Annotated in this window: 54 protein-coding genes (2 of these 54 only partly in view); 21 read left to right on the top strand and 33 right to left on the bottom strand. The window is 59.3% G+C overall.

The window, feature by feature from the left end; translation table 11 throughout:
* The 9 genes from FN828_RS07185 to FN828_RS07145 form a co-directional block, all read left to right on the top strand.
* Positions 1–544: the 3' portion of a bifunctional allantoicase/(S)-ureidoglycine aminohydrolase gene (locus tag FN828_RS07185; RefSeq protein WP_142492731.1), read on the top strand. 275 nt of this gene lie to the left of the window's left edge; the window shows 544 of its 819 coding nt (coding positions 276–819); its start codon lies beyond the left edge, outside the window; it ends in the stop codon at positions 542–544.
* A gap of 72 nt (positions 545–616) precedes the next feature.
* On the top strand, positions 617–1,105 hold the full coding sequence (locus FN828_RS07180; RefSeq protein ID WP_142492730.1) for an ureidoglycolate lyase: 489 nt from the start codon (positions 617–619) through the stop codon (positions 1,103–1,105).
* 36 nt (positions 1,106–1,141) lie between these two features.
* Positions 1,142–2,491 (top strand): uracil-xanthine permease family protein, encoded by a 1,350-nt coding sequence (locus tag FN828_RS07175; RefSeq protein WP_142492729.1) that lies wholly within the window; start codon positions 1,142–1,144, stop codon positions 2,489–2,491.
* A gap of 201 nt (positions 2,492–2,692) precedes the next feature.
* Positions 2,693–2,905 (top strand): YgaP family membrane protein, encoded by a 213-nt coding sequence (locus FN828_RS07170; RefSeq protein ID WP_185958962.1) that lies wholly within the window; start codon positions 2,693–2,695, stop codon positions 2,903–2,905.
* Between the two features lie 21 nt (positions 2,906–2,926).
* On the top strand, positions 2,927–4,600 hold the full coding sequence (locus tag FN828_RS07165) for a bifunctional protein tyrosine phosphatase family protein/NAD(P)/FAD-dependent oxidoreductase (protein WP_142492727.1): 1,674 nt from the start codon (positions 2,927–2,929) through the stop codon (positions 4,598–4,600).
* Positions 4,601–4,692: 92 nt separating this feature from the next.
* Positions 4,693–6,444 carry a SulP family inorganic anion transporter gene (locus tag FN828_RS07160; protein ID WP_142492726.1) on the top strand — a complete coding sequence of 584 codons (1,752 nt, stop codon included), beginning with the start codon at positions 4,693–4,695 and terminating at the stop codon, positions 6,442–6,444.
* Positions 6,445–6,452: 8 nt separating this feature from the next.
* Positions 6,453–7,172, top strand: a complete 720-nt coding sequence (locus FN828_RS07155; protein ID WP_185958961.1) for a 2-dehydro-3-deoxygalactonokinase — start codon at positions 6,453–6,455, stop codon at positions 7,170–7,172.
* Between the two features lie 72 nt (positions 7,173–7,244).
* A complete protein-coding gene (gene deoC / locus FN828_RS07150) occupies positions 7,245–8,234 on the top strand; it encodes a deoxyribose-phosphate aldolase (protein WP_408033797.1) in 990 nt (329 codons plus the stop codon).
* 47 nt (positions 8,235–8,281) lie between these two features.
* The gene (locus tag FN828_RS07145) at positions 8,282–10,621 is read left to right on the top strand and encodes an aldehyde dehydrogenase family protein (RefSeq protein WP_142492724.1); all 2,340 of its coding nucleotides are present in this window, start codon (positions 8,282–8,284) and stop codon (positions 10,619–10,621) included.
* Positions 10,622–10,628: 7 nt separating this feature from the next.
* Here FN828_RS07145 and FN828_RS07140 read toward each other — a convergent pair whose 3' ends face one another.
* The 9 genes from FN828_RS07140 to FN828_RS07100 all read right to left on the bottom strand — a co-directional run bounded on the left by FN828_RS07140 (position 10,629) and on the right by FN828_RS07100 (position 21,065).
* Positions 10,629–11,171 carry a VOC family protein gene (locus FN828_RS07140; RefSeq protein ID WP_142492723.1) on the bottom strand — a complete coding sequence of 181 codons (543 nt, stop codon included), beginning with the start codon at positions 11,169–11,171 and terminating at the stop codon, positions 10,629–10,631.
* A 104-nt stretch (positions 11,172–11,275) separates the two neighbouring features.
* Complete coding sequence (locus FN828_RS07135) at positions 11,276–12,385, bottom strand: THUMP domain-containing class I SAM-dependent RNA methyltransferase (RefSeq protein ID WP_142492722.1); 1,110 nt, start codon at positions 12,383–12,385, stop codon at positions 11,276–11,278.
* A gap of 48 nt (positions 12,386–12,433) precedes the next feature.
* Positions 12,434–13,741 (bottom strand): M16 family metallopeptidase, encoded by a 1,308-nt coding sequence (locus FN828_RS07130; RefSeq protein WP_142492793.1) that lies wholly within the window; start codon positions 13,739–13,741, stop codon positions 12,434–12,436.
* A gap of 2 nt (positions 13,742–13,743) precedes the next feature.
* On the bottom strand, positions 13,744–15,078 hold the full coding sequence (locus FN828_RS07125) for a M16 family metallopeptidase (RefSeq protein WP_142492721.1): 1,335 nt from the start codon (positions 15,076–15,078) through the stop codon (positions 13,744–13,746).
* An 89-nt stretch (positions 15,079–15,167) separates the two neighbouring features.
* Positions 15,168–15,677 carry a DUF3035 domain-containing protein gene (locus FN828_RS07120; RefSeq protein ID WP_328592205.1) on the bottom strand — a complete coding sequence of 170 codons (510 nt, stop codon included), beginning with the start codon at positions 15,675–15,677 and terminating at the stop codon, positions 15,168–15,170.
* A 58-nt stretch (positions 15,678–15,735) separates the two neighbouring features.
* A complete protein-coding gene (gene lspA, locus FN828_RS07115; RefSeq protein WP_142492719.1) occupies positions 15,736–16,206 on the bottom strand; it encodes a signal peptidase II in 471 nt (156 codons plus the stop codon).
* Between the two features lie 133 nt (positions 16,207–16,339).
* On the bottom strand, positions 16,340–17,926 hold the full coding sequence (gene purH, locus FN828_RS07110; RefSeq protein ID WP_142492718.1) for a bifunctional phosphoribosylaminoimidazolecarboxamide formyltransferase/IMP cyclohydrolase: 1,587 nt from the start codon (positions 17,924–17,926) through the stop codon (positions 16,340–16,342).
* A 22-nt stretch (positions 17,927–17,948) separates the two neighbouring features.
* Positions 17,949–19,679 (bottom strand): heparinase II/III family protein, encoded by a 1,731-nt coding sequence (locus tag FN828_RS07105; RefSeq protein WP_235891432.1) that lies wholly within the window; start codon positions 19,677–19,679, stop codon positions 17,949–17,951.
* Between the two features lie 108 nt (positions 19,680–19,787).
* Positions 19,788–21,065 carry an RsmB/NOP family class I SAM-dependent RNA methyltransferase gene (locus tag FN828_RS07100; protein ID WP_142492717.1) on the bottom strand — a complete coding sequence of 426 codons (1,278 nt, stop codon included), beginning with the start codon at positions 21,063–21,065 and terminating at the stop codon, positions 19,788–19,790.
* A gap of 70 nt (positions 21,066–21,135) precedes the next feature.
* On the opposite strand from FN828_RS07100, the gene FN828_RS07095 reads away from it, so the two are divergent.
* Positions 21,136–21,330: a DUF1674 domain-containing protein gene (locus FN828_RS07095; RefSeq protein WP_142492716.1), complete on the top strand. Its 195-nt coding sequence runs from the start codon at positions 21,136–21,138 to the stop codon at positions 21,328–21,330.
* A 37-nt stretch (positions 21,331–21,367) separates the two neighbouring features.
* Here the strand turns inward: FN828_RS07095 and dapB are convergent, their stop codons facing one another.
* Positions 21,368–22,177: a 4-hydroxy-tetrahydrodipicolinate reductase gene (dapB, locus tag FN828_RS07090; RefSeq protein WP_142492715.1), complete on the bottom strand. Its 810-nt coding sequence runs from the start codon at positions 22,175–22,177 to the stop codon at positions 21,368–21,370.
* A gap of 90 nt (positions 22,178–22,267) precedes the next feature.
* Between dapB and rbfA the strand changes: the two genes are divergently transcribed.
* From rbfA to pnp, 9 genes are all read left to right on the top strand, one after another.
* Positions 22,268–22,681 (top strand): 30S ribosome-binding factor RbfA, encoded by a 414-nt coding sequence (rbfA, locus tag FN828_RS07085; RefSeq protein ID WP_235891431.1) that lies wholly within the window; start codon positions 22,268–22,270, stop codon positions 22,679–22,681.
* On the top strand, positions 22,678–23,433 hold the full coding sequence (locus FN828_RS07080) for a phosphodiester glycosidase family protein (protein ID WP_142492713.1): 756 nt from the start codon (positions 22,678–22,680) through the stop codon (positions 23,431–23,433). The genes rbfA and FN828_RS07080 overlap by 4 nt, the downstream gene beginning before the upstream one ends.
* 71 nt (positions 23,434–23,504) lie before the next feature.
* The gene (gene truB, locus FN828_RS07075; protein ID WP_142492712.1) at positions 23,505–24,416 is read left to right on the top strand and encodes a tRNA pseudouridine(55) synthase TruB; all 912 of its coding nucleotides are present in this window, start codon (positions 23,505–23,507) and stop codon (positions 24,414–24,416) included.
* Between the two features lie 39 nt (positions 24,417–24,455).
* Positions 24,456–24,989: a DUF1643 domain-containing protein gene (locus FN828_RS07070; RefSeq protein ID WP_142492711.1), complete on the top strand. Its 534-nt coding sequence runs from the start codon at positions 24,456–24,458 to the stop codon at positions 24,987–24,989.
* The gene (locus FN828_RS07065; RefSeq protein WP_142492710.1) at positions 24,986–25,306 is read left to right on the top strand and encodes a DUF5665 domain-containing protein; all 321 of its coding nucleotides are present in this window, start codon (positions 24,986–24,988) and stop codon (positions 25,304–25,306) included. Before FN828_RS07070 ends, FN828_RS07065 begins: the two co-directional genes overlap by 4 nt.
* A gap of 61 nt (positions 25,307–25,367) precedes the next feature.
* Positions 25,368–26,297, top strand: a complete 930-nt coding sequence (locus tag FN828_RS07060; protein ID WP_142492709.1) for a calcium-binding protein — start codon at positions 25,368–25,370, stop codon at positions 26,295–26,297.
* A 136-nt stretch (positions 26,298–26,433) separates the two neighbouring features.
* Positions 26,434–26,703: a 30S ribosomal protein S15 gene (gene rpsO / locus FN828_RS07055; RefSeq protein WP_142492708.1), complete on the top strand. Its 270-nt coding sequence runs from the start codon at positions 26,434–26,436 to the stop codon at positions 26,701–26,703.
* 345 nt (positions 26,704–27,048) lie between these two features.
* Positions 27,049–27,954, top strand: a complete 906-nt coding sequence (locus FN828_RS07050) for a hypothetical protein (RefSeq protein ID WP_142492707.1) — start codon at positions 27,049–27,051, stop codon at positions 27,952–27,954.
* A 288-nt stretch (positions 27,955–28,242) separates the two neighbouring features.
* On the top strand, positions 28,243–30,384 hold the full coding sequence (pnp, locus tag FN828_RS07045) for a polyribonucleotide nucleotidyltransferase (RefSeq protein ID WP_142492706.1): 2,142 nt from the start codon (positions 28,243–28,245) through the stop codon (positions 30,382–30,384).
* A gap of 143 nt (positions 30,385–30,527) precedes the next feature.
* On the opposite strand, the gene FN828_RS07040 is transcribed toward pnp, so the two are convergent.
* The 8 genes from FN828_RS07040 to FN828_RS07005 all read right to left on the bottom strand — a co-directional run bounded on the left by FN828_RS07040 (position 30,528) and on the right by FN828_RS07005 (position 42,169).
* A complete protein-coding gene (locus FN828_RS07040; protein WP_142492705.1) occupies positions 30,528–33,158 on the bottom strand; it encodes a nitrate reductase in 2,631 nt (876 codons plus the stop codon).
* A complete protein-coding gene (gene nirD, locus FN828_RS07035) occupies positions 33,158–33,490 on the bottom strand; it encodes a nitrite reductase small subunit NirD (protein WP_142492704.1) in 333 nt (110 codons plus the stop codon). The genes FN828_RS07040 and nirD overlap by 1 nt, the downstream gene beginning before the upstream one ends.
* Positions 33,487–35,922 (bottom strand): nitrite reductase large subunit NirB, encoded by a 2,436-nt coding sequence (gene nirB / locus FN828_RS07030; RefSeq protein ID WP_142492703.1) that lies wholly within the window; start codon positions 35,920–35,922, stop codon positions 33,487–33,489. The genes nirD and nirB overlap by 4 nt, the downstream gene beginning before the upstream one ends.
* Positions 35,923–35,926: 4 nt before the next feature.
* Positions 35,927–37,615, bottom strand: a complete 1,689-nt coding sequence (locus FN828_RS07025) for an ABC transporter ATP-binding protein (RefSeq protein ID WP_142492702.1) — start codon at positions 37,613–37,615, stop codon at positions 35,927–35,929.
* Between the two features lie 5 nt (positions 37,616–37,620).
* Positions 37,621–38,703 (bottom strand): ABC transporter permease, encoded by a 1,083-nt coding sequence (locus tag FN828_RS07020; protein WP_142492701.1) that lies wholly within the window; start codon positions 38,701–38,703, stop codon positions 37,621–37,623.
* 79 nt (positions 38,704–38,782) lie between these two features.
* Positions 38,783–40,150 carry a CmpA/NrtA family ABC transporter substrate-binding protein gene (locus tag FN828_RS07015; RefSeq protein WP_142492700.1) on the bottom strand — a complete coding sequence of 456 codons (1,368 nt, stop codon included), beginning with the start codon at positions 40,148–40,150 and terminating at the stop codon, positions 38,783–38,785.
* A 256-nt stretch (positions 40,151–40,406) separates the two neighbouring features.
* On the bottom strand, positions 40,407–41,588 hold the full coding sequence (locus FN828_RS07010; RefSeq protein WP_142492699.1) for a CmpA/NrtA family ABC transporter substrate-binding protein: 1,182 nt from the start codon (positions 41,586–41,588) through the stop codon (positions 40,407–40,409).
* Positions 41,585–42,169: an ANTAR domain-containing response regulator gene (locus FN828_RS07005; protein WP_142492698.1), complete on the bottom strand. Its 585-nt coding sequence runs from the start codon at positions 42,167–42,169 to the stop codon at positions 41,585–41,587. Before FN828_RS07005 ends, FN828_RS07010 begins: the two co-directional genes overlap by 4 nt.
* Before the next feature lie 413 nt (positions 42,170–42,582).
* Here FN828_RS07005 and FN828_RS07000 point away from each other — a divergent pair, with 413 nt between their 5' ends.
* Positions 42,583–43,521, top strand: coding sequence for a 3-hydroxyacyl-CoA dehydrogenase NAD-binding domain-containing protein (locus FN828_RS07000; protein ID WP_142492697.1), 939 nt, complete (start codon positions 42,583–42,585; stop codon positions 43,519–43,521).
* A 29-nt stretch (positions 43,522–43,550) separates the two neighbouring features.
* On the opposite strand, the gene speB is transcribed toward FN828_RS07000, so the two are convergent.
* From speB to FN828_RS06980, 4 genes are all read right to left on the bottom strand, one after another.
* The gene (gene speB / locus FN828_RS06995) at positions 43,551–44,498 is read right to left on the bottom strand and encodes an agmatinase (protein ID WP_142492696.1); all 948 of its coding nucleotides are present in this window, start codon (positions 44,496–44,498) and stop codon (positions 43,551–43,553) included.
* Complete coding sequence (locus tag FN828_RS06990; RefSeq protein ID WP_235891433.1) at positions 44,495–45,340, bottom strand: C40 family peptidase; 846 nt, start codon at positions 45,338–45,340, stop codon at positions 44,495–44,497. Before FN828_RS06990 ends, speB begins: the two co-directional genes overlap by 4 nt.
* Positions 45,340–46,725 (bottom strand): leucyl aminopeptidase family protein, encoded by a 1,386-nt coding sequence (locus FN828_RS06985; RefSeq protein WP_142492694.1) that lies wholly within the window; start codon positions 46,723–46,725, stop codon positions 45,340–45,342. Before FN828_RS06985 ends, FN828_RS06990 begins: the two co-directional genes overlap by 1 nt.
* Positions 46,726–46,796: 71 nt before the next feature.
* Positions 46,797–47,162 carry a hypothetical protein gene (locus FN828_RS06980; RefSeq protein WP_235891430.1) on the bottom strand — a complete coding sequence of 122 codons (366 nt, stop codon included), beginning with the start codon at positions 47,160–47,162 and terminating at the stop codon, positions 46,797–46,799.
* Between the two features lie 172 nt (positions 47,163–47,334).
* Here FN828_RS06980 and FN828_RS06975 point away from each other — a divergent pair, with 172 nt between their 5' ends.
* Positions 47,335–47,985: a carbonic anhydrase gene (locus FN828_RS06975; RefSeq protein WP_142492692.1), complete on the top strand. Its 651-nt coding sequence runs from the start codon at positions 47,335–47,337 to the stop codon at positions 47,983–47,985.
* An 82-nt stretch (positions 47,986–48,067) separates the two neighbouring features.
* Here FN828_RS06975 and FN828_RS06970 read toward each other — a convergent pair whose 3' ends face one another.
* The 11 genes from FN828_RS06970 to FN828_RS06920 form a co-directional block, all read right to left on the bottom strand.
* Positions 48,068–49,090: an aspartate-semialdehyde dehydrogenase gene (locus tag FN828_RS06970; protein ID WP_142492691.1), complete on the bottom strand. Its 1,023-nt coding sequence runs from the start codon at positions 49,088–49,090 to the stop codon at positions 48,068–48,070.
* 70 nt (positions 49,091–49,160) lie between these two features.
* Entirely contained in the window at positions 49,161–50,339 is a 1,179-nt protein-coding gene (locus FN828_RS06965) for an MFS transporter (protein ID WP_142492690.1), read from the bottom strand.
* A 120-nt stretch (positions 50,340–50,459) separates the two neighbouring features.
* The gene (locus FN828_RS06960) at positions 50,460–51,515 is read right to left on the bottom strand and encodes a branched-chain amino acid ABC transporter permease (RefSeq protein WP_142492689.1); all 1,056 of its coding nucleotides are present in this window, start codon (positions 51,513–51,515) and stop codon (positions 50,460–50,462) included.
* Between the two features lies 1 nt (position 51,516).
* Positions 51,517–52,548: a branched-chain amino acid ABC transporter permease gene (locus FN828_RS06955; RefSeq protein WP_142492688.1), complete on the bottom strand. Its 1,032-nt coding sequence runs from the start codon at positions 52,546–52,548 to the stop codon at positions 51,517–51,519.
* A 118-nt stretch (positions 52,549–52,666) separates the two neighbouring features.
* Positions 52,667–53,392 (bottom strand): ABC transporter ATP-binding protein, encoded by a 726-nt coding sequence (locus FN828_RS06950; RefSeq protein WP_142492687.1) that lies wholly within the window; start codon positions 53,390–53,392, stop codon positions 52,667–52,669.
* Positions 53,385–54,149: an ABC transporter ATP-binding protein gene (locus FN828_RS06945; protein WP_142492686.1), complete on the bottom strand. Its 765-nt coding sequence runs from the start codon at positions 54,147–54,149 to the stop codon at positions 53,385–53,387. Before FN828_RS06945 ends, FN828_RS06950 begins: the two co-directional genes overlap by 8 nt.
* Positions 54,150–54,253: 104 nt before the next feature.
* Positions 54,254–55,435, bottom strand: a complete 1,182-nt coding sequence (locus tag FN828_RS06940) for a substrate-binding domain-containing protein (protein ID WP_142492685.1) — start codon at positions 55,433–55,435, stop codon at positions 54,254–54,256.
* A gap of 222 nt (positions 55,436–55,657) precedes the next feature.
* Positions 55,658–56,398, bottom strand: coding sequence for a sulfite exporter TauE/SafE family protein (locus tag FN828_RS06935; RefSeq protein WP_142492684.1), 741 nt, complete (start codon positions 56,396–56,398; stop codon positions 55,658–55,660).
* A gap of 9 nt (positions 56,399–56,407) precedes the next feature.
* Positions 56,408–57,148: an SDR family oxidoreductase gene (locus tag FN828_RS06930; RefSeq protein WP_142492683.1), complete on the bottom strand. Its 741-nt coding sequence runs from the start codon at positions 57,146–57,148 to the stop codon at positions 56,408–56,410.
* 15 nt (positions 57,149–57,163) lie between these two features.
* A complete protein-coding gene (locus FN828_RS06925; protein ID WP_142492682.1) occupies positions 57,164–57,616 on the bottom strand; it encodes a hypothetical protein in 453 nt (150 codons plus the stop codon).
* On the bottom strand, positions 57,609–57,671 hold the end of the coding sequence (locus FN828_RS06920) for an aldehyde dehydrogenase family protein (protein ID WP_142492681.1). It continues 1,389 nt past the right edge of the window; 63 of the gene's 1,452 nt are visible here — the last part of the coding sequence; the start codon falls outside the window, past its right edge; it ends in the stop codon at positions 57,609–57,611. The genes FN828_RS06925 and FN828_RS06920 overlap by 8 nt, the downstream gene beginning before the upstream one ends.

The raw sequence follows: 57,671 nt of genomic DNA, 5'->3' as shown, positions 1-57,671 counted from the left end.
TTTCATTGCCAAGGGCAATGCCCGTCTGACGCTGGGACGCGAATCCTATGATCTGCGGCCGGGTCACTTTGCCTTTATCCCGGCCAGCGCGGTCTGGACCTTGTGGAACACGGGCAACGAACCTTGTGGGTTCCACTGGATTCGCAAACGGTTTGAGCCGCTGCCCGGCCACCAGCCCCCCGATGCGCGGGTCGTTCATGAAACCGAGGTCGCCAAATCCCCGATGGAAGGCACCGAAGGCATCTGGGAAACCCAACGCTTTGCCGATCCTCTGGATCTGCGCCATGATTTTCACGTCAACATCGTGAACTTCACCCCCGGCGGGCGCATCCCCTTTGCCGAAACACACATCATGGAACACGGGCTTTATGTGCTCCAAGGCACCGCCCGCTACCTGCTGAACAAGGATTGGGTCGAGGTTGGCCCCGGTGATTTCATGTGGCTGCGTGCCTTCTGCCCGCAGGCCTGCATCGCCACCGGCGACGAGCCTTTCCGTTACCTTCTTTACAAGGACGTGAACCGCCATCCGAAACTTAGCCTCTGATTTTCATCTTGCCTCAAATACTCACGGGGGTCCGGGGGCAGTCAGCCCCCGGCGACCCGAACGGACCAGACCATGACCCAGACGATCAAAACCGAACCATTGACCGCAGACGCCTTTGCCCCCTTTGGGGACGTGCTAGAGGCGTCAGGCACGCCGGATAAGATCATCAATCAGGGGTTCTGTGGCCGGTTCAATGACCGGGCGCAGATGGATTTCGGCCCTGATGGCCGCGCAGGCCTGTCCATATTCAAGGCAGACCCCCGCCGGTTGCCCTATGTTCTGGATCTGGTCGAACGCCACCCTGACGGCAGTCAGGCCTTTATCCCGATGAGCATGGATGAATGGCTTGTGATCGTCGCCAGCGATCTGAACGGCATCCCCACCGGCATCCGCGCCTTTCTGGCCGCACCGGGGCAGGCCATCAATTTTCACCGCAACACATGGCACGGGGTTCTGACCCCGCTGCACGCGCCCGGCCTGTTTGCCGTGGTGGACCGGATCGGCCCAACGCCGAACCTTCAGGAACACATACTGAAGGACCCATATCTAATCGAAAAATAACCCCGCAAAGGGGACACCCCAACAGGAGTAAGAGGGATGACACATACCAGCCTTGGGACAGCCGAACAGCTACGCGACCCAGATTATACCCCCCCATTGGCCAAGGCCGTGCCACTGGGTATTCAGCACGTTCTGGCGATGTTCGCCAGCAACGTGACCCCGGCCATTATCGTCGCGGGGGCGGCGGGGTTTGGTTTTGGCTCTAACAGCCCGGATTTTCCGAACCTGATCTACATGATCCAAATGTCGATGCTGTTCGCAGGTATTGCCACGCTGTTCCAATCCATCGGCTTTGGCCCGGTCGGCGCGCGCCTGCCCATCGTTCAGGGTACGTCCTTTGCGTTTTTGCCCGTCATGATCCCCGCCGTTGCGGGACAAGGCACCGCCGGATTGGCTGGGCTGATGACCGGCATCGTCATCGGCGGGATTTTCCACTTCTTTCTGGGGACAGTGATTGGCAAAATCCGCTTTGCGCTGCCCCCGCTTGTCACCGGGCTGATTGTGTTGATGATCGGGCTGTCGCTGGTCAAGGTCGGCATCCAATACGCCGCTGGCGGCGTACCACTGATCGGGAAACCCGAATTCGGGTCACTGGCCATGTGGTTCCCCGCGCTGGTCGTGATCTTCGTCACGCTGGGGTTCAAGTTCTTCACCAAGGGACTGTCATCCGTTGCCGCCGTTCTGATTGGCCTGATCGCGGGCTATATCACCGCCTATGTGATGGGGCAGGTCAATTTCGGCAATGTCGGACGCGCGTCGATGTTCGCCCTGCCCATGCCGTTCAAATGGGGGGTCGAATTTAACAGCGCGGTGATTATCGGCATGTGTTTCATGGCGGTGATTTCGGCGATTGAAACCGTGGGCGATGTCAGCGGCATCACCAAAGGCGGCGCAGGGCGCGAAGCCACGGACAAGGAAATTTCCGGCGCAACCTTTGCCGATGGTCTGGGCACCGCCATTGCCGGTATCTTTGGCGGGTTGCCCAACACCTCGTTCAGCCAGAACGTTGGCCTGATTTCCATCACCGGCGTGATGAGCCGCCATGTCGTCACCATCGGCGCGATTTTCCTGATCGTCTGCGGACTGATCCCCAAATTCGGGGCCATCGTGTCCACCGTGCCGATCAATGTGTTGGGCGGCGGTGTGATCGTCATGTTCGGCATGGTCGCAGCAGCGGGCGTGAACATGCTGTCCGAGGTCAACTGGAACCGCCGCAACATGGTGATCTTTGCCGTGTCGCTGTCGGTGGGTCTGGGCCTGCAACTGGAACCTTCCGCGCTGCAACACCTGCCCAAAACGCTACAAATTCTGCTGACCAGCGGCCTGCTGCCCGCTGCGGGCCTGTCGATCATCCTGAACCTGGCCCTGCCCGAAGAACTGGACTGATTGCACCACCCGTATCCGAAGTATCGAACCCCCGCCCATCGGCGGGGGTTTTTTATTGCCGCGCAGTCCAGGCGGCCAACATTATTCCCCCATGATCCGACAGACCGGGAAATCATCCCACGGCATTCCGCCGCATGCAGCACAGAATCCTTGAAATATACATTCGCATTACTTTATATGTTCACCACCCGAGGAGGCCCCATGACCTGTAATGTTGGAAATCTGGACCGGCTGGTCCGTCTTGTCGTTGGCACCGGATTTTTCCTGCTGCCTTTCGCATCCGACTGGGTGGTCTGGACGAATGACATAGCAAAATACGCTGTGGCCGCCATTGGCGCGGCGCTGGCATTAACCTCGGCACTTCGTACCTGCCCCCTGTATCGCTTCGTCGGCCTGAATACCTGCCGGATGTGACCTAAAAGGACCCAACGTTTCATGGACCCCAAGAAAATTTCTAACGAACTGTCCGTCGCCGTCCAAATTCAGCCCGAAGACGTGGCGAAGCTGGTGGAACTGGGCTTTCGTTCGATCATCTGCAACCGCCCCGACGGCGAAGCAGCAGACCAGCCCACCTTCGAGGAAATCGACGCCGCAGCGCAGGCCGCCGGGTTGCAAACCCGCTATCTGCCCATCGTATCGGGCAAGGTACAAGACAGCGACGCCGCCGATTTCGGCAAGGCCATGATGGAATTGCCCGGCCCGACACTGGCCTATTGCCGGACCGGCACCCGGTCGACGACACTTTGGTCGCTGGCTGTGGCCAAGGATAAACCCGCTGCCGACATTCTGGCCGCCACCAAGGCGGCTGGCTATGACATGGCAGGCGTTGTCCGCCGGATCGTGAACGGCGGCAAAACCCCAACCGATACCGGGGATGCAAAATTCGATGTGGTGATCGTGGGCGGTGGTGCCGCCGGGATCGCTGTGGCAGCCAGCCTGAAAGCCCGTAAATCCGATCTGGATATCGCCATTCTGGATCCCGCCGACATCCATTACTATCAACCCGGCTGGACGATGGTTGGCGCAGGCGTATTTGATGCGCAGACCACCGCAAAAACCATGGGCAGCCTGATCCCGCAGGGCGTCCATTGGATCAAATCCGCCGTGGCCGCCTTTGAACCGCAGGACAATGCCGTGGTTCTGGATGGCTGCCGCGTGGTGAAATATGACCGTCTGGTTGTCTGCCCCGGCCTGAAACTGGACTGGAACAAGGTCGAAGGTCTGGTGGAAACGCTGGGGAAAAACGGCGTGACCTCGAACTATCGCTACGATCTGGCACCCTATACATGGGATCTGGTCAAAGGCATGAAACAGGGCCGCGCCCTGTTCACCCAGCCCCCCATGCCGATCAAATGCGCAGGTGCGCCCCAAAAGGCGATGTATCTGTCCAGCGACCACTGGTTCAAAAACGGCACGTTGAACAATATCGACGTGAATTTCATGAACGCCGGTGGTGTGCTGTTCGGGGTCAAGGATTACGTGCCCGCGCTGGAGCAGTACATCAAGAAATACAACGCCAAACTGAACTTCTTTCACAATCTGGTGGCGGTGGATGGGGCCGCGAAAAAGGCATGGTTCGACGTAGCCAAACCCGACACCCCCGTTGAACGGGTCGAGGTAGAGTTTGACATGATGCATGTCTGCCCGCCGCAAACCGCACCCGATTTCATCCGCGTCTCGCCGCTGGCCGATGCTGCGGGCTGGGTGGACGTGGATCAATCCACCCTGCGCCACAAGGAATACGATAACATCTGGTCGCTGGGCGACGTCATGAACGCCCCCAACGCCAAAACCGCCGCCGCCGCCCGGATGCAGGCCCCTATCGTGGCTGAAAATCTGGTGGATGACATCCTCGGCAAGTCGCCCACCGCAGTTTACAACGGCTATGGGTCTTGCCCGCTGACGGTGGAGCGCGGCAAAATCGTGCTGGCGGAATTTGGGTATGGCGGGGCATTGCTGCCCTCGTTCCCGAAATGGATTCTGGACGGCACCAAACCCACCCGCGCCGCGTGGATTTTGAAAGAGCAAATCCTGCCTCCGGTCTATTGGAAGGCAATGCTGCGTGGCAAAGAATGGCTGGCGAAACCTGAAAAAGTCTCGGCGCGCTAAACTGCGGCCCATATCACACAGGGCGGGGGCAACCCCGCCCGACCTCTTTCACGCCCCCTCCCAAGCCCTCCCAAGTCAAGGACCAAAGGCTGATGCGTTTGCCCCAACTGACCCGTAAATCTATGGAACGATACCTGCCTATTCTGGAATGGTCGAAAACCTATGACAAGGACACCCTGACCAGCGATCTTGTGGCCGCGATCATTGTGACCATCATGCTGATCCCGCAATCGCTGGCCTATGCGTTGCTGGCGGGGCTGCCTGCGGAAATGGGGCTTTATGCCTCGATCCTGCCGCTGGTGGCCTATGCCGTGTTTGGCACATCACGCGCGCTGGCGGTGGGGCCGGTGGCTGTTGTGTCGCTGATGACCGCCGCCGCCGTGGGCAATCTGGCCCTGCAAGGCACCGCGGAATATGCCATTGCGGCAATCACGCTGGCCTTTATCTCGGGCCTGTTCCTGCTGGTGATGGGCATATTCCGTCTGGGCTTTCTGGCAAATTTCCTGTCGCATCCGGTGATTGCCGGGTTCATCACCGCGTCGGGCGTATTGATTGCCACATCGCAGCTAAAGCATCTGTTCGGCATTCAGGCCGAGGGGCATAATCTGGTCCAACTGGTGATTTCGCTGTTTGAAAACCAACACCTGACCAACCCGATTACCCTGTTCATCGGTCTGACCACCACGGGTTTTCTGTTTTGGGTTCGCAAGGGGCTAAAACCGCTGCTGCTGGGAATGGGGCTGAAACCCCGGCTGGCCGACATTCTGGCAAAGGCCGGGCCTGTCGGTGCGGTGGTTGCCACCACATTGGTCACTTGGGCCTTTGGCCTGCATGACAAAGGCGTGAAAATCGTGGGCGATGTACCGATGGGCCTGCCGCCGCTGACCATGCCATCCTTTGACGCTGATTTGTGGTCCTCGCTTCTGGTGTCGGCCATCCTGATTTCGATCATCGGCTTTGTGGAATCCGTATCGGTGGCCCAAACACTGGCCGCCAAGAAGCGCCAGCGTATCGTCCCCGATCAGGAACTTGTGGGGCTGGGGGCGTCCAACATCGCCTCTGCCATTTCAGGGGGCTATCCCGTGACCGGCGGTTTCGCCCGGTCCGTGGTGAATTTCGACGCCGGGGCTGAAACGCCCGCCGCCGGGGCCTTTACCGCCGTGGGCATCCTGCTGGCCGCGCTGCTGCTGACACCTCTGCTGTTCTTCTTACCCAAGGCCACGCTGGCTGCCACGATCATCGTGGCCGTTCTGTCGCTGGTGGATTTTTCGATCCTGTCGAAAACATGGAATTACTCGAAAGTGGATTTCGCCGCCGTGGCCGCCACGATTTTCCTGACGCTGGGCTTTGGCGTGGAAATGGGCGTGTCGGCCGGGGTGATCCTGTCGATCGGGCTGTTCCTGTACAAAACATCGCGCCCGCATGTGGCCGAGGTAGGGCTGGTTCCCGGCACCCAACATTTCCGCAACATCCTGCGGCATGACGTGGAAACCCACCCGGAGATCGTAACCCTGCGCATTGATGAAAGCCTGTATTTCGCCAACGCCCGTTTTCTGGAGGACTACATCTATAACCGCATCGCCTGTGACGAACCGATCCGGCATGTGGTGCTGATGTGTTCGGCGGTAAATGAAATCGACATGTCCGCGCTGGAAAGTCTGGAAGCCATCAACCACCGCCTGATTGATCTGGACATCAAACTGCACCTGACCGAGGTCAAAGGCCCGGTCATGGACCGCCTGAAGCGCAGTCATTTCCTGGATGAGCTGAGCGGCGAGGTGTTTCTGGCGCAATATGATGCGGTGGTGAAACTGACCCGGCCACATCCCGTTGCCGCACAATGATTGACGCCATGCCCCGCAGAACCTATCTGCGGGGCATGAGCGACTGGATTGGTATTATCGAAGATCACACAGGCGTCCGGGGCTGGGGCTTCCGCGACGGGCGGGCCGTATCCACGGCCAACGGCCTGAACACCGAAGCCATCCTTGCACAGCTGGGCGAAGCGGATGTTTTGATTGTTGCCCCCACGCGTGAAGCGGCGAAGCTACCTGCCAAACTTCTGCCCGATGCCGGGTTTACCGATCTAACGGATGGAAAATCCCGCCTGCCTGCCCCCCTGCGCCTGCAACTGGTGGGGTTTCAGCAGGATCACCCCAATTGGGATGGTGTGGCGCTGCTTCTGACCGCAACCCACAGCTATTGGTGCCTGATCAGCGCGGGTGAGCTGGTTGGTTTCCAGCCCTTTATGACCCCCCGGCTGATGACCGCATTGCACGTTCCTGCACAGGCGCATCCACAGGCCACCGCCGAAACCCTGTCCCGCCCCGAACGTCTGGCCGCGCATCTGGCGCAGGCTGAAACCGATCCTCAGGCCATGACAGGCCACCTGATCGGGGCCGAACTGGGGGCTGCCCGCGCATGGTGGCTGGGTCAACAGGTGGCGGTGATCGGTCCAACGGAACTGGCCACGTCCTATGCCGCAGGGCTGACCGCCCAAGGCGTTCCCACAACCTGTCACGACGACCCCAGCCCACAAGGCATGATTGCCCTGCATGCCGCGCTGACCTGACCCCACGCCCGCGCTTGCCAAGCCCCCGGCCCCGTGCGACCCTGCCCCGGAACCGCGAGAGGAACCAAGCCGGTGCAAACCGATACCCACGTCATTCAAACGCATCTGCCGCAGGTCACAGACCCCCGCAATCCGGGCATGGCGCTGGATCTGGATTGGGTCCGCGCCGCGCAGGCCAACACATCCGCCATCGAACGCCGCGCCGCCACCCTGCCGGGACGGCGCAGCGTGAAAAAGGACTATCAGGCCGCATGGCTGTGTCGGGCGATTTCCTGCATCGACCTGACCACGCTGGCCGGGGATGACACCGCTGGCCGCGTACAACGCCTGTGCGCCAAGGCCCGCCAACCCGTCCGCGCCGATATTCTGGATGCACTGGGGATGCAGGGCCTAACCGTGGGGGCGGTTTGCGTCTATCACGACATGATTGCCCCCGCCGTGGATGCGCTGGCCGGATCGGGCATTCCTGTTGCTGCCGTATCCACCGGGTTTCCGGCGGGGCTGTCGCCCTTTAACCTGCGCGTGGCCGAGATTGAACAAAGCGTGCAGGCTGGCGCGGATGAGATCGACATCGTGATTTCCCGCCGCCATGTACTGACCGGCAACTGGCAGGCGCTATATGATGAAATGAAAACCTTTCGCGCAGCCTGTGGCGATGCCCATGTAAAGGCGATCCTTGCCACGGGTGAATTGGGCAGCCTGCGCAACGTGGCCCGCGCCAGCCTTGTCTGCATGATGGCAGGGGCGGATTTCATCAAAACCAGCACCGGCAAGGAAAGCGTGAACGCCACCCTGCCCGTGTCCTTGGTGATGATCCGCGCCATTCGGGATTATTACGACAGGACCGGCATCCGCGTGGGCTATAAACCCGCCGGGGGCATTTCCAAGGCCAAGGACGCGCTGGTGTATCTGTCCCTGATCAAGGAAGAACTGGGCAATCGCTGGCTGCACCCTGACCTGTTCCGCTTTGGCGCATCGTCCCTGCTGGGAGATATCGAACGCCAGTTGGAACACCATGTCACCGGCGCCTATTCTGCCGCCTATCGTCATCCCGTGGGCTAGGCCGCCTGTGGCCAGGTCTGGAATTTGAGTATTTGGGGCAAGATGAAATGACCGTAAAAGAGATATTCGACAGCATGGATTATGGCCCAGCCCCCGAAACCGCCGCCGAGGCATTGGCATGGCTGGTGGATCAGGGCGACCGTTTTGGCCATTTCATTGATGGGGCATTTACCGAACCGGGGGATGGGTTCGTGTCGAGGAACCCAGCCACAGGCGAAACGCTGGCAACGCTGACACAGGCCACACAATCCGATGTAGATGCCGCCGTAACCGCCGCGCGCAAGGCCCAGCCGAAATGGGAAAAGCTGGGCGGGCATGGACGGGCGCGGCATCTGTATGCGCTGGCGCGGCTGTTGCAGAAACACGCTCGCCTGTTCGCCGTGCTGGAAACGCTGGACAATGGCAAACCCATCCGGGAATCGCGCGACATTGATGTGCCGCTGGCGCAGCGGCATTTTTATTACCACGCGGGCATGGCGCAACTGATGGATACGGAACTGCCAGATCATGCGCCCCTTGGCGTATGCGGGCAGATCATTCCGTGGAATTTCCCGCTGCTGATGCTGGCGTGGAAAGTGGCCCCCGCGTTGGCGATGGGGAATACCGTGGTGCTGAAACCTGCTGAATATACCTCGCTGACCGCGCTGCTGTTTGCTGACATTTGCCGACAGGCCGGGCTGCCGCGCGGGGTGGTGAATATCGTCACCGGCGATGGGAACGTGGGCGACATTATCGTGCGCCATCCCGGTATCGACAAGATCGCCTTTACCGGCTCTACCCAAGTGGGCCGCAAGATCCGCATCGCCACCGCAGGCAGCGGCAAATCCCTGACCTTGGAACTGGGCGGTAAATCTCCCTATATCGTGTTTGATGACGCCGATCTGGATTCCGCAGTCGAAGGGCTGGTGGATGCCATCTGGTTCAATCAGGGGCAGGTTTGCTGCGCCGGGTCGCGCCTGCTGGTCCAAGAGGGCATCGCGGATCGGTTCCATGCCAAGCTGCGCACCCGTATGGGCAACCTGCGCATGGGCGACCCGCTGGACAAATGTATTGACGTGGGCGCCATCGTGGACCCCGTGCAATTGCAAACGATCACCGACATGGTGGATGGCAACACCGACGGCGAAACGTTTCGCGTAAATGCGCAAATGCCCGCGCAGGGCTGTTTCTATCCGCCCACGCTGATCACCGGACTGGAACCGTCCCATCGCCTGATGCAGGAAGAAATCTTTGGCCCGGTTCTGGTGTCCACCACGTTCCGCACCCCGGCCGATGCGGTGCAGATCGCCAATAACACCCGCTACGGATTGGCCGCGACGGTGTGGACGGAAAACGTGAACCTTGCGCTGGATATTGCGCCGAAGCTGGCCGCCGGGGTGGTTTGGGTGAACGCCACCAACCTGTTCGACGCCGCCGCCGGGTTCGGTGGCATCCGCGAAAGCGGCTTCGGGCGCGAAGGGGGCTGGGAAGGGCTGCGTGCCTATACCCGTCCTGTGGGCAAGTCCAAACCGCTGCCCCCGGTCCTGCCCTATGAAGGGGACGGAACCGGCGAAGGACTGGATCGCACCCCCAAACTGTATATCGGCGGCAAACAGGCGCGGCCCGATGGCGGGTATTCGCAACCTGTCTATGGAAAGACGGGCAAATTGCTGGGGCACGTCCCGATTGCCAGCCGCAAGGACATCCGCAACGCGGTCGAAGCTGCGCGCGGGGCGTCCGGCTGGGCCAAATCCACCGCGCATATGCGGGCGCAAATCCTGTATTACATCGGGGAAAACCTGTCGGCCCGCGCCGATGAGTTTGCCGCGCGCATTGACGCAATGATGGGCGGGAAACAGGGCCGGAAAGAGGTGGACACCGCTATCAGCCGCCTGTTCAGCGCCGCCGCATGGGCCGATAAATACGATGGGGCAGTGAAATCCGTGCCAATCCGGGGCGTAGCAATGGCGATGAACGAACCCGTGGGCGTGATTGGGGCGCTGTGCCCGGATGAATCGCCGTTGCTTGGATTGGTGTCCGTCATGGCCCCGGCCATTGCGATGGGCAACCGCGTGGTGCTGGCAGCCAGTCAGGCATTCCCACTGTCGGCCACCGATTTCTATCAGGTGTTGGACACATCGGACGTGCCGGGGGGCGTGGTGAACATCCTGACCGGCCCGCACGCGGATCTGGCCCCCACCTTGGCCAGCCACATGGATATAGATGCGGTTTGGTCTTTCTCGTCCTCGGACCTGTCAGCCAGCATCGAACAGGCCAGCGCCGGGAACCTGAAACGGACTTGGGCGAACAACGGCATGGCCCGTGACTGGACCACAGACAACAGCCGCGACTTTCTTCAAGCCGCGACTGAGATTAAAACCATCTGGGTGCCCTACGGCGAGGGTTAACCCCGGATCACACGTCAGACAGTTCCTTGGCATGCATCCATTCGGCATGCTTGGGGGCTTTCTTGGTTTTCGACCATTCTTCCAGCATGTCCCATTTGACCGAATCCAGACGTTTCAGCATTTCGTCTTCTTTGGGATCCGGGCAGGCCAGTTCAACCCGGTGGCCGTTCGGATCAAAGAAATAGATCGAATGGAAAATGGAATGATCGGTCACGCCCAGCACCTCGACGCCCTTAGCCTCCAGATGCTCTTTGAACGCGATCAGCTCATCACGGTCTTTGACCTTGAACGCGATGTGCTGCACCCAGACAGGGGTGTTTTCATCACGCCCCATTTCCGGCTTGGTTGGCAGTTCAAAGAACGCCAGCACGTTGCCGTTCCCCGCATCCATGAAGATGTGCATATAGGGATCGGGTTCATGGGTTGACGGAACGTGATCCTCGGCAATTGCCAGAACGAAATCCATGTTCAGCATATCGCGATACCATTCGACGGTTTCCTTGGCGTCTTTGCAACGATAGGCGACGTGGTGAATCTGTTCGATTTTCATATGTCCCTCCTCCGGGGTTTGATACTGTCGAGGATCGGGATATTTGTTACATTTGTAACTATCAACGGATTATTTTGCGGATCGCGCCTTGTTTCGACACCGCCTTATAATGGTTTCGTCTGGAACAACCGCACCTTCAGGCCACCATGCGCAATCGGTTGGCTGGGGGGCAAGAATGGCAACGCCGTGGCCTTTGCCAGCCCGCTATCCGAGGTCACAATGCCCACACGCCAACCCTTGAACCGCTCTTTCAGAACAGTTCCCAGCGACCCGTACAGCCCGAACAGCGGCTTCTTATTCCCGATCCGCGCCCCATATGGCGGGTTCACCATGATCAGCCCGGCAGGGCCATCAGGCGGGGTAATGTCGCTGATCGGGGCCATCTGGAACCGGGTCCAATCGGCCACCCCGGCGCGGTCTGCGTTGGCCTGGCTCATCCGCACCGCCCCGGCATCGCGGTCTGATCCGTGAAACAACACCCCCGGCACCCGCGCCTGCGCTTTGGCCTTCATATCGGCCCAGACCTGCGCATCGAAGCTGGCCAGTTGTTCAAAGGCAAAAGACCGCGTGCGCCCCGGATACAGCCCCGCCGCGATTTCCGCCGCTTCGATCACAAACGTGCCGGACCCACACATCGGGTCCAACACGGGTTCATCCCCGGTAAATCCGCATTCGCGCAGGAACATTGCCGCCATGGTTTCGCGCATCGGCGCCTTGTTCACCGCTTCCTTATGCCCGCGCTTGTGTAGCGACTGCCCCGAGGTATCCACGCTGAACGTGACCAGATTATCGTCAATCCGGGTTTTGATCACCAGCGCGGCATCTTCGGCAAGTGGAATGCCTGCGGCCTTTAACGCGCCTTCGATCCGCTGTGTGGCCGCGCCCGCGTGATAGATCTTGGATCGTTTGCACGTCACCTCGACCCGCACTGGCACGTCCTTGCGCAGCACCGCCGCCCAGTCGAATTTCGTCGCCCGCTTGTCCAGTTGCGCCAGATGAAAGGCCCGAAATTCTCCGATCCGCGCCAAAATCCGCGTCGCCCCGCGCAGCACCAGATTGGCACGCCAGACCTGCGGCCAGCCCCCGCGCATCACCACCCCGCCGGGGATCACCTGCGCATCGGAAAATCCCGCCTCTTGCGCTTCGGCGCAAAGCGGAGCCTCCAATCCGGGGGTGGCAACAAGGAAGATTTCAAAAGGGGCGTTTTGTGTCATGCGCCCGCTTTAGCTTAGTTCAGCGGGCGCAGCGACAGATTTCTTAGCTTAGTTCGCGGGCAATCCTTCGGGTTGCCCCACCACGACAAAGGTCAGCTTCGCCGGGTCCAACAGGCGCTTCGCCACGCGCTGCACATCGTCCAGCGTCACGGCATTCACCTGATCATTGCGGGTGGCAATGTAATCAATCGGCATCCCGTCCGCCTGCATCCCCACCATGATATTGGCAATCGTCGCATTGCCATCAAACCGCAGCGGATAGGCCCCGGTCAAATAGGTCTTGGCGTCGTCCAGTTCCTGTTGCGTCACGCCATGATCCAGCATTTTCTGCCATTCATCGCGGATCACCTGCACCGCCTGCGCGATCCGTTCATTCCCGGACGCCACGGACCCCATCCACAGCTTCGCGCCTTCCTTGTCCACCAGATAGGTATAGACACCATACGTCAGCCCGCGCTTTTCGCGCACTTCCTGCATCAGACGACTTTCAAACGATCCACCACCCAAAATCAGGTCCAGAATATAAGCCGCGAAAAAATCCGGGTCTTCGCGGTCAATTCCGGGCTGGGCAAACAGCGCGATGGATTGCGGCGTGGCAAAATCGGTGACATGCACACCGCCGGGGAAATGCAACGCTGCCACACCGGGCAGTTCCGGCCCCGCCTTTGGCAGATCGGCCAGCAACCGATCCAGCAGTGCCGACAATTCACCGGGTGTAATATCCCCCACCGCCGACACATACAGCCGGTCGCGGGTCAGCGCATTACGATGCGCCATCACCAAATCATCCCGCGTCAGCGCCGAAACGCTGTCCACCGTCCCGCTTTGGTCCTGCGCATAGGGGTGGTCGCCATAAACCAGCTTGCGAAACTGTTTCGAGGCAATATCGCGCGGGTTCTTTTCATCGGACAGGATGCCAGACAGCACCTGTTGGCGTACCCGGTCAATCGCATCAGGGTCAAAGCGCGGATTGATCAGGCTGTCCCGCAACAGGCCAACCGCCTGATCGCGGTTTTCGGTCAGGAACCGGGCGGACACAGACACCACATCGTCCGACAGGTCATAGGAAAACCCAGCCGCCAATTCTTCGGTCGCGCGGGCAAAGGCGCGGGAATCCAGATCCCCTGCACCTTCCTCTAGCAGGCCAACCATCAGATTGGTTGCCCCTTTCTTGCCGGGCAGGTCCAGCACCGCGCCGCCCTTGAACCGCAATTCAAGCGCGGTAAAGGGGATTTCGTGATCTTCCACCAGCCACGCCTTGATCCCACCGGGCGATGTCACCTCTTGGATATTCACCTCGGCGCGGGCGGGCAGCGCCGCAACCAGCAGGACCAGCGGCAAAATAAAACGCATCATTTTCATTGGCCCACCTCCTCGGCTTGTAGCCAGCCCGTCACGGATTGACGGCGGTCCAGAACGGTGCGGGCTGCGGCCAGCACGTCATCCGCCGTCACCTCTTGCAGCACCTTGGGCCAGTCCTGCACATCCTGAAGGGTCAATCCCTGCGTCAGCGCCCGGCCATAGCGGTTTGCCAGCCCTTCGGTGTTGTCCAGCGCATAGATTTCGGACGCCCGCACCTGCATTTTCACCCGGTCCAGCCGATCCTGATCCACACCATTTTCCAACAACCCGGCCAGCACATCGTCCAGCGCATCCTCGGCCTGTTGCAATGTCACCCCCGGCGCAGGCACCACGATCAGATCAAAGGTGGTATCGTCCAGCGACGTCGCCCCGTAATACGCCGCCGTGTAAATCGCGGTTTTGCTGTCATATTGCAGCTTTTCCGCCAGAATCGAGGTCGTCGATCCCCCCAGCACCTCGGATAGGATGGTCAAGGCAGCGGCCTGTTTCTGGGCGTTATGGTCCCGTTCAGGCGCCAGATAAGACCGGCTGACATAGGGCTGCGCCACGCGGGCATCGCGGAAAACCAAACGGCGCTCGGCGGTTTGCGGCGGTTCCGCGCTGCGATAGCGTTCTTTCGGCAGGTCCGGGTTGGCCGGGATCACGCCATAATATTGCTTAGCCAGCGCCAAAACCTGATCGGGCTGCACATCGCCCGCCACGACCAAAATCGCATTATTCGGCGAATAATAGGTGCCGTAATAGGACAGCGCGTCCTCCAGGCTCAACTCTTCCATCTCGTGCCGCCAGCCGATCACTGGCACGCCATAGCGGTGGTTCAGATATTGTGCGGCGTCCTTTTGTTCACGGAACAATGCGGCGGGGTTATTATCCACCCGCATGTTGCGTTCTTCCAAAATCACGGCCCGCTCGGTCTTGATGTCATCCTCGGACAGGCGCAGGTTTTTCATGCGGTCCGATTCCATTTGCATCATCAGCGGCAAACGATCCGCCGCGACCCGCTGATAATAGGCCGTGTAATCGTAGCTGGTAAACGCGTTATCGGTGCCGCCGTTTTTGGCTACGGTGGCTGAAAATTCGCCGGGGGCCAGCGTGTCGGTGCCTTTGAACAGCAGATGTTCCAGAAAATGCGCCACGCCGGATTGTCCCGGTGGTTCGTCTGCCGATCCGGCCCGATACCAGACCATGTGAACAACGATCGGGGCGCGGTGATCTTCGATCACCACCACCTGCATTCCATTATCCAAAGTAAAATCGCTGACCTTTTCCGCCGCACGCAGCGGCGCAGTCATGACCATGCTTGCCAATACGGCAAGGGCAAGGCGGATCATTGGGCAATCTCCTGTTATTTTTCCAGCAAGATACGCCCTGAGCCTGCGACTGCAAGCAGGGTGACGCGGTTGTGAAGCGTCACACGATGTTAGTGATCTTCAGGTGGGGCCGATGGTACATTCGCCCCAGCAGCCCGCCAGCGCGCCGCTTCCTTATAGGCGTTCAGGCGTTGCTTGCGATACGCTTGGTTATAGCGGTCGATCCGGGTGATCCGAATCTTGGTGAACCGCGACTGACGCTTGCGGAATTGTTCGTCTTCGGTGGCCAATTCCTGCCGGATCGCCGGAGCCACGCCATTGCGGCTGACATAGTTGACCAGCCCCACCTCGGACGTGGGAACGCCGCCGGGAACCAGCGCACCGGGCTTACCGCCCAACGCCTTCACCGCATCGGCCCGCGGGTTGGGGTCAGTCAGATTGCTGCCACCGGGGGTCGGGGTGGGCAGGCTGGCATAATCCTTGGGCGATTGCAGTTCTTTACCCGGAATGACCGAAAATTCGTCAGGCCCGCCCGTGAATGACCGCAAATCCCGCAAACGGGCATCCCCGCCACAAGCTGCAAGACCTACAAAAGCCAACAAGAATACTGCGCGCGACATCCGCATCGCCACCCTCCAGTCCGTTCCGCCCCAGCATTAGCCCATCAGAACGCCCGCGTCACGGGTGCTTTTGCTTTCCGCCCCAAAGGATCAGCCCGAAAGCGCCGACAAAGATCGTAATATCCGCCACATTGAACGCATAGGGATTGTCGAAACCGCAGCAGGACATATTCAGAAAATCCGCCACCGCCCCATAAAGCAGCCGATCAACCACGTTCCCCAAGGCACCGCCAATCAATACTCCGGCGGACAACAATCCCAAACGATTGGGCGTATCACGATACACCCACCACAGCACCGCAGCGGAAATTACCAGCGCCAAAATAATCAGGAACCAGCGCGTCAGATCGCCATAGCCAGACAAAAGACCGAAATTTACCCCGGTATTCCACGCCATCCGCAGATTCAGAAAAGGCGGGATAACATCCATTTCCCCAACGGTCCGCAGATTCAATATATGGACGACAAGATATTTGCTGGCTTGATCCAACAAGAACGTCCAGAAGCCTGCCCAGAAAACCAGCCTCATTTGCCTATCCTATTCTGCCTCTGACCGGGCGCGTTTGCCGTGCCTCGGAATTATTGATCCGGCAAGTTTACATGAACTTGCCGGATTCGCGTAGTGTGAAATGTCCGTAATTCAGGGGGATGACCCGACGCCCTTAGTGGCGGAAGTGCCGCATACCACTAAAGACCATCGCCAGACCGCGTTCATTGGCGGCGTCGATCACCTCTTGGTCGCGCATGGACCCGCCCGGCTGGATGATCGCGGTTGCGCCAGCTTCAGCAGCCGTGATCAGACCGTCAGCAAAGGGGAAAAACGCATCGGACGCCACAACCGATCCTTTGGTCAGCGGCTCAGACAACCCCATCACCTCGGCCATGTCCTGCGCTTTGCGGGCGGCGATGCGGGTGCTGTCCACGCGGCTCATCTGGCCCGCGCCCACACCAACGGTTGCCCCGTCTTTGACATAGATAATCGCGTTGGATTTAACGTGCTTGGCCACTTTCCACGCGAACAGCAGATCACGCAGTTCTTGTTCCGTGGGCTGGCGTTCGGTCACGACCTTCAGATCGTCCAGCGTGATCGCGCCGTTATCCTTGCCCTGCACAAGGAACCCACCCGCCACTTGGCGGAAGGTGGTGATGGCCGACTTCGGATCGGGCAACGCGCCGGTGGTCAGCAGGCGCAGGTTTTTCTTTGCCGCGAAAACCGCCTTGGCTTCGTCGGTTGCATCGGGGGCAATGACAACCTCGGTGAAAATCTTGCTGATTTCCTCGGCAGTTTCGCCATCCAACGTCTGATTCAGCGCGATGATCCCACCAAAGGCCGACGTGCGATCGCAGTCAAACGCGCGGTTATAGGCCTCTTTCATCGTCGCGCCCGAGGCCACACCGCAAGGGTTGGCGTGTTTGATGATCGCACAGGCAGGCGCATCGGTGCCGAATTCCGCCACCAGCTCAAACGCCGCGTCGGTGTCGTTGATGTTGTTATAGGACAGTTCCTTGCCCTGATGTTGCTGCGCAGTTGCCACACCGGCGCGGGCGCTGCCATCCTTGTAGAACGCTGCCGACTGGTGCGGGTTTTCACCATAGCGCAGGGTTTGCGCCAGTTCCCCGGCGAACACGCGGCGGCGCGGGGTGTCCTGACCAATGGCCCCGGCCATCCATGTCGAAACAGCCGCATCATACGCCCCGGTGCGGGCATAAGCGATCTGCGCCATTTTCTGACGGAAGGCATACGAGGTCTGGCCGTTGTTCGCGTCCAGTTCGGCCAGCAGGGCATCGTAATCTTCGACATCCACAACGGTTGTCACGAACCCGTGGTTTTTCGCGGCGGCGCGGATCATGGCAGGGCCACCGATGTCGATGTTTTCGATCATTTCGTCATAATCGGCACCACGGGCCAGCGCGGCCTCGAACGGGTACAGGTTCACCACCAGCAGGTCGATCCCGCCGATTTCATGTTCGTTCATCGCGGCAACGTGGCTGTCATTGTCGCGCAGCGCCAACAGGCCGCCATGCACTTTGGGGTGCAGGGTCTTCACGCGGCCGTCCATCATTTCAGGAAAGCCGGTCACATCCGCCACATCGCGCACATCCAGCCCGGCATCGCGCAGCGCCTTGGCCGATCCGCCGGTGGACAGCAATTCCACACCACGCGCGGCCAGCGCCTTGCCCAGATCAATCAGGCCGGTTTTATCGGAAACGGAAATCAGCGCGCGGCGCACGGGGTAGAGGTCGGTCATGGGGCAGCTCTTTGTCTCTGTATCAGGTCAGGTCCGGTTCATCGCGGTTCAGATCGCGGATACTGATCGGGGTATCCTGCGCCTTGGCCAATGACCACCGGATGCGCGTCGCATAGTCCATCGCGCGGCCAGATAAAACGATTTGTTTGGTCGCACGGGGCCGTAAACGGCCTTTTTCCAAATAAACCGAAGGTTCCAGCGTCATTTGCGCCGTACCTTCGTGGCGGAACAACCACAATTCCCCGCTTTTCAGCGCCAGCGACACAGACGCCCCGCCCATATCCACGGTCGCGTCCACCTCGGGGTGCAGGTGGAACCGGATGTGATAGGGGATACCTTCCAGCGCAACCGTTTGCGGCACTTTATCGAAGCGGCGCTTGGCGGCCTCGTCCAGCGCGATCAGCAATTCCTCGCCCGCCATACCGCGCCCGTCAAACGTCAGTTCCAGCGTGCGGGCATGGGTCAACCCATAAGATTTGGCATACCCATCATGCCCGCCTTCAAACCGCATCCCATCCGGGGCCTGAGACACCTCGATCGGGACGTTTTTGGGGATGTCCGTCAGCAATTCGGCCTTGCCGCGCCCGCCCAGCCGGGAACTGGAATACCCATCCAGACACAGCGTCGAATGCGATGGCGTGGCCCGCCCGGCCCGCCGCCATTTCGCCCCGAAAATCGCACCAGATCCGCAATTCACCACCACCGGCCTGCGCCCCGAGGTCAGTTCAAACGCAAGGGTCGAGGCATGAGCATTATACGAGGCCTTGCCCGCAGGCGGCGGGCTGGCATCTACGACAACACTGGTACGCCCCGCCGACAGCCGGGCATAGCCCATCGCCAACCCATCCGCCGCGCGCCCCTTGATCCCGGATGCGGCCAGCGCAGTATCCAGCCGCCCTTCGGCCCCGCGCCCACCACCGTGGAACCGCGCCAGCCCACCGTCAGCGTGGCGCAGGGTGCGCAGCGTCGGGGCAATGCGTTCAATCGCGGCCTGATGATCCGGGTGAACCGCCTGCCCGGCTTCTTGCAGCGCGGCAGCGGCCCATGTCAGCAGGGTAAAGACCTCTAGCAATTCTTCGGGGTTGCGGGTGGGAATACCGCCCTGCGCATCCACCTGCGACCGACAATCCCGCGCCAATGCCTTGACCGCTGGGGCTACATATTTTGCCATGCCTTCTAATGACAGCCCGGCATACAACAGCCCTGTCAAAGCCTCGAACCGGGGCAAACCGGGGGACGAGGATTGCCAGCGCCGCGACAGGAAAATCGTCTGCCGGGCCAGCGACCGATAGAATGCGTCAGACTGTTCCTTGTCCACCCCCCGCAACACGAACAGCGCATGATGAATCCAGCGAATGATCCGGCGGCCCGTCAGGTCCGGCGTCCAGCCCGGTCCGCGCCCTGCGCCATAGCGTTCAATCCACCCCCAAAGCCACGCCTGCGCCCGTTCGCGGGTGGTCGGGTCCGCGACGGCGGCCAGATCGTCCAGCCAGCCAAAGCCCTGTGTTTCCTCCTCAAAGCCGTGATCGGGCGGGGCGATATCCCAAATCAGGGTTTTCGGCGCTTCCACCAAATGCCCGGCGAACAGGAAATTCCCGGCCACCAATTGCCGCCCCCGCGCAAAGCTGCCGATGGTCCGGGGTTCGGGTTGGCTCACGAACCCTTTGGCTGGATGCGCGAAGCCGCTTAGCCGCGCATGAAAGCGGTGCATCCAGCGCGTCAGGGGCGCTGCTGTCCGATCTGGGTTGAACATCTGGCTCTGCCTCTCGCGCTCTGACGGCGGGTTGTGGGCAGATTACCCTGTGGCGGGCCGTCTGTCACCGACGAATGCCAATACCAGACGCGATTGGGCGAATTCTGCTCAGGGCTTTCGCAAACAAGCCATATAGAATCCATCCATCCCGCCCTGTTTCCGCCAGAACGACGGCAACAGGCGCAGCCCGCCTTCTTCGGTCTGCCATGCGGGGTCTACCCCCGGCATGTCCAGCGCGGTGCGGTCAATTTGCAGATCGGGATACAGTTCCAGCGCATCCTCGACCTGACATTCGCCTTCGTCGGGCAACAGGGAACAGGTGGCATAAACCAGCCGCCCGCCGGGTTTCAGCAAGCTTAGCGCATGGGCCAGCATTTGCGCCTGCAATTCAATCAGCGCCCCGAACTCTGCCCCGTCTTTGGCGTGGGGCAAATCGGGATGGCGGCGAATCGTGCCCGTGGCCGAACAGGGCGCATCCAGCAGGATCGCATCATATTGCCCCTGATGGTCCAGCGCGTCGCCCGTAACCAACCGCGCGGACAGGCCGGTGCGCGTCAGATTTTCCTGCACCCGTGCCATGCGGTTTTCGGAAATATCCAGCGCAGTTACATCCGCCCCCGCCGCCGACAGTTGCATCGTTTTGCCGCCCGGTGCCGCGCACATATCCAGCACGGTTTCGCCCGGCTGCACGTTCAGCACACGGGCTGGCAGCGCAGCGGCGGCATCCTGTACCCACCAATCGCCCGCATCAAACCCCGGCAGGGCAGACACCTGCCCGGCATCCTGCAAACGAATGGTGCCAGTCGGCAGCAATTCCCCACCAAGCGCATCACACACCGCCTGCGGATCGGATTTGGCCGTGATGTCCAGCGGCGCCCCCACGAAATGGGCTTGCTCCATCCGGGCCACTTCTTCGGGACCATAACCATCGACCAAGGGATCACGCAGCCAACGCGGCAACCGCGGGGCGCGTTGCTTGGCCCAATCCTGCGCGGCGGTTTCCGCAACCTTGCGCAGCACGGCGTTGACCATGCCTTTCATCGTCTGGGTACGTTTATTGGCAGCGGTCAGGTTCACCGCTTCGTTCACCACCCCATGCGCGTCGCCGCCCGTGGCCAGTTCCATCACCGCCAGCCGCAGGATGTTGCGCACCGCCAGCGGCGGGTTCTTTTTCAGATGCCGCGCCAGCAGTTTATCCGCGCGTTCCATCCCTCGCAGCGTATCCAGCGCCAAGCGTTGCGCCCGCGCCCGATCTGCCGGGTCCAGCCGCGTCAATGCCCCCTGTGCCGCCTGTTCCGAAATCAGCCGCCCATCGACCAACACCTGATTCAACAGGGTCAGCGCAGTCTGGCGCGGGGTGGGAACGGGGCGGGCTGGTTTCGGCAAAATACGGCAATCCTTGCGAATGGGCTGCCGAGGCGTATATCAACAGGCAGCCGCAAGAGGAAGACACGCCATGAGCGAGCCGGAAAAAGACCCGCAAAAAGACCTGCCCCCCGCCGCGATCCGCGCATTGGCCGAGGCCGAAGAACGCCGGAAAAAAGCGGAAGCCGACGCCAAGGCCATGCCCAAGGAACTGGGTGGCCGCGACGGCCCCGAACCCGTTCGCTATGGCGATTGGGAAAAAAAGGGCATCGCGGTCGATTTCTAATCCCGCGACATAGGCGGGTTATCTGGCTGCGCGGGGCTTACAGCCCCAGCACATCCATCATGTCGTATTCGCCGGGTTTTTGCCCCAGCCCCCATAGCGCCGCCTTCAATGCGCCACGGGCGAAAACCGCGCGATCCGTAGCAACGTGGCGCAGAATCACCCGTTCCCCGGCTGCGGCGAATAAAACATCGTGTTCCCCCACGATGTCCCCACCCCGGATTGCCGTAAAACCGATATGGCCGCGTTCCCGCGCCCCGGTGATCCCGTCGCGGCCCCGGTCCGATACGTTTTCCAGTGACACGCCCCGCCCTTCGGCGGCGGCTTCGCCCAGCATCAGGGCGGTTCCCGATGGCGCGTCCACCTTTTTGTTGTGATGCGCTTCGATCACTTCGATGTCGAAATCTTCGTCCAGCGCGGCGGCAACCTTTTTCGTCAGTTGCACCAGCAGGTTCACCCCCAGGGACATGTTCCCGGCCCGCACCACCACAGCATGACGGGCAGCCGCGTTGATTTTGCCCAGATCGTCCGCAGACATGCCAGTGGTGCCGATCACATGCACAACCCGCGCCTGCGCGGCAATCGCGGCGAATTCCACCGTGGCGGCGGGTGCGGTGAAATCAATCACCCCCTGCGCATGGGCAAAGGTTTCCAGCGGATCGTCCGATACGATCACACCCATCGGTGCGCCGCCCATACATTCGCCCACATCGCGGCCCACCCAATCGTGGCCCTTGCGTTCGACCGCGCCCACAAGCCTGCACTTGTCGCTGTCCTGAATGGTACGCATCAGCATCTGGCCCATACGGCCCGAGGCCCCAGTTACGACAAGTCCGGGCAGGTTGGTCATCGGTCAAAACTCCAGTCTTTCGGCGGTTGCGCTCTCATAGCGGCTTGAACCCGGCTTGGCAAAGCCCTTGCGAAAGCGTAGATGCGGAACATGGCCAAGGGAAACAGCTCTTTCGGTTCCGGCCCCGGTATGCGTCAGCTACGGGTTGGGGAACAAATTCGCCGGACAATGTCCGAAATCCTGATGCGTGGGGATATCCACGATCCGGACCTGAATCGTATGTCCATCACTGTGGGCGAGGTCCGGTTAAGCGCCGATCTGCGCGTGGCCACGGTGTTTGTGCTGCCGTTGGGCGGCGATCAAAAGGACGAGGCGATCAAGCTGCTGGCCCGCCACCACGGCGAATTGCGCCGGATGATCGGGCGCAAATGCGGCCTGAAACACGCGCCCGAACTGCGCTTCCGGCTGGACGATACATTCGACCGGATGGACGAAACCCGCCGCCTGCTGTCGCAAGATCAGGTCCGCCGCGACATCGACAAGGACGACGGGGAAGAGGAATGACCCGCCCCGGAACCAGCCTTTTCGGTCTGGTTCTGGCCCTTGCCGCGTGGCTTCCCACGCTGGCCCACGCCGTTGACTGCCGCAGCCTGACAGTTGACGAAAACCGCTTCACCATATGTCAGGTCGACGCCAGCCGCGAAACCATCCGGCTGTTTCTGCGTGACGATCAGGGAACCGTACTGGGGCAATTTTCTGCTGTCGCTGAACTGTTGGACGCAAAAGGCCAGCGTTTAGACATGGCGATGAATGCGGGCATGTACCATCAGGATCGCGCACCCGTTGGCCTGTATATCGAAGACGGCCAACAGGAAATGCGCGTGGTTCCCAATGCCGGGCCGGGCAATTTCGGGCTGCTGCCGAACGGTGTGTTCTGTATCCGTCAGGGCCGCGCCGATGTGATCGAAACCTTGCGTTATATCAACGAAAAACCCGCCTGCCGCGATGCCACTCAATCCGGGCCGATGCTGGTGATTGACGGGGCTTTGCATCCGCGTTTCCTGCCGGACAGCACATCCCGCTATATCCGCAACGGGGTGGGCAGTTCCGCCGATGGTCAGCGGGTGGTCTTTGCCATTTCTGAAAATCCGGTCACATTTTATGAATTCGGCAGCTTGTTCCGCGATACGCTGGACCTGCCACAAGCGCTGTATTTCGATGGCAAGGTATCCCGGCTGTATGCCCCGCAAATCGACAGGGACGATGCCGGGTTCTGGCTGGGACCAATCGTGGGCGTGGTATCCCCCGTGCAATAAGCACAAATTGACAGGACGCGGGTCATCCGTTAGGTGCCGCACCTTGGCAGCAACAACGGGTTTCAGGGATCATGGCACGCAAACGCAAGGGACGCGATATTTCCGGCTGGCTGGTGGTGGATAAACCCGCTGGCATGACCTCGACCGCCGTTGTGAACAAGGTGAAATGGGCATTCAACGCCAACAAGGCAGGCCATGCCGGAACGCTGGACCCCGATGCCACCGGCGTATTGGCCGTTGCCTTGGGTGAAGCCACCAAAACCGTGCCATTCATCACCGACGCACTGAAATGCTATCGCTTCTCGGTACGGCTGGGGCAGGCCACCAATACCGACGACGCCGAAGGCGAAGTGATCGCGCAATCCGATCTGCGTCCCTCGGACGATGCGATCAAAGAGGCGTTGAATGGATTTCTGGGCGACATCATGCAGGTGCCGCCGAAATTTTCCGCCGTGAAAATCGACGGCCAACGTGCCTATAAGCTGGCCCGCGCGGATGAAGATTTTGAACTGGCCGCCCGCCCGCTTTGGGTGGATGAACTGGTGATGGAAGACCGTCCCGACGCCGATCATGTGGTGCTGGAAATGGTCTGTGGCAAAGGTGGCTATGTCCGATCCATCGCCCGCGATCTGGGTCAGGCGCTGGGATGTCATGGCCATGTCGAATGGCTGCGCCGGGTCTGGTCCGGCCCGTTCGATGCAGACGAAGATGGCGTTTCCGTGGACCAGATCAACGACATGGCCCGCACCCCCGAACTGGACGATCTTCTGCGCCCCGTCGAAGAAGGGTTGGCCGATCTGCCCGAGGTCAAGGCCACCGATGCCGGGGCCGCACGACTGCGGAATGGCAACCCCGGCATGGTCATCGCCCATGACATAGAGTTCGGCGAAGAATGCTGGGCATCTTATCAGGGGAAACCAATCGCTGTGGGCATTCTGCAAGGGGCAGAACTGCACCCGAACCGGGTGTTCAATCTGGACTGATGGCTTGCAGCCCGGTCGCGGTACGGGCAAGAACGGCACATGATCACGCGTGAGTTTCAAAAGGGCGACGCCCTGTCCTGTGCCGTTTATTCCGATTGCGAACGCTACCGCTATTCCCTGACGCGGGAATGGGATGCCGCCGGGCCGCGCGTGATGTTCGTGATGCTGAATCCATCAACCGCGACTGAAATCCAGAACGATCCCACCGTGGAACGCTGCGAAAGACGGGCGCGGGTGCTGGGCTATGGGGCGTTCCGCGTGACCAATATCTTTGCATGGCGCGAAACCGATCCGCGCCGGATGCGAGCCGCCACCGACCCGATTGGCCCCGGCAACGATGCTGCGATTCTGGCAGGGTGCGCTTGGGCGGATCGGATCGTGGCAGGCTGGGGGACGCATGGTGCCTATCTGGATCGCGGCCCACAGGTGGCACAGGTTCTGGCGCAAAGCGGGCAGCCGCTTTACCATCTGGGCCTGACCAAAGACGGCCACCCACGGCACCCACTTTACATTGCTTATACACAACAGCCGCAAATCTGGGACATTCCGGCACCCGCACAGGACACCCCATGACCGAACAGCCCGACACATCCAAAACCGAAGAAATCGAAGCCCTGCGCCGCCTGACCAAAGAGCTGGAAAAACTCAATGGTCACAAATTCATACGCGTCCAGAATTCAACCATGCGGTCCATCGGGTTCCAGTTCGCGCGCGGGCTGGCCTTTGGTCTGGGGTCGGTTCTGGGGGCGTCCTTGCTGGTGTCTGTGATTACCTGGTGGCTGTCCCAGTTTGAATTTCTGCCGATCATCGGGGACTGGATGGTTGTCCTGTCCGAAGAATTCCAACGCGCCACCGGCGGGCAAAGCGGTGTTAACCACACCCCCCAATAGGTTTTGACCGACTCGGGCGCGCTATGCGGTAATGCCTGCGGGGAAATCCGTGGGTGAAAACATGTTACTTATTGCAGGCTTATTGGGTGTAATGGCCGTTGGCGCCGCCTTCATCGGCACCGGCATCGCGGACGATGATGACGCGGAACTGGACAGTACCGAAACCGATGCAACCGACGACGATACCATTGGTGCCGAAGATTTGCTGACAGGCAACGACATCCTTGCAGGTGGGGGTGAAACCGATCTGCTGGACGGCGGCGATGGCAACGATCAACTGAACGGCTATGGCGGCGACGATACCGTATCCGGCGGCGCGAATGACGACGATATTTATGGCGGTGACGGGGATGACACCCTGCATGGCGATACGGGCAACGACACCCTGCATGGCGATGACGGGGCCGATTTCATGCTGGGCGATGCCGGCAACGACCAGCTTTTCGGTCATAACGGCAATGACCAACTGGAAGGCGGCGATGGTGATGACAGCCTTGTTGGCAGCGCGGGCAACGACCTGCTGGAAGGCGGCGATGGCAATGACGCCCTGCACGGCGATGTAGATGACGACACCCTGATCGGTGGCGCGGGGTCGGATACCCTGTTCGGTGGCGCGGGGGATGACGTGCTGCGCGGCGATGACGACACAGACAGCGATTTCCTGAATGGTGGCGACGGTGATGATACCATCACTGGAGGGGCCGGTGATTACATCCACAGCGGCGACGGGTCAGACATGATCCTGATCGGGGATTGGGTGGATAACCCGCTGACGATACAGGACTTCGATGCTGCCTCGGATCAATTGGCCGTGGTCTATGACGATAGCACCGGCACCCTGCCGGAAATGGACCTGATCCCGTCTGACGATGGGTCAGACACGCTGGCCCTGCTGGTGGACGGGGTTCAGGTGGCCACATTGAACGGAACAAGCGGGCTTAGCCTGACGGACATTGCCCTGATCGCACGCTCGGGCGGCCTGCCGGGATAGGATTTTGCTTTTCTTTTAAGGGGAATCCCCGTATACGCGCGCATCCGTCATGGGAATCCCGTGGCGGGTACTCCACGGACCTTGCTGGACGACATCCCGGCTTGCGCCCCAACCCTTAACCTTACAGGAGACCCCGATGTCGATCACCGTTGAAGAAAAGAACCGCGTTATCAAAGAATTCGCAACCAAAGAAGGCGACACTGGTTCGCCCGAAGTTCAGGTTGCTATCCTGTCGTCGCGTATCGCTACGCTGACCGAACACTTCAAAACGCACACCAAAGACAACCACGGCCGCCGTGGCCTGCTGAAACTGGTTGCTCAGCGTCGTAAACTGCTAGACTACCTGAAAGCCAAAGACGAAGCACGCTATGCGTCGCTGATCGAACGTCTGGGCCTGCGCCGCTAAGCCGATCCGGTTTGGAATTTGGAACGCCCGCTTGCAAGAGCGGGCGTTTTTCGTTGTGGTAAAGGGGTGGGTTTCAAAGGAAGGGTATACTTGGGCAGGCGTCTGCATCTGGAGAAGCCGAAGGCTCTCAGCTTCGCAGTGGCATCCTTGGGTTGATTAAAAATCCAATCACTCCCCTCTGGAAACAATTTGTTTCCCTTGATTTTCAAAGATTCGACTCGGGACCACGGCGCAAATGCGGTTAAATTATGGCGCAAATGTGTTCCACAGCGAACCAAAGGTGAGCGCCCCAGCTTACATAAGGACCATCCACCACGCACACAGCCTTAGCCGGAGATTAATCAGATGCCCGATCTTTCAAAGACATTTTCGTACGCTATGGAAGGACTGTCCTATACGGTCACCGTTTACGAAGACCCGGAAAATCCCGGTCAGTTTCTGGCTGACATTTCCGTCAGCGAAGGCGCAATGGATGTGAACGCCATCTATTTTGGCGACGATGATTTTTCTGGCGATAGTGAAGGTCTGAAGGGGCCACTGAACATGAATGGTGTTCAGGATGTACAATGGGATGAGGCGGTCAAGCTAAGCGATCCGGGCCTTGGCCCAGAAGGTGAAGACAAAGAAACCTATGTCACCGCCGGGGATCAGATGACCGTTCAGTTGGATATCGACAGTCTGGACGATGTCGATGTCTTTGGCATCCGCGCCACGTCAACCACAACCGAAGAAGGCTCGATCAAGGCCGTATCCGAGGAAGAAGAGGACGATGACGAACCGACCTTTGAAAAGGTTGGTTTTGGTGTCGACATTGCGGATAACGGGATGATTTCAAACGGGGTTTACATTTTCGAAGACAACCTGCCCGAAGGCGAAGAAGGCACCTTTGAAAACTATGTGAACTTTTATGAAAGCCAGTTCGCAGATGACCCCGATTACAATATTACCGAGGTCGAATCGGTTATCTTCTACGATCTGAACGAAGAAACCGCCCCGGATGGCAGCACCGTCGAGGTTCCCACCGAACTGTTCCGCATAGATGCGCTCGATGGGGGCTTTCAAAATGCCGAAGAATTACTGGCCGCCTATGATGATGCCGTCGAAAACGGCGCGCTGGATGGTGCCAGCATGGCCGAAGACGGCAGTCTGGATTTGTTGGCGACCCTAAGTACAGGTCCGGACAGTGATGAAGAAGAATTCGGCGCAGAAGACCCGATGCCGGAAGACGAAGAGCTTGAGGAAATGGTGTAACCCTCGGCGTGTTCTGAGCCGGAAAATTGGGTAAACGAGCGCACAAAGACGCAGTGGGGTTCCCGCTGCGTCTTTGTTTTCATGCCAACAGCATGGTGCGCGGTGCAGAGACGGCCTTTCTATTCCCCGCTTCCAAAACTTGCAAAACTACGGTATGGCGCACACATCTGGAACGTGACGCCCAGACCCCGGCGTCGTGAAGCAATGATAGAGGGGTCGGCGGCAATGGGGCCGCCACGCAAACGGAAGACCCGGAGGGCCGGGAGTGCTTCCATAAGGATACGCTAGATGTTTAACGTAACGACCAAAACGATGCAGTGGGGCGATGAAACGCTGACACTGGAAACGGGCAAGATTGCCCGTCAGGCAGACGGCACCGTGATTGCCACGCTGGGCGAAACCAGCGTCATGGCAAACGTGACCTTTGCCAAGGAACCGAAACCCGGTCAGGATTTCTTTCCGCTGACGGTTCACTATCAGGAAAAATACTATGCTGCTGGCAAAGTTCCCGGCGGCTTCTTCAAGCGCGAAGCGCGCCCGACCGAAAAAGAAACGCTGACCGCGCGCCTGATCGACCGCCCGATCCGCCCGCTGTTCGTCCCCGGCTTCAAAAACGAAGTGCTGGTGATGTGTACCGTGCTGTCGCACGATCTGGTGAACGACCCCGATATCGTGGCAATGATCGCTGCCTCGGCTGCGCTGACCATTTCGGGCGCACCGTTCATGGGTCCGATTGCTGGCGCACGCGTTGGTTTCGTCGACGGCCAGTATGTGCTGAACCCGTCGGTCGATGACATGCAAGACCTGCGCAACAATCCTGAACAGCGTCTGGATCTGGTGGTTGCCGGGACCAAAGACGCCGTGATGATGGTGGAATCCGAAGCTTACGAGCTGACCGAGGCCGAAATGCTGGGCGCTGTGACCTTTGCACACGAGCAGATTCAGCCGGTTATCGACCTGATCATTTCGCTGGCCGAAGACGCCGCGAAAGAGCCGTTCGATTTCACCCCGCCGAATTACAGCGACCTGTTCGAGGTTGTGAAGGCCGCAGGCGAAGACAAAATGCGCGCCGCCTATGCCATCACCAACAAGCAGGAACGCGTCGCCGCTGTTGCCGCCGCCAAAGAAGGCATCAAGGCTGGCCTGAGCGAAGAGCAGCTTGAAGACGCGAATCTGGGTTCGGCAATCAAGAAGCTGGAATCGGTCGTGCTGCGTGGCTCGGTCGTGAAAGAAGGCAAGCGGATCGACGGTCGCGCACTGGATCAGGTACGCCCGATCGTTGCGGAAACCGGCCTGCTGCCGCGGACTCACGGCTCGGCGCTGTTCACCCGTGGCGAAACTCAGGGTCTGGTTGTGACCACGCTGGGCACCGGCGATGACGAACAGTTCATCGACGCGCTGCACGGGAACTTCAAATCCAACTTCATGCTGCACTACAACTTCCCGCCCTACTCGGTGGGTGAAGTAGGCCGCGTGGGGTCGCCCGGCCGCCGTGAAATCGGCCACGGTAAGCTGGCATGGCGCGCGCTTCAGGCCGTGCTGCCCGCCGCCACCGATTTCCCCTATACCATCCGCATCGTGTCCGAGATCACCGAATCGAATGGTTCGTCCTCTATGGCATCGGTCTGTGGCGGGTCGCTGTCCATGATGGACGCAGGCGTTCCGTTGAAAGCCGCCGTTGCCGGTGTGGCAATGGGTCTGGTGCTGGAAGACGACGGTTCCTATGCCGTTCTGACCGACATTCTGGGTGACGAAGACCACCTGGGCGACATGGATTTCAAAGTGGCAGGGACCGAAAACGGTATCACCTCGCTGCAAATGGACATCAAGGTTGCTGGCATCACCCCGGAAATCATGGAAAAGGCGCTGGCCCAAGCCAAAGATGGCCGGATGCACATTCTGGGCGAGATGAACAAAGCGCTGGCCGGTGCCGGTGATTTCAGCGTCCATGCACCGCGCATCGAAACCATGCAAATCCCGACCGACAAGATCCGCGAAGTGATCGGTTCGGGCGGTAAGGTCATCCGCGAAATCGTCGAAGTGTCGGGCGCCAAGGTCGACATCAACGACGACGGCGTGATCAAGATCGCCAGCCCGAACGGCGAAGCCATCAAGAAGGCCTATGACATGATCTATTCGATCGTGGCCGAGCCGGAAGAAGGCGGGATCTACAAAGGCAAGGTCGTGAAGATCGTCGATTTCGGCGCCTTCGTGAACTTCTTCGGCAAGCGCGATGGGCTGGTCCACGTCAGCCAGATCGAAAACCGCCGCCTGAACCACCCCTCGGACGTTCTGAAAGAAGGTCAGGAAGTATGGGTCAAGCTGCTGGGCTTTGATGATCGCGGTAAGGTCCGCCTGTCGATGAAAGTCGTCGATCAGGAAACCGGCGAAGAAGCCCAAAAAGAAGAAAAAGAAGGCGACGCAGAATAATCTGCTAACCTTCTGAAACAGGAAACCCCGGCCCATGTGGCCGGGGTTTTTCTTTTTCAATACAGCCGGGCTTTCGTATCAATGCGCTGATCTGTGATCCTGAAACCGTCCTTGGGTTTTGCGTTGCCGTCTTGCAAACCGGACTATTCCGCAGCTTCCTGCGGGCGGCGCATCTGGATCAGCGCCGCGATTTCGGGACGGCACGAACCGCAATTGGTTCCTGCCAAAAGAGCGGCACCGATAGCATCGACCGAATAAAGATGCTGCGTCTGTATCGCGTCCACAATCGTGTTCACCCCCACCCCAAAACACGCACACAAATTCGGCCCCGGATCGGGAACATCGACAGGGACGCGCCCCGACAGGACATCAGACCCCGCATATTCAGGCAAAGTCGCAAGATAATCACGCGCAACGGCAACCGGGGTGGCGGCAACGAAAAGCGCGGCCTGCAATCTGCCGCCCTTGAACAGTGCAATCCGCGCAATACCTCGGGCCGGGTCAATGATCGAGGAAACCGAAGCATCTTTCAGGCCAAACAGGCGAAGCGCCTCTGCCTCCCAATCCGCGATGTCTGACGTCCCGGCCAGTTCCGCCCGAAACCCCATACGCGATGGGACACGCGCCCAATAGTCACAAGAAGGCTGCATCGGGTCAGCAGATACGGCAAAGCCATACCATTTGGCCGCGAATGGCTCTAGCCGGACAACACTTGCCTTACTTTCGGGTTGCCCGGAAACAGGATCACAGGCCGGGGCAATCAGATCGTCAATCCGTGCCGCTGGCGCTGTTTCTCCGGTCCAATGCATCGGGGCAAAAACCTGTCCACATTGCACTGTGTCCGTAATGCGCGCGCGCAAAATCGCCTGCCCAATCGGGCTTTCGACCCGCACCAACCCCGCAGGCCCGATGTTCAGCCTGTCAGCATCATGTGGGTGAATTTCAATGAATGGCTCCGCTAGATGGGCGGATAAACGGGGACTTAGCCCTGTCCGGGTCATCGTGTGCCACTGATCCCGCACACGCCCCGTATTTAGCCGAAAAGGATACCGCGGCCCGGTTTTCGCGGCAGGCCTGCGATAGCTGACAGGCACAAATCGCGCCTTGTGGTCGGTATGGAAAAACCGCCCATCAGAAAAGAACCGCCCGCCTTGTTTGGCGCGGCACACTGGCCACCGCGTCGGCGCAAGATCGGCATAATCAAGGTCAGACAGGCCACTTAGCCCTGAAATATCAAAATCCAGCCCGAACTCTCCTGCGATCCCGGACAGGGCTGCATACTCGCGGAAAATCTCGGCTGCGGACCCATAGTCGAATTCCGTTTCCCACCCCATACGACGGCCCACCTCGGCCAGAATGGCCCAATCCGGACGCGTCCCTTCGGGGGCAGGCAGCGCGGCGCGCTGACGGCTGATCGTGCGGTCAGAATTGGTGACTGTGCCCTCTTTTTCGCCCCATGCGGATGCTGGCAAAAGAACATCCGCCAGACGCGCGGTATCCGTTGCATCTGTAATGTCCGAAACCACCGTGAACGGACAAGACGCAATCGCAGCACGCACAGAAGCCGCATCCGGCATACTAACGGCGGGATTGGTATGAATGATCCATAGCGCCTTGATCTGCCCTTGCCCCACTGCGCGGAACATGTCGACCGCCTTCAGACCGGCATGTGCTGGCATGGTTGGTGCAGACCAGAAGTCGCCAACAGCCCTGCGGTGACGGGGGTTTTCAATGTCCATGTGACAAGCAAGCATATTCGCCAACCCACCCACTTCGCGCCCGCCCATCGCATTGGGTTGTCCTGTCACAGACAAAGGCCCGCATCCCCGTTTCCCAATGCGGCCCGTGGCAAGGTGGCAGTTCAGAATTGCGTTCACCTTGTCAGCGCCCGAAGTCGACTGGTTCACGCCTTGGGAAAACACAGTGACGACCTTTTCGGTGCTGGCCCACAAATCGCAAAACTGTGCGATTTGCAGTTCTGACAATCCTGTTACAGCCGGATCGTCCTGACGTGCAGCCGCCAGTGCATCCTCGTACCCTTGGGTATTGCGCAAAAATGCCTTGTCGGCCAACCCACGGTCATGCAGCACCGCCAGCAAGCGGTTGAACAGCGGCACGTCAGCCCCCGGCGCAATGGCCAGATGCAAATCGGCATCGTCACAGGTGGCAGTACGGCGCGGGTCGATCACAACCAGTTTAGTCCCCCGCCTTTTGCGGGCATGGATCAGGCGCTGGTAAAGCACCGGATGGCACCACGCCAGATTAGACCCGACCAGAACAACCAGATCGGCTTCTTCCAGATCCTCGTAGGTTTGCGGAACCGTATCAGTGCCAAAAGCCCGCTTATGCCCCGCAACCGTCGATGCCATACATAGGCGCGAATTGGTGTCGATATTGGCGGAACCAATAAACCCCTTCATCAGCTTGTTGGCGATGTAATAGTCTTCGGTCAACAACTGCCCCGAGACATAAAAGGCGACGCTATCGGGACCGTGTTCTGCAATGGTTTCCGAAAACCGTCGCGCCACCAGCGAAAGCGCTTCGTCCCAAGTACTGCTTTGCTTCTCTATCTGCGGCGCGGTCAAACGATGTGACAGCCCCACAGTTTCGGCAAGCGCCAGCCCCTTGGAACACAGCCGCGCGTGATTGGCAGGATGGTCTGGATCGCCACGCACAGACAGCCCGCCGTGCGCATCGGGACGCAGCAATACACCGCAACCAACACCGCAATATGGACAGGTTGAACGAATTTCATCTGTGCGGCTGGCGGTCATCAGGCGGCACTCCTGCGCACAACGGTGGTCCCGTCCAGCAGGATACGCCCCCCATCCAGACGCACCGGATAGGTGGTAATTTGCCCCTGATCCCCGCCCAGCGCCTGCCCGGTGTTCAAATCAAACACCCAGTTATGCAGCGGACATGTCACCTTTTGCCCATGCACGATGCCATCCGAAAGCGGCCCTGCCTTGTGAGGACACATATCCGAAGCCGCAAACACTTCTGCATCCGCCGTGCGGAAAACCGCGATGCAGCCCACAGGCGTTTTCACCAATCGCGCCCCACGCAAGGGGATATCATCAATATGTCCGATGTCGATCCAGTTCATTCTGCGGCCTCCAAAGTAAGATCGGCAAGCGGCGCATAGCCCTGCGCCTTTTGCGTTGCATGTTCGGCCCACGGATCTTTGCGATAGATGGACTGCGAAACCTCAAAGCGTTCGACAAGCGCGCGACGGTTATCCAGATCGTCGACAACGCGTTCCCTGACCCAATCCAGGCCGACTTTGGCAACCCATTTATAGGGACGATCAAGGTATTTGGCGTTCTCTCGATAAAGCTGGATAAAGGCGATCGAGAGGTCCATAGCCTCTTGCTCTGACGGCACATCCGCAAGCGGCAGTGTCTCTTTCAAATCCATACCCGCAGCACCGGCGACGCCGACCTTGTAGCCGCTGTCGACGCAAACGATACCAACGTCTTTGCAGGTGGCTTCCGCACAATTGCGCGGACAGCCGGAAACCGCCAGTTTGACCTTGTGCGGTGTCCACGATCCCCACAGCGCCTTTTCCAGCTTGATCCCCAGCCCGGTGCTGTCCTGCGTTCCGAACCGGCAGTGATCGCTGCCAACACAGGTTTTCACCGTGCGCAGACCTTTGGAATACGCATGACCAGACACCAGCCCCGCCGCATTCAGATCAGCCCAGATATGCGGCAAATCCTCGGATTTCACCCCCAACAGATCAATCCGCTGGCCGCCTGTCACTTTGACGGTGGGGACATTGTATTTTTCGGCTGCATCTGCAATCGCCCGCAGCTCTTGCGCATTTGTGATCCCGCCCCACATGCGCGGCACCACGCTAAAAGTGCCATCTTTCTGGATATTGGCGTGCTTGCGTTCGTTCACGAAGCGGCTTTGCGGATCATCGCGGTAATCCAAAGGCCAGTCAGCCAGAAGATAGAAGTTCACAGCGGGACGACAGATGTGACAGCCGTTCGGTGTGTTCCACCCCAATTCCTGCCAAACCGCAGGCTGGGATTTCAGTTCCTTGGCCTTGATCAGACGGCGCACATCCTCGTGCGTCAGATCGGTGCAACCGCAAACAGACGCAGCGGCAGGAATTTGAAAACCATCGCCAAGCGTGACCTGCATCACCTGTTCGACCAACCCCGTACAGGTGCCGCAGGACGCCGATGCTTTTGTCATTGCCCGGACTGCCGCCAAATCTGTCGCGCCACCTGCAATCGCGTCGACGATCGTACCTTTGCATATGCCGTTGCAGCCGCAGATTTCCGCATCAAGCGGCAAGGCTGCAACGGCCGACAAAGGGTCCACGGTAGCGCCCCCCTGATATGCGGGACCAAAAATCAAAGTCTCCCGCATGTCAGTAATATCGGCACCATCCTTGATCAGACTGAAAAACCAATTGCCGTCTGCGGTATCGCCGTACATCACCGCGCCGATCAGTTTGTTTTCCTGGATCACAAGGCGCTTATAGATGCCCCGCGCCGGATCGCGGAAAACGACATCCTCGCGCCCCTCGCCCGAAGCAAAATCACCCGCACTGAACAGATCGCAGCCTGTGACTTTCAGCTTGGTCGAAATGCTTTTCTGAACAAAGGCCGCCTCTTGTCCCAGCAACGTCTGGGCCGCAACTTTCGCCTGATCGTAAAGTGGGGCGACAAGACCGAAGACGGCACCGCCATGTTCCACGCATTCGCCAACGGCCAATACATCAGTGTCCGACGTGACCAATTGATCATCCACATGAATGCCGCGCCCAACAATCAGCCCCGCTTCCTGCGCCAGTTTCACATTCGGGCGGATGCCCACCGCCATGACCAACAGATCACAGGGCAGTTCAGTGCCGTCATCCAGCAGCAGGGCCTTGACCTGTCCGTTCTTCCCAAGGATTTCCTTTGAATTCGCCCCAAGGCAGACGGTAATGCCTTTTTCTTCCAGCGATTTTTTCAACAGATACCCGGCGGCTTCATCCAGTTGGCGCTCCATCAGGTGTCCCATGATATGCACCACGGTAACATCTGCGCCGCGCGCGGCCATACCGGCGGCGGCTTCTAGCCCCAACAGCCCACCGCCAATAATCACCACGCGATTACCCGCGCACATCGCCATCATCCGTTCGGTATCTTCCAGATCGCGATAGGCAATCACCCCCTCAAGATCATGGCCGGGAAGGGGGATGATGAACGGCGACGATCCCGTACCGAAAACCAGCTTGTCATAAGACACCGGACCGTTGGCCCCCATGACCACTTTGGCGCTGCGATCAATGGCAATGACAGGTTCACCAAAGCGGCAGGTGACATTGTGCTGCGCATACCATCCCGCGTCATGAGTCACGATCTCGGCAAAGGTTTTTTCCCCTGACAAGACCGGCGACAGCATAATGCGGTTATAATTGCCGCGCGGTTCTTCGTTGAACAGCGTTACATCATAGGCATCTGGTGCCGCGTCGAAAAGATGTTCCAGCATACGGCCCGAGGCCATACCTGCACCGATAATCACAAGTTTCTGCGTCATTGGGTTACTCCGCTGCAATCGCCTTTGGGGCGGTTTTGGCCTTCGGTTTTGCGCCGTGTTCATACTCTTCAAGGAAATCCAGAACTTCCTGGCGATAGGCATAGTAATCAGGGTGTTCCAGAAGCGCCTTGCGGGTGCGCGGGCGGGGCAGGTCTACGTTGGTGATATGACCGATTGTCGCCTGCGGTCCGTTGGTCATCATCACGACGCGATCCGCCAGAAGGATCGCCTCGTCTACGTCATGGGTCACGCAGATTGCTGTCACTTTCGTGCGTTCCCAGACCTCCATCAGCACCTCTTGCAATTCCCATCGGGTCAGGCTGTCCAACATGCCGAATGGTTCATCCAACAGCAGAAGCTTCGGCGACAGGGCAAAGGCGCGGGCAATACCAACCCGTTGTTTCATGCCGTTGGACATGTCCACGGCGGGCTTATCCATCGCATCGGCAAGCCCCACTTTTTCAAGGTAATATTCGATGACATCCTGACGTTCGGACAGCGACGCGCCGGGATAAACCTTGTCCACACCGATGGCGACGTTTTCCTTGGCAGTCAGCCACGGGAACAGGTTCGGGGACTGAAAGACCACGGCACGTTCGGGATCAGCGCCGCGCACCTCGTATCCGTCCAGCTTTATGACACCCTTGGAAATGTCATTCAGGCCAGCCGCCATGGTCAGAACTGTGGACTTCCCACAGCCAGAATGCCCGATCAGGGAAATGAATTCCCCACGGTTCAGCTTCAGGCTGAAATCCTCGACCACGGTCAGCGGGCCTTTTGGGGTAGGATAGATTTTATGCAGCCCCTCGAAGGTCAGGAACTTCTGATCAATCAGACCTTCCTGCGCCCGTTCAACGGCGGCTGGAACGATTTGATTATGGATCGCCGTTACGTTCGGCAACCGCTTGCTGCCTTCGGCCTTTGCCTTGATCCCCACATCCATCAGGTAATTCGTGACCTGCGCCCGCAGCGCGTGGAACATCTCGTTATGGTTCATCGCACCACGATCCCGTGGGCGCGGGATGCTGACCTTGAATTCCTGTCCCAGCGTTCCGTCCGGGTTCAGCGCAATAATCCGGTCCGCCAGCAAAATCGCCTCGTCCACATCATTGGTGATCAGCACACAGGTTTTCTTGTCGGCCTCCCAGATATGTTCGATCTCATCGGCCAAATTGGCACGGGTCAGTGCATCCAAGGCGGAAAGAGGTTCATCCAACAGCAAAACCTCGGGATTCATCGCCAAGGCACGGGCAACATTCACCCGCTGCCGCATTCCCCCCGACAGCTCTGCCGGGCGGCGCATTCTGGCATGGCTCAATCCAACCATTCTGACGTAGCGATCAATCTTTTCCTGTTTTGCAGCTTTTGAAAGCCGGGGGAAAATTGTCTCGACGGCCAGCCCCACATTTTGATCCACCGTCAGCCAAGGCATCAGCGAATAGTTCTGAAAGATCACACCACGCTCGGGGCCGGGGCCGGTGATTTCCTCTTCCTTGAATGTCACGATCCCCTCCGACGGCTTTTCCAGACCCGCCATCAGATTGATAAGCGTTGTCTTCCCCGTCCCCGAAAAGCCAAGCAGCACAAGAAACTCGCCCTCTGCGACTTCAAGACTGATGTTCTTCAGAACCTCGGCCCGATGCTCCCCGTCGCCAAAGCCTTTCGACACGTTTTTGAAGCTAAGAATACCCATCTCGATCACCGGCTTTTGGAGAAGGTGAAAACGGATTGCAGGGCATACATCACGCGATCCAGCAAGAACCCGATCAGTCCGATGGTCAGTACCGCAACAATGATTTTCGCAAGCGACTGCGAAGACCCGTTCTGAAATTCATCCCAGACGAATTTGCCAAGCCCAGGGTTTTGCGCCAGCATTTCGGCGGCGATCAGCACCATCCAGCCCACCCCCAAGGACAGGCGCAGCCCCGTGAAAATCAGCGGCAAAGCCGAAGGCAAAACCAGTTTGGTAATCTTTTGCCAGATGCCCATTTTCAGCACACGGGACACCGAAACAAGATCCTTGTCGATCGAAGCCACCCCAAGGGAGGTGTTGATCAGCGTCGGCCACAGCGAACACAGCGTAACTGTGATGGCTGAAACCAAAAAAGATTTATCAAAGAACCCGTCATTCGTAGTGTAAAGCGCCGAAACCACCATCGTTACGATTGGCAACCACGCCAGCGGCGAAACGGGCTTGAATATCTGGACCAGCGGATTGATCGCAGCGTTCGCATAGGGCGACAAACCGGCAAAAATACCCAGCGGAATGGCAATGGCAGACCCGATCAGAAAGCCAAAGAACACCGTTTTGATCGAGGTCCATATCTGTTCATAGTAGGATGGCGACCCGGTATAGGGGATGTCCTTCACCTTTTCGGGTTGCCCTGCGGCGATGTATCTTGCGTTACGCGCCTCGACGCGCTCTACGAATTTTGCCTTCTGTTCGGCTTTGTCGCTGGCATCCTGATGAAGGTTGACCGCCTCCTGCCAAACGGCCACCGGGCCGGGGATCGCCCCAAGCGATGTCTGTACTTTCGGGGCCAATGTCCCCCACAGCGCCAGAAACCCGACAATCGCCAGAACCGGCACCCCAAGCAATTTCCAGATTTCTTTGACCTGTGCCTGCGGATCGTCCCCGGCCAGCGCCCTGAGGACAGGTGTTATCCATGAAAGGCCAAAGGCCCGAAACCATGTGTCAGCTTTGTTGATCAATATGAAAAGTTTCGCGCGACGAACCGCTTGGGTCTTGGCATCCAGCGCTTGGGGGTCGATAGCAGTCATTACGGCATCCTTGCGGGATTGAACGAAAAGGGGGAAATGGGCGCCTCCGGTGCGGCTGCGCCCGCAAGCGAAGGGGCAGTTACCCTTTCACCTCTATGCCTTGGACGGCTTGATCGCCTTTCAGTCCGATGGGCAGGCTGTCCAGATAGGCATTCGGGGTCTTGCCGTCATACGCAATGCCATCAATCACATCCCCAGCGGGCGTTGGAATTTTGTAACCATCTGACGTCCAAGGAAAATCTTCCTCTTTAGCAAGACCTTCCTCGACCAGAAGCCGCGCGGCCTCCAGATAGATTTCCGGCTTGTAAACGGATTTCGCAACCGCGTCATACCACGCGTCCGGCTTGGCCTCGGGGATTTGCCCCCATCTGCGCATCTGCGTCAGATACCACACTGCATCCGAATAAAACGGGTAGGTCGCATTATACCGGAAGAACACGTTAAAATCGGGAACATCTCGCTTATCCCCTTTTTCATACTCGAACGTGCCGGTCATGGAATTTGCGATAACGTCGTAATCAGCCCCCACATAATCAGGGCGAGACAGGATTTTCACGGCTTCCGGCCGATTGGCATTGTCATTTTCATCCAGCCACATCGCAGCGCGGATCAGGGCTTTGACGACGGCCTTGGTGGTGTTCGGGTATTTTTCGGCGAATTCCGCCGTGATGCCGAACACTTTTTCTGGGTTGTTTTTCCACAGTTCGTAATCCGTCACGACCGGCACGCCGATCCCCTTGAATACGGCCTGCTGGTTCCACGGCTCGCCCACGCTGTAGCCATAGATCGTACCCGCCTCTAGGGTAGATGGCATTTGCGGGGGCGGGGTAACGGACAGGAACACATCTGCGCCAATTTGCCCGGTAATGTTGTCTGGCGAATAATAGCCCGGATGCAACCCACCCGCCGCCAGCCAATACCGCAGTTCGTAATTATGGGTCGACACCGGAAAGACCATACCCATATTGAACGGCTTGCCTTCGGCTTTGTATTTATCCACCACCGGAACAAGCGCCTTGGCCGAGATCGGATGAACCGGCTTCCCATCATCGCCAACCGGGATGTTTGGCTTCATCTCTTGCCAGACCGCGTTGGATACCGTGATCCCATTACCGTTCAGGTCCATCGAAAACGGTGTGATGATATGGGCCTTGGTCCCGAAACCAATCGTCGCGGCCAGCGGTTGCCCCGCCAGCATATGCGCCCCGTCCAGTGTGCCATCAATCACGCCGTCGATCAGCACTTTCCAGTTGGCTTGCGCTTCAAGCGTTACAAACAGCCCTTCGTCATCGAAAAAGCCCTGTTCGTAAGCAATCGCAAGCGGGGCCATATCCGTCAGCTTGATAAACCCAAAGGTCAGTTCGTCCTTTTCCAAGTCCAGCATATCCGCCCAAGCACCAGACATAAGAGCCGAGGAGGCGGCAAGGCCGAGGAGGAGAGTCTTCATCTGTCTGTCCCTTTGATTGCGCCCCGTTTCCATCGGAGCGGAAAAACAAAAAAGCCGCCGACACGTATCACCATGAAAAGACAGGTGATCGGTCGAGCGGCTTTGCCCTGGTTTCCCAAACATTGGGAAAATATCTTGTCTGACGGCGCCATTGCCACCAGTTCTATTTTTTGTGTGGCAGAATCAGGGGTGGATCAACTGGGGGCAGATCAGGCCGAATAACTTTCTGCACCGCAGCGCAATTTTGCCCGAAATTTCAGCGATTATCTTGGATCGGTTCAAAAACAGTGCCGTCAAAAAACGTATCCGGCTTCAGACTGACATGCCCCGTCATCCCCGGCACCGAAGAAACCTCGGGCATTCCGCCTTCGGGTTTGCTCGATTCCACCGGAAGGATCGCACTGGTCCGGCCCAAGGCTGCCCGATACAGATCGGTCCGAAAGACAGCCCCCCCTGCCGTGGCGGATGCGGTCACGTCCAACTGATGCTGCTGCGCAAGATGCCGCCCGATCCATTCCCCCTGCGACCGCCACGGAAAAGTGGCCACCCCATCGAAGAATTCCAAAAACTGCGGCACCTGCCGTTCTTCCCCGCGCGAGGAAATCACCAGACGCCCGGTCAATGCGCGTTCAATAATCTCGGGCGACAGATCAAGATAGCGCTGACGCGATAGCAGCTCTGCCGCCAGACTTTGCGATGCAGGTTCCGCCAGCCACCGCCCCGCCCGCCAGACAGCCCGGATCAGCCGCCCCAGCAGAACGCTTTCGGTTTCCGCCCATGTGCTGCGTACCGCTAAAATCTTCTCTGGCGCGAATTTCCAAATGGCAGCACCGGGCAACAACAATGTGGCGACCCCCTTTTCAACCGCCATCGACCCCCAGGGTTCCCCCACACAAAACGCATCAATTTCCCCGGCTTCGATCGCATCCACCATCAGGGGCGGCGGAACCGTATGGATCGTCACCTTCTCGCGTACAGCATGTCCAATGGTCCCCAGCCAATATTCCACCAGCGCGCGCTGCATCGAAAACGGAAAGGGAACCCCAATGCGCAGCCCGTCAGGCGTGGCCGCAATCAGGGCCGCCCCCGCCGAATACGCATCATCAAACGCGAAATTATGCCCAGCCGAGCGCAATCGCGCCGCAATCTGTGTATTCACCCCGATCACCGTCCCGTTGACCGACAGAACAGACCCTGCCACCACGGGCGTCATCCCCCCGCCAAGCCCCAGCGCCGTAGCAACCGGCATAGGGGCCAGCATATGCGCAGCATCCACCTGACCAAAAGACAGCATATCCCGAATGGACGACCACGATGGCGCACGCCTGAGATCCAGCGCAATCCCTTCTTCTGCGGCAAAGCCCATCTCGTGCGCGACCACCAGCGGCGCGGCATCCACCAATGGAATGAACCCTACAGAAATCTGCGTCTGCCTCATCCCAGAAGCCCCGCCGACAGAACCAGCGCCGCCGCCACATCAGCGACCCGCTTGTTTTGATTCATCGCCGCCTTGCGCAGGATGACATAGGCCTCGCCCTCGTCCACGCCCCGCGCCTTCATGATCATGCCCTTGGCTCGGTCGATCACCTTCCGTTCCTCTAGGGCGCGCTTGGTTTCGGCCAGCTCCGTGCGCATACGCTGGAACATACGAAACCGGGCAATAGCCGCATCCAGCACAGGTTTAACGCGGGATGGCTGCATTCCATCCACCACATAGGCCGAAACGCCCGCCTCAATGGCGGCAGCCGATAATCCTTCGTCCGAACTATCCACAAACATCGCCACGGGACGTTCTAATGGGCCAGAGGCCACCGCCAGTTCCTCTAGAATGTCGCGCGACGGATTTGCCAGATCAATAAGCACCACATCCGGCCTGCGTTCTTCGATCTGGCGCGCCAGCCAGGTAGGGTCCGAAATCACATGGATGTCAAAAGACCCCGCCGCGCGCAGGCTGTCGACGATGGGCAGCGCACGATCCCGATCTGGTTCAACGATGATAATGGACAGCGTGTCAGTCATATCTGCTTCGACCACCCGTCCAAGGACAAGTAAAGCCTCACATCAGTGCCGGTTCTGTCTTTGTAGCCTGCAAAAGAACGCCGCATAAAATTGCCCAACCTTTGAACAATCTGCACAATATTTAGTCACAAAATTGGATCGGGCAGCGTTCACAAAACCTGCGGCCCTGAACGCGCCCCTTCTTGAACCTGCACCTTCAGGATCAGGGCAAGACGCTCTCTGCATTCCTATGTAGCACTGCGATCCGGCAAAACCCGTCGCGCAGATCTTTGACGGAACGCTTATCCGTCCTGTGGGTTTGAGTATTTCTGATCAGAAAGAAGCCAATTGGGTTTTGCCCTGTCCGCTGGTGGCTTGTGTGTCGGGGCGTGATGGGAAAGGGTACATCAACCCGAAACCAACCGGATCAATAGATGACACACCCCCACACCATTGCCGCTCTGGGCGGCGGGCTGATCGGCGCAAGCTGGTCAGCACTGTTTCTGGCTTATGGCCATCGCGTGCGGATCGCAGACCCCAATCCGCAGGCCGCAGATTATTGCCGTGACTTCATCATCCGCGCCTGGCCGCATCTGTCTGAACTGGTTTCGGACCTGCCCGACACCCCGCCACTTGACCAGTTGGCCGTGTTCAACGACATCGGCGCCGCCTGTCACGGCGCCACGTTCGTGCAGGAATGTGGCCCCGACCGGATTGGCCCGAAGCAACAGATCGTCGCGCAGGCAGAGGCCGCATTGGAAGCCGATGTCTTAATCGCCTCTTCAACGTCTTCCCTGATGGCCACGGATATACAGGCACAGGCGCAGCATCCGGGCCGCATTCTGGTGGCCCATCCGATGAACCCGCCGCATCTGGTGCCTTTGGTGGAACTGGTCGCGGGGAACCGCACGGCCCCGGATACCCTGTCCCGCGCCGAGGCATTTTATGCCTCTTTGGACCGGGTCACGATCCGGGTGCAAAAGGAACGGCCCGGCCATCTGGCGAACCGCCTGACATCAGCCCTGTATCGCGAAGCGGTGAATATCGTGGCCGAAGGGATTGCCAGTGTTGCCGATGTCGACCGCGCAATTGCCTATGGTCCGGGGATGCGCTGGGGTCTGATGGGGCCACATTTGATTTATCATCTGGGCGGTGGGCCGGGCGGGTATCGGCATTATCTGGATCATCTGGGCCCGACACAGGAAAGCCGCTGGCAGGATCTGGGGCATCCCCGCCTGACCCCCGAATTGGTCGAGGATTTGGTGGCTGGGCTGGAACAGGAAATCGCCGGACTGGACCCCGATCAGATCGAAGCATCACGCGACCGGGCCTTGGTGGCGCTGGCAAAGCTGAAACAGGGGTTGCCGTTCTAAACCATCCGCCGCGCCTTTGCGGCGCGGGGTCACACCATCTGGCACAACAATTCAAACATCACCGTAACAGCCAGATAGGCGGTGCCGCCACTGGGATCGAAGGGGGGCGACACCTCGACCACGTCAGCACCCGCGATCCGCACACCGCTTAGCCCGCGCACCACCTGTAACGCCTGATAGGCATTCGGGCCGCCCACTTCGGGCGTTCCGGTGCCGGGGGCAAAGGCCGGGTCGACAAAGTCGATGTCATAAGAAACATAAGTGTCCCGCTGCCCCACGATCTGCCGTGCTTCGGCCATCACATCCTCGGGGCCGCGGGCGTGGAATTCTTCGATTGAGACGATACGAATGCCGTTGGCACGGGCGAAATCCAAATCCTCGCTATCGTATTGCGAGCAGCGAATGCCGATTTGAATCACGCGCTTGGGGTCCAAAAGCCCCTCTTCCACGGCGCGGCGGAACGGGGTGCCGTGGGTGTACATCTGGCCGTTGAAATAGGAATGATACAGATCCGTGTGACTGTCGAAATGGATCATTCCCAGCGGGCCGTTTGCGGCCAGCGCCCGTAACACTGGCAGCGATGTCAGATGATCGCCCCCCACCGTCAGGGGCCGGATTCCCGCCGCCATTGCCGCACTGTAAAAGGCCGTGATCCGCGCCATGCTGTCCTGAATATCAGCCGGGTTGATCGCCACATCCCCCAGATCGGCGCAGGCCGCCTGTTCAAACGGGCGTATCCCGGAAACCGGATGCTGCGCCCGGATCATGGTGGACGCGTCCCGCATCTGCCGCGGGCCATGTCGCGGCCCCGGCCGGTTCGTCGTGCCGCTATCCCACGGCACGCCAATCAGCCCCACCTGCACATCGCTGAACCGTTCATGCCCCGGCGGCACGAATGGAAGCCGCATGAAGGTCGGTATCCCCGCAAAACGCGGCAGTTCAAAACCCGAAACAGGGTGGAAAAATGGATCGCTCATTCCGGTTTCCTGACGAGGGGCAATCTGCGGCGGGCCGTCACCGGGCCGCCATTCTGCGCCGCGATCCGCTCAATCGCAGCATCCTGATCCTCGTAGGCGACGGCCATATTATAGGCGTTCGCATGTAAAATCTGGCCCCGCCCCGCCACCAGCGCAACATGCCCTTTCCAGAACAGCAAATCCCCCCGGCGCAATTTCGCGTCATCGGTCAGCGCCCGGCCCAATCCCGCCTCTTGCATATCGCTGTCCCCCGGACAGGGAATGCCGCAGCCATAACAGGCGGCCTGCACCAGACCGGAACAATCAATCCCCCAGATGGAATTGCCCCCCCACAGATACGGCACGCCCAGATAGCGCTCTGCGACCTCGATCGGGTCGCGGGCCAGCTTGTCCAGCGGGGCAAGGTGCGGCTTGGGGATATAGCCCAGCGGGGTTTCCCAAAACCCCCGCGTTTCCCCGATCACCCGAAATTGCGACCCCATGCTCAGGCTCATGCTTTCGTGGCTTTTGAAATCCGGCTCTGGATACAGATGCGAGGCCCGCGCGATAATCCAATGCGTTGCGGGGCGTCGTTCCTCTAGCTGGTCGAATTGTAGATAACCGACGTAGCCATCCTTTTCGGCCTGCACAAAGGCCCATCCGGCGCGTTCTTCGTACATGGTGACGCGTTCGCCCAGCAATAACTGCCGCTCACGCCGCCCATGCGGGGCGGACAACAGATCAGCCAGCGGCACCGCCACCATTTTTTCGGTGCCATGCACATAGCGCGGCGCGTCCACCTTGCCCCGCAGATGCGCGGCGGCGACGCGGGCATTGGCAGGGGTCAGGCGACGGTCCATAATTAAAGCTCCAACAGGTCTGGCAGCGCCTCTAGCAACGCGCGGGCGCCCATCCCCACCCCGCCCTTGGGCCGGGCCGGTTTGCTGGCGGGGGACCAGCCGTAAATATCGAAATGCGTATAGCGGCAGGCATCGCCTGCGAAACGGCGCAAAAACAGCGCCGCCGTGATTGATCCCGCAAACCCGCCCTTGGGCGCATTGTCCAGATCGGCGATACCGGGTTCCAGCTCGGCCTCGTAAGGGTCCCAGAACGGCAAGCGCCACACCGGATCAGCCACCCGCGCCGCAGCCAGCGCCAGCGAGGTGGCAATCGCTTCGTCATCGGTGAAAAACGGCGACAGGTCCGGCCCCACAGCCACCCGCGCCGCGCCGGTCAACGTGGCCATGGATAGCATCAGGTCCGGTTTCCCTTCGGCCCCCAGCGCCAAGGCATCGGCCAGCACCAGCCGCCCTTCGGCATCGGTGTTGTTGATCTCAACCGTCAGCCCCTTGCGGCTGGTCAGGATGTCGCCGGGGCGGAAACTGTTGCCCGCCACGCTATTTTCCACCGCTGGGATCAGCACCCGCAGGCGCAGTTTCAGACCCAGCCCCATGATCATATGGGCCAGTCCCAGCACCGTCGCGGCACCGCCCATGTCCTTTTTCATCAAGGCCATCGAACCGCCCGGTTTCAGGTTCAGACCGCCGGTATCGAAACACACGCCCTTGCCCACCAGCACCAGCGCGGGACCGCTTTCGCCCCATGTCATGTCAATCAAACGCGGCGCCTGTTCGGCAGCACGCCCCACGGCATGAATCATCGGGAAATTCTGCGTCAGAAGATCAGCCCCCGCGATAACCGTTACAGCCGCCCCATGCTGTGCCGCCAGATCATGCGCCGCCTGTTCCAACGCATCCGGCCCCATATCGCTGGCCGGGGTGTTGATCAGATCACGGGTCAGGCATTCGCCCGCCGCGATCACCTGCAACCGCTGGGCATCCACACCTTCGGGCGCGACCAGCCGCGCTTTGGCCCCGGTCTGCGTGTGATAGCGATTGAACGCATAGCCCGCCAACAGCCAGCCCAATGCCTCTTCCTCGGCATGTTCAGCGGGCAGGCCGCTGGCAATCCGGTACACCCCTTCGGGCAATGACGCCGCGACCGAGGCCAAATGGAACCGCCCCCGTTTGCGTTGCGCCGCCGTGCCGTACCCCGCCAGCGCCGCCACAGGCGCACCATCGGCACCGGGAATCAGCAGCGTTTTACCCAAGCCCCCCTTGAACCCATTCGCAGACACCCACGCCTGAACAGTGGCAGATTGCGCAGCAACCCACCCTGTCACGGCGTCAGTTTCTAATACATGAACAGGAATGGCATCGTCAGACGCCGTGGCAAAAGTCAAAGTCATCAAAGGCCCCATCGGTCGATTTGGCCCCAGCCTACGCCCTTCTGCGGCACCTGCAAGGGGGGCTGTCTTGGCTACAACGTCAACCCCTGCAAATCCCACGCGGCGCTTAGGGATTGTTCGCCCAGCCGCATCAATCTGCCCAAGGTCGCCGCCAAAGCCACTGGATCGCCACGATCCACACAGTCCACGACATGAATAGCCACCTGCGCCAGCTTGCGCATTCCAACCTGATCCGAAATCCCCACAAGGGACCGCACAGTTTTACGCAGATCACGAAATTCGGCACTACGATATTGTCTGTCTGCTTCGGTCAGGCGCTGGGTCAATTCCTCCATCGCGCGGCACAAAACGTCACTGGCCCCGGCATCGCCCAAATCCAGATAAAGATCGTTTAATTGCCCGGCATCCAAGCGCACCGCTTCATCCGGACTTAACACGGTTATGTCTTTCAAAGTCTCACCCCATAGTCAGGCCCCCACGGCCATGACCGGACCATGCGCCACATAAGGTTCTCAAAAGGTTGAAACGCACAATTGTTTTCCCTCGAAAACCATTTAAATCCGAGGTATTCCCCCCGGTCAGACAACAAGAAGACGCAAGGATGACGACATGCAGAATGCCAAGCCCCTGCCCACCTATCTGGTTCAACGCTATCATGGCTGGAAAGCCACGACATATGCAGAAAACCAAAGCTGGTATCGCCGTCTGGCAACCGAAGGGCAGCGCCCCCGTGCCATGGTGATTTCCTGCTGCGACTCGCGGGTTCATGTGACCTCGATCTTCGGCGCAGATCAGGGTGAATTTTTCATTCACCGCAACATTGCCAACCTTGTTCCGCCCTATGAACCCGATGGCAACCAGCACGGCACATCGGCTGCGGTGGAATATGCCGTAACCGCGCTGAAGGTATCGCATCTGGTGGTCATGGGGCATTCGTCCTGCGGCGGCGTTGCGGGCTGCCATGACATGTGTACCGGACACGCCCCCGAACTAGAGGAAAAATCGTCCTTCGTGGGCCGCTGGATGGACATCCTGCGCCCCGGTTTCGAGAAGGTCAAAGATATCCCCGACGAAGCCGAACGCAAACGCGCCTTGGAAAAGCAAGCGGTCCTGACCTCGTTGGAAAACCTGATGACCTTCCCGTTTGTGCAGGACGCAGTAAAGGAAGGCAGCCTGTCGGTTCATGGCCTGTGGAATGACATCGAAGAAGGCACGCTGGAACAATACCTGCCCAGCGAAGGCACGTTCAAAGTGATCTAAGGTCGGGGCAGGTTTTGCCCTACCATTCACACCAAAAAGGGCGCCCCAGCGGCGCCCTTTCGTTTTCCGTCTTTGGCTGAAATCAGCCCTTTTTCAGAACTTCGCGCCCCAACAATTCAGCAATCTGAACCGCGTTCAACGCCGCGCCTTTGCGCAGGTTGTCCGACACGCACCACAGGTTCAGACCGTTTTCAATGGTCGAATCCTGACGGATACGGCTGATGAAGGTCGCAAAATCGCCCACACATTCAGCAGGCGTGACGTAACCACCGTTTTCGCGCTTGTCGATCACCATGACGCCGGGTGCTTCACGCAGGATGTCGCGTGCTTCGTCTTCGTCAAGGAAGTCTTCAAATTCCAGATTGATCGCTTCGGAATGGCCCACGAACACCGGCACACGCACACAGGTGGCCGTGACCTTGATCGACGGGTCGACGATCTTTTTGGTTTCGGCAACCATCTTCCACTCTTCCTTGGTGGAACCGTCTTCCATGAAAACGTCGATATGCGGGATCACGTTAAACGCAATCTGCTTGGTGAATTTCTTTGGGGCGACTTCCTGACCGGGGACATACATGCCCTTGGTCTGATCCCAAAGTTCATCAATACCTTCTTTGCCAGCACCGGACACGGATTGATAGGTGCTGACCACAACGCGCTTGATCTTGGCGCGGTCATGCAGCGGCTTCAGCGCCACAACCATTTGCGCGGTCGAACAGTTGGGGTTTGCGATGATGTTTTTCTTCGCATAGCCGTGGATCGCCTGCGGGTTCACCTCGGGGACGATCAGCGGGATTTCCGGATCGTAGCGGTACAGCGACGAGTTGTCGATGACCACGCAACCGGCGGCAGCGGCTTTGGGCGCATAAACCTTGGTCGCCTCGGACCCGACAGCAAACAGCGCCATGTCCCAGCCCGCGAAATCAAAGGTGTCCAAGTCCTTAGTCGTCACGGTCTTGTCGCCAAAGCTCACCTCGGTGCCCAGCGATTTCCGGCTGGCCAAAGCGGCAATTTCATCCACCGGGAACTGACGTTCCGCCAGGATATTCAGCATTTCACGGCCCACGTTACCCGTGGCGCCGACAACAACGACCTTATAGCCCATTTCGAGCGACTCCTTTCGTTAGGACGCGCGCTGCATACAGCACGAAAGCGCAGGTTTAAAGGGGTTTCGCTTAGTCGGTTCGATCCTGACAAAACAGGTACAGCACCAACCCCAGCACCAATGCCACGCAAAACACCCCGAACAGCGCATCATAGGGGGCTTCTGCCCCACCACCCTGCGCACTGACAGCCCGATGGACGCGTCCGGTGATCATTTGAAACACCCCAACGCCCCCGATCGAGAAAAGGTTCATCAGTGTGACACCGCGCCCCACCAGATGCGGCGGCACGAAACTGCGGCCATGCGCCATGATCATCGGATAGGCCGCGCCAAAGAACCCGATTGCCGCAAACAGCCCCACTGCCACCCACGGGTTCCCCGCAGGCAAAACCCACAGCGCCGCCAAGGCCACAGCCCCCAGCACGTTCCCGACAAAAATCACCCATTTCCGGGTTCCCAGCATCCGGTCCAGCGGCCCATAGGCAAACGTCCCAAGGATCATCGCAATACCCATGATCAGGGTCACATTGCCAACCTGCGCCGCGTCGAACCCGAACACATCGGTCATGTACGGCCCGATCCACAGCCCCCGCAGCCCCCCCGCCGGGGCATATTGCACAAAGGTCAACGGAAAAATCAGCCACAGCGCGGGCATTTTCAGCAGGTCCAGAACGCTGCCTTTTTCGTCATGCTCTACCCGTTCCGGGTCTTGCACGGTCACAAATATCCCAAAAGCCACCAAGGCCGACACGGCAGCCAGCCCGAATAGCGTTTCCCGCCAGCCGAATGCTTCTGCGGCCATCGCCATCGGCAAGGCCCCCAGCAGGTTCCCCGCGCTGCCAACCCCCAGCAACACCGCCGCAAGGGTGGCAAATACCCGCGCCGGGAAAACCCGTGCGAAAATGTAATAACTGGCCATCAGCACCGGCGAACAGCCCACGCCAATCAGCGCCATCGCCGCCAGAATATGTGTGGGGCTGGTTGCCATCGCAAACAATGCGGCCCCGCCAGCGCCGCCGATCAGCAACAACACCGCCGCCGTCCGCCGCGGCCCCACCCGGTCCAGCGCCGCGCCCACCGGGATTTGCATCAACGCAAAGGCCAGAAACCAGAACCCCGACGCATTCGCCAAATCCTCGGGCGACGCCCCGACATCCCGTTCCAGAACCGAGGTCAGAACCGCCAGAAACGACCTGTAAAATTGGCTCAGCACATAGGCCGCACACAGCAGCACCAGACCAGCGCGCATATTCCCACTCCTCCCACGAAAGCCCCTCAGCTTTCCCCAAAACCAAAGGGGGTGCAACCCTGAACACAGGCGCACCCCCTTGCTTTTCGCGGCCAACTGCGCCCGCGTCAGGCCATGTGATTATTTGCCCTGCCGCAACCGCCCCACAACACCCGAGGGGAAGAAATAAACGCTTAGCACAAACAGCAATCCCAGCCACAACAGCCAACGGTCAGCACTCAGCAAATCGGGCAGCAACGGGATGCCCTCGACCGCAGCAGAGGCCACGCTCATCAGCTCTTGCAGATAGTTTTGCGCCACCACGAACAACACCGCACCGATCACCGCACCATACATCGTTCCCATACCGCCGATCACCACCATCAGCAGAATATCGACCATGATTTCAAAGCTCAGTGCAGTATCCGGCCCGACATAGCGCAGCCAGATTGCATACAGCGCCCCGGCCAAAGCTGCCACAGCCGCCGAAATACAGGTCGCCGCCGTGCGGTAATTGATGACGCGATAGCCCACCGCCTCGGCCCGGAAATCATTTTCACGGATCGCTTGCAGCACCCGGCCAAAGGGCGAATTCACAATCCGCAACAACAGCAGGAACAGCAGGAACGCCCCAAAGAACACGACATAGTAATTCAGCAGCTTGCCATTCAGCTTCACCCCCAAAAACTCGGACCCGAATTTAAACGCCGGGGTCAGTTCGCGCGGAATTTTGTAGTTCAGCCCATCTTCGCCCCCGGTCAGCCCCGAAAGCTGACTGACCAGCACCGCCACGGCACTGGCCACCGCCAGCGTAATCATTGCGAAAAAAATGGCCCTGACACGCAGGCTGAACAGACCGATCAAAAAGGCCACAACCGCCGCCAGCAGCGCCCCGGCACCAGCCCCAACAATCAAGGCGCCAAAACCACGCTCCATATAGGTACAGGCCAGCGCGACACCGTAAGCCCCCATTCCGAAAAACATCGTATGGGCAAAACTGACAATCCCGCCATAGCCCAGCATCAGGTCATATGACGCCACCAACAGGATAAACACGCAAATCCGCGCTGCCGTATCCAGCGACCGGACGCCGGGAAAAATGAACGGCGCGAAAGCCAGACAGATCAGGATCGCCAACAAGATGGCGCTCAGCAATTTCGAGCGGGGCATATCCCCGGACAGAAGTTTCACGATCATCTTATTTCGCCTTCACAACCGGGATCATGCCCTGCGGACGCCACATCAGAATGGCCACCATCAACGCGATATTTGAAATCAGCGCGGCCTTGGGTTCGATAAAGGCAATGTAATTTTGCAAAAGCCCCACCAGCAGCGCGCCAATAAAACAGCCCTCGACACTGCCCAAACCGCCAATAATCACCACGATGAAAATCAGGATCATCATCTGCTGGCCCATGTGGGCGGTGATGACCTCCTGATACAGCCCCCACATCACGCCGCCCAGCCCGGCCAGCGCCGAACCAGCCACAAAAACACCCACGAACACCAACCTCAGCCGATAGCCCAAGGCCTCGACCATCTCGCCGTTTTCCACCCCGGCCCGGACAATCAACCCGATTTTGGTAGACCGCAGCACATAGCGCATCCCCAGAAACAGCGCCAAACCCACAGCCACAGCAACCAAACGGTATTTTTCCAACGCCGCACCGGCGAATGTCACCGCCCCCTGAAGCGATTCAGGCCGCAGGATGTAAATCTCTTCTGGTCCCCACAGGACGACAATCAACTGTTCGACCACGATCAGGCCGCCCATCGTCACCAAGATTTGCTTCAGATGCGCGCCATACACCGGCTTTACGATCACGCGTTCAAATGCCCAACCCAAAGCCCCGGTCGCAATCGCCGCCGCGATGATTGCCAACAAGATCGCCAACAGGTTCAACATCAGACTGGGGGCACCCGTCATGCCGCTTAACACCAGCAAGACCGACACGCCGACAAAAGCCCCGACCGAGATAAACACCCCATGCCCGAAATTGATCACATCCATCAGGCCGAAAACCAGGGTCATGCCGCTGGCCATGATAAAAATCATCATTCCCATCGCCAACCCGCTGACGGTCAGCGTCAGCCAGGACGACGTGGACGGGATCGCCAACAGACCCAGCACCATGATCACCGGCACCAGCAGCATCGGCAACCACGGCCCCAGCCGCTCCATCACACTGGCTTTTGCCATCGTAGGCGCGTGTTTCGGTGCCGCACTCATGCGCCCACCCCTTTCATCTTGCAAAAAATACTCCCGCCGGAGGCCCGGAAAATTGCAAATTTTCCGTTCAAAATTCCGTACCGGAATTTTTCCCCAGCCCAGAAAACAAGCTGCGCGCTCATTGATGCGCCTCCATACTCAGGCCCATCAGGCGTTCTTGCAAACCGGCATCATGCGCCAGTTCCGCCATGTCACCGCTCCAGACCACGCGGCCATCATCCATGACCGCGCACCGATCCCCCAGCGCCTTGGCCACGCTGAAATTCTGTTCGACCAGCAAGATACTGGCGCCCTGCTGCTTCAACTCGCGCAGCGCCCGCGCCATCGTGCTGATAATTGCCGGGGCCAACCCTTTGGTCGGTTCGTCAATCAGGTACAGGCGCCGTTCCTCGACCATCGCCCGCGCGATGGACAGCATTTGTTTTTGCCCGCCGGACAGGTTTCCGGCGTGACCTTTCCAAAAGGTTTTCAACGGCGGAAAGGCGGAAAATATCCACTCCAGCCGCGCCGGATCAATCGGGCCGGACACCGCGGCCAGCACCATGTTTTCTTCGACCGTCAGATCGCTGAAAATCCCCATATTTTCAGGAACGAACCCAACGCCCAACCGTGCAATCGCGGGGGTTGGCAGGGCTGCAATATCCTGACCGTCCAGCAAAACCCGCCCGGCCTTGGCCCGCCAATGCCCCATGATCGTGCGCAGCGTTGTGGTTTTGCCCACCCCATTGCGCCCCAGCAGCATCGTCACCGCGCCGCGCGGAACCTCCAGATCCACCCCTTGCAGAATGTGGTATTGCGCGATGTCGGTATAGACACCTTCCAGTTTCAGGATCGGATCAGACATCTTCCAGTTCCTTCCCCATATAGGCCTCTTGCACCACATCGCTGGCCATGACCGTCACCGGATCGCCATCCGCCGCCAGCATACCGTTGTGCAATACGATGATCCGGTCCGCCAAGGTGCGGATCACGTCCATCTTATGTTCCACCAACAGGATCGTGCGGTCCTTTTCGGCCTTTAGTTCCGCAATCAGATCCAGCACCACCGGGGCTTCGTCCACGCTCATCCCTGCGGTGGGTTCATCGAACATGTAAACCGCCGGGTCCAAGGCGATCAGCATCGCCACTTCCAGCTTGCGCTGATTGCCGTGGCTTAACGCAGAAACCACCTGATCGCGCAGATCAAACAGCTTTACCTTTTCCAACACGGCCTTGGCACGGTCCGTCACGTCCCGATGGGAATCCGCCATCGAAAACAGGCTGAATCCCATCTTCGCCTTGGATTGAATGACCAGCCGCACGTTTTCCAGCACGCTCAGATCAGGGAACAGATTGGTTAACTGGAACGCCCGCCCAATCCCCCGCGCACAGCGATCCGAAACAGAAGCCCGCGTGATGTCCCGCCCATTCAGTTCGACCCGCCCTTCCGAGGACGGGATTTGCCCCGAAATCAGGTTGAAATAGGTCGTTTTACCCGCCCCGTTCGGCCCCACAATCGCGGTCAGCTCTCCGGTCCGAAAGGCACAGCTTACATGGTCCACCGCCACATGCCCGCCAAAGCGCACGGTCAGATCGTGGGTTTGCAGTATCACCCTGCTCATAACATCAATCCTAAAGGAAGTTCGTCTTGCCGGGGATACATCCCCGCAGAAACATAACACCGGGGGCAGCGCCGCTGGCCGCCCCCGGTGCGCAATCTCTTACATCATTTGCCGTTGCGGATCGGGATCGGCAAATCCTCGATCTTCAGTTCACGGACCAGTTCGGGAATGGCCCAATCAACACCGTCCTCGACCTTGATCTTGAAGTGATACATGGATTGCAGCGCCTGATGGTCTTCCGCCCGGAACATCATCTTGCCCTTGGGCGTATCCCATTCCATGCCTTCCATCGCGGCAATCAGATCGTCAGTATCGGTGCCGCCTGCTTTCTTGATCGCCTCGACAACGGCCAGCCCCGCAGCCATACCCCCCGCGGTAAAGAAATCCGGTGGCGTGCCAAAGCGTTCCTGGTGCGTTTTTACCAGCCAGTCGTTGATTTCATTCTTCGGGTTTTCATAGAAATAGTAGGTCGCGCCTTCCATTCCGGGGAATTGCTTATAGGACGACAGCGCCGCCAGAATGTTGCCGCCGGTTGCCATTTCAATACCAAACCGCGACGGGTCCATCGACTGAATCTTGCTCATCGGATTGCCGCCACCGGCCCAGATCACGAACAGCTTTTTCTTGCCGTCCACATCTTTCATCGCGTTGAAAATCCGCTCAGCCGCCGCGGTGAAATCGGTCGTGTCGGTCGGCACATATTCTTCGGTCACAACCTCGGTGCCGGTGCCTTCCAACGCTTCCTTAAAGGCCGCCACACCATCACGACCAAAGGCATAATCCTGCGCCAGCGTGGCGATTTTCACATCCGGTCCAGCCAGTGCAATCGCATTTGCCACCGCATCCTGCGAACTGTTACGCCCGGTGCGGAAAATATAGCGGTTCCAGTTTGATCCGGTAATCGAATCCGCCACCGCAGGTTCGACAATCAGAATTTTTTCATATTCTTCGGCCACCGGCAGCATCGCCAGCGCCACACCCGAACTCACTGGCCCGACGGCAATATCCACCTCGTCATCGCCATAAGCTTCGGCCAGCAACGCCTTACCGTTGTCCGGCTTCATCTGAGTGTCTTTCTCGATCACGACGATTTTTTCGCCGTCGATCTCCATCGTGCCGCCAGTGGCATATTCCAGCCCCATCATCAGCCCGTCATGCGACTGTTTCGCATAGGCCTCCAGCGGGCCGGTTTTGCCATACACATGGGCGATCTTAATTTCGGCCACGGCCCCGCTGGCCACCAGCGCCAGCGCAGAAACCAGCCCGGTCAGAACAGTACGTTTCACGGTGATCCTCCCTGATCCTTACAGATGTGTTCAATCATCTGCCCTAATGCTAGAGATCACGCCGACAAGCTGTCAATCAGTACAAACCCGTACCTTTTACGCCCAAAACCCCAGCCAAAAACCACGCAAACGCCTGTTCTTTCTTGGCAAAAATATCCCGGGGGTGAAGATTGGAAATCAAAGATTTTCAATCGAGGGGGCAGCGCCCCCTGCTGCACAGGATCAGGTGACAGCGCCCCAGATCAGCCGCAGCGCCAGCACCGTCAGCACGCCCAGAATGATCTTGTCGAACGCCGCTTGCGACAGCCTCCGCCCCAGCCACGCGCCAATCGGCATCCCTGCCACCAACGGGATCAGGGCCGATGCAGACAGCGCCGCATGTGGCCCGTCCAGCATGCCATAGGCCACCAGCAACGGCACCTGTACCAGCCCCAGCCCCACAAAAAACGCCGAGGCCGTGGGCATGAAGGTTTCCCGCCTTAACCGCATCGCGTTCAGAAATGTGATCGACACCGGCGCGGATAATCCCGCCGCTGTCTGCAACACCCCGGCCGTGAACCCGGTCAGCGGGGCCAGCACCACCGCGCGATCATAAGGCAGCACCCAATGCGGGCGCGACAGGCGCAAACCGATATACAGGAACACCAACGCCACCACCCCGAACACCAGCGCGTCGGTATGCACATTGGCCAGAACCCAGGTTCCCAAAGCCCCGCCCAACATGCCCGAGAGCACGAAACCCGCAATGAATTTCGCGGGCAGCAGGGTTTTCCGATAGGCCCAGACCTGCCAGATATTCGGCACCAGATTAGGGATCGAAAAGATCACGATGGCAAACCGGACATCCACATAAGCCGCCAGCAAAGGCACCGCGATCAGCGGTGCCCCAACGCCAGTGGCGCCTTTCAGAATGCCGCCCAACACAAAGCCGATGCCGACGATGGCAATGATTTCCGCGTCCATTGGACCGGCTCAGATACAGCGACCGCCGTCCACTTCCATCGCCACGCCCGTGACCATCCCGGCCTCGTCGCTGCACAGGAAACAGGCGGCGTTACCCATGTCCTCGGGGGTGGAAAAACGGCCAATCGGAATGGTGGACAGGAACTTCGCCCGCATTTCCGGGGTGTCTTCGCCCATGAAAGACGCCAACAGGGGCGTTTCGCCTGCCACCGGACACAGCGCATTCACGCGGATACCTTTGGGGGCCAGTTCCACCGCCATCGTTTTCGTCGCCGTAATCATCCAGCCCTTAGAGGCGTTGTACCAATTCAGGTTCGGACGCGGGCTTAGCCCCGCGGTCGAGGCCACGTTCAACACCGCCCCTTTTCCGGCGGCAATCATCATCGGATTGAAGGTCCGTGCCATCAGGTAAACCGATTTGCAATTCACGTTGAACACGCGGTCGAACTCTTCGTCCGTGACCGTTTCCATCGGTTTCGGCAAATGGGTCACGCCTGCGTTATTCACGATGATGTCCACACCGCCCCACTGGCTGCTGACGGCTTCGGCCATTGCGGTCACGCTGGCCGCGCTGGACACGTCCACCACCTGCGCCACGCCGCCCACTTCGGCGGCCACCTGTGCGGCAAGATCGCCGTTCAGATCAGCCACCATGACCGTTGCGCCTTCGGCTGCGAATTTGCGCACGATCCCCGCGCCAAACCCGCTGGCGCCGCCCGTCACAATCGCCCGTTTCCCCTCAAGTCGCATGTTCCACTCCCTCTTTCATTTGGGCCTTCCATTCGCCATCAAATCCCGCGCCACCCTTGCGCGGCGCTCCAGATATTGCGGTTCGCTGCCATCCACGCCGGGACGGTAGCGCCGGTCCCCGATGAATGTCACGATCACCGGATCATCGCCGAATTGATCGGCAGTGACATCCACAATCCAATCGCCACATTCCACCCACGCATGGCCGCACCATTCGCCACCACACCGGAATCCCTGATCCGCAGCGCCCGGTTGGCCCGGTGTGCCTGCCACGAATTCCGCCATCAGCCCTTCGGCCCGCAGCACATCGCGCAAAAACAGGCTGGACCGGCCACAGGTGCCTTGGCTGATCGTGCGCGGGGCGGGGTCGCCCTCGCGCTGGTGCCATTCCACCCAACGCGGTTCCAGAAACGCGCGAACAGCCCGCGCGATCCGTTCCACCTGAGCAGACAGGCACGCGTCAGCCATGAAACGCCGCCACGGTTTTCAGCGTGGTAAAGCCATACATGGCTTCGAACCCTTT

This window comes from Thalassovita litoralis, from assembly GCF_900182725.1.
GTDB lineage: Bacteria > Pseudomonadota > Alphaproteobacteria > Rhodobacterales > Rhodobacteraceae > Thalassobius > Thalassobius litoralis.
Note: the sequence above shows the minus strand (reverse complement) of the source record. Positions and strands in the feature narration are given on the sequence as shown.

Coding starts and splice junctions, on each gene's coding strand:
- FN828_RS07180 (WP_142492730.1), top strand. CDS start 617: ATGACCCAGACGATCAAAACCGAACCATTGACCGCAGACGCCTTTGCC.
- FN828_RS07175 (WP_142492729.1), top strand. CDS start 1,142: ATGACACATACCAGCCTTGGGACAGCCGAACAGCTACGCGACCCAGAT.
- FN828_RS07170 (WP_185958962.1), top strand. CDS start 2,693: ATGACCTGTAATGTTGGAAATCTGGACCGGCTGGTCCGTCTTGTCGTT.
- FN828_RS07165 (WP_142492727.1), top strand. CDS start 2,927: ATGGACCCCAAGAAAATTTCTAACGAACTGTCCGTCGCCGTCCAAATT.
- FN828_RS07160 (WP_142492726.1), top strand. CDS start 4,693: ATGCGTTTGCCCCAACTGACCCGTAAATCTATGGAACGATACCTGCCT.
- FN828_RS07155 (WP_185958961.1), top strand. CDS start 6,453: ATGCCCCGCAGAACCTATCTGCGGGGCATGAGCGACTGGATTGGTATT.
- FN828_RS07145 (WP_142492724.1), top strand. CDS start 8,282: ATGACCGTAAAAGAGATATTCGACAGCATGGATTATGGCCCAGCCCCC.
- FN828_RS07140 (WP_142492723.1), bottom strand. CDS start 11,171: ATGAAAATCGAACAGATTCACCACGTCGCCTATCGTTGCAAAGACGCC.
- FN828_RS07135 (WP_142492722.1), bottom strand. CDS start 12,385: ATGACACAAAACGCCCCTTTTGAAATCTTCCTTGTTGCCACCCCCGGA.
- FN828_RS07130 (WP_142492793.1), bottom strand. CDS start 13,741: ATGATGCGTTTTATTTTGCCGCTGGTCCTGCTGGTTGCGGCGCTGCCC.
- FN828_RS07125 (WP_142492721.1), bottom strand. CDS start 15,078: ATGATCCGCCTTGCCCTTGCCGTATTGGCAAGCATGGTCATGACTGCG.
- FN828_RS07120 (WP_328592205.1), bottom strand. CDS start 15,677: ATGTCGCGCGCAGTATTCTTGTTGGCTTTTGTAGGTCTTGCAGCTTGT.
- lspA (WP_142492719.1), bottom strand. CDS start 16,206: ATGAGGCTGGTTTTCTGGGCAGGCTTCTGGACGTTCTTGTTGGATCAA.
- purH (WP_142492718.1), bottom strand. CDS start 17,926: ATGACCGACCTCTACCCCGTGCGCCGCGCGCTGATTTCCGTTTCCGAT.
- FN828_RS07105 (WP_235891432.1), bottom strand. CDS start 19,679: ATGTTCAACCCAGATCGGACAGCAGCGCCCCTGACGCGCTGGATGCAC.
- FN828_RS07095 (WP_142492716.1), top strand. CDS start 21,136: ATGAGCGAGCCGGAAAAAGACCCGCAAAAAGACCTGCCCCCCGCCGCG.
- dapB (WP_142492715.1), bottom strand. CDS start 22,177: ATGACCAACCTGCCCGGACTTGTCGTAACTGGGGCCTCGGGCCGTATG.
- rbfA (WP_235891431.1), top strand. CDS start 22,268: ATGGCCAAGGGAAACAGCTCTTTCGGTTCCGGCCCCGGTATGCGTCAG.
- FN828_RS07080 (WP_142492713.1), top strand. CDS start 22,678: ATGACCCGCCCCGGAACCAGCCTTTTCGGTCTGGTTCTGGCCCTTGCC.
- truB (WP_142492712.1), top strand. CDS start 23,505: ATGGCACGCAAACGCAAGGGACGCGATATTTCCGGCTGGCTGGTGGTG.
- FN828_RS07070 (WP_142492711.1), top strand. CDS start 24,456: ATGATCACGCGTGAGTTTCAAAAGGGCGACGCCCTGTCCTGTGCCGTT.
- FN828_RS07065 (WP_142492710.1), top strand. CDS start 24,986: ATGACCGAACAGCCCGACACATCCAAAACCGAAGAAATCGAAGCCCTG.
- FN828_RS07060 (WP_142492709.1), top strand. CDS start 25,368: ATGTTACTTATTGCAGGCTTATTGGGTGTAATGGCCGTTGGCGCCGCC.
- rpsO (WP_142492708.1), top strand. CDS start 26,434: ATGTCGATCACCGTTGAAGAAAAGAACCGCGTTATCAAAGAATTCGCA.
- FN828_RS07050 (WP_142492707.1), top strand. CDS start 27,049: ATGCCCGATCTTTCAAAGACATTTTCGTACGCTATGGAAGGACTGTCC.
- pnp (WP_142492706.1), top strand. CDS start 28,243: ATGTTTAACGTAACGACCAAAACGATGCAGTGGGGCGATGAAACGCTG.
- FN828_RS07040 (WP_142492705.1), bottom strand. CDS start 33,158: ATGACCGCCAGCCGCACAGATGAAATTCGTTCAACCTGTCCATATTGC.
- nirD (WP_142492704.1), bottom strand. CDS start 33,490: ATGAACTGGATCGACATCGGACATATTGATGATATCCCCTTGCGTGGG.
- nirB (WP_142492703.1), bottom strand. CDS start 35,922: ATGACGCAGAAACTTGTGATTATCGGTGCAGGTATGGCCTCGGGCCGT.
- FN828_RS07025 (WP_142492702.1), bottom strand. CDS start 37,615: ATGGGTATTCTTAGCTTCAAAAACGTGTCGAAAGGCTTTGGCGACGGG.
- FN828_RS07020 (WP_142492701.1), bottom strand. CDS start 38,703: ATGACTGCTATCGACCCCCAAGCGCTGGATGCCAAGACCCAAGCGGTT.
- FN828_RS07015 (WP_142492700.1), bottom strand. CDS start 40,150: ATGAAGACTCTCCTCCTCGGCCTTGCCGCCTCCTCGGCTCTTATGTCT.
- FN828_RS07010 (WP_142492699.1), bottom strand. CDS start 41,588: ATGAGGCAGACGCAGATTTCTGTAGGGTTCATTCCATTGGTGGATGCC.
- FN828_RS07005 (WP_142492698.1), bottom strand. CDS start 42,169: ATGACTGACACGCTGTCCATTATCATCGTTGAACCAGATCGGGATCGT.
- FN828_RS07000 (WP_142492697.1), top strand. CDS start 42,583: ATGACACACCCCCACACCATTGCCGCTCTGGGCGGCGGGCTGATCGGC.
- speB (WP_142492696.1), bottom strand. CDS start 44,498: ATGAGCGATCCATTTTTCCACCCTGTTTCGGGTTTTGAACTGCCGCGT.
- FN828_RS06985 (WP_142492694.1), bottom strand. CDS start 46,725: ATGACTTTGACTTTTGCCACGGCGTCTGACGATGCCATTCCTGTTCAT.
- FN828_RS06975 (WP_142492692.1), top strand. CDS start 47,335: ATGCAGAATGCCAAGCCCCTGCCCACCTATCTGGTTCAACGCTATCAT.
- FN828_RS06970 (WP_142492691.1), bottom strand. CDS start 49,090: ATGGGCTATAAGGTCGTTGTTGTCGGCGCCACGGGTAACGTGGGCCGT.
- FN828_RS06965 (WP_142492690.1), bottom strand. CDS start 50,339: ATGCGCGCTGGTCTGGTGCTGCTGTGTGCGGCCTATGTGCTGAGCCAA.
- FN828_RS06960 (WP_142492689.1), bottom strand. CDS start 51,515: ATGATCGTGAAACTTCTGTCCGGGGATATGCCCCGCTCGAAATTGCTG.
- FN828_RS06955 (WP_142492688.1), bottom strand. CDS start 52,548: ATGAGTGCGGCACCGAAACACGCGCCTACGATGGCAAAAGCCAGTGTG.
- FN828_RS06950 (WP_142492687.1), bottom strand. CDS start 53,392: ATGTCTGATCCGATCCTGAAACTGGAAGGTGTCTATACCGACATCGCG.
- FN828_RS06945 (WP_142492686.1), bottom strand. CDS start 54,149: ATGAGCAGGGTGATACTGCAAACCCACGATCTGACCGTGCGCTTTGGC.
- FN828_RS06935 (WP_142492684.1), bottom strand. CDS start 56,398: ATGGACGCGGAAATCATTGCCATCGTCGGCATCGGCTTTGTGTTGGGC.
- FN828_RS06930 (WP_142492683.1), bottom strand. CDS start 57,148: ATGCGACTTGAGGGGAAACGGGCGATTGTGACGGGCGGCGCCAGCGGG.
- FN828_RS06925 (WP_142492682.1), bottom strand. CDS start 57,616: ATGGCTGACGCGTGCCTGTCTGCTCAGGTGGAACGGATCGCGCGGGCT.